Source organism: Paenibacillus sp. AK121 (assembly GCF_019042715.1).
Lineage (GTDB): Bacteria > Bacillota > Bacilli > Paenibacillales > Paenibacillaceae > Paenibacillus > Paenibacillus polymyxa_C.
In genome coordinates, this window is sequence record NZ_JAHPJM010000008.1 from 1 (window position 1) to 57,671 (window position 57,671).

Sequence of the window (57,671 nt, forward strand, 5' to 3'; positions counted from 1 at the left end):
TTTACTGCTTCATCCAGTTCACGTTGTCTGCGTCCCGTGATAAAAACGTAAGCCCCTTCTTTTACGAACTGTTGTGCTGACGCGAGACCGATGCCGCTTGTACCTCCGGTTACAACTGCTACCTTCCCGTCAAATTTCCCCATTCTATTACACTCCTTTTATAATGATTTATATGGTATAGGATGCTCTGTCTGCTTCATGAACCTCCTATGAACGATAGTATGGGGGAAAAGTTACAAGAAAAACAGTACCCACTTTTTTGTGATATAGTCACCAAAAAGTGATAATTGAGGCGGCACAAGCGTTTGTTTTTACAGCCTAACAGATGGAAGTGAGCTCCATTAAGTTTGAGATTGTATATGTGCTTTTAATTTCTGCCGGACTTATTTGTCCGGTTCTGTTGACCCAACAGGTGTCAATGCCCGACTGAAGACCACCTTTGATATCCGTATTTAATGAATCTCCAATGACAAGCGCATCCTTTCTATTAAATTCTGAAATATGACTTATGACGTAATTGAAAAATTCTTCCTTCGGTTTTTGATAACCAATGCTTTGCGAATCAAAGATATCCTCGAAAAACTTATATAGCCCAGACTGCTTCAAGCGTTTGATTTGCGTGTAAGTGATACCATTCGTGATTACGAACATTCGATGGGTCTTTGATAAGCGATGACAGACATCCATTGCGCCTTCCATAAGCAATTGGTTTCCATCTCCCAACAATTCTCTATACAAACCTTCCCATTCCAAGCCGACCACGATTTCCCCCATTCTCAACATTGTAAAAGAGGGCTCCATTAATTACTCACCACATGATACCACGTATTTGAACTATCCTGCCCGTTAGCTTAATGATTCGTCATCAGTCTAGAATTTTATTTTCTTCTGATCACCGATAAAATAAAAAAAGCCGCTTAAATAGCGACTTTCAACAGGAAATGTCTATGTACATACTATTTTCAATCTTCCCTTTTTACCGGATAGCCTATTTCCTGGATGTCCTCTTCAAGATCAGCGAATTCTAATTCTTCATTTAGACCTTTAAGCATTTTCCCATCCAAAGGCTCTATATCGAATATTCGCTGTACGAGCGACCGGTCCAGTGAAATCTCGTAATACTCCGTTGCCCAAGCATAGTAATAATCCGCTTTGCCGTTTAAAACATGCAACAGTTTGTAGGCTTCGGCATCCAGTTCCTTACTTGCGGACCATGCCTGGCTGCCTTGCAACTTCCATGTGCAAAATGTGGTCACATCCATAATAAACGCTGGTTCCCTTAGAAATCCCTCAAATTCGTTAGGCACGCCTTGCAGCACATCATGTGGCCCATGCACCTGATTAAACCGCTGGTCAAACCCTTTGATGATCAGTCCGTTTAGCTGAAACAGCGCAAAATAGTGATCCCCTTCGCCGTCCCTCATCGATGCCATTTGTTCATTCTCATCCCAATGAGCGTTGTACGAATAATATCGGTATTCCCACTCCGGCATAAGGATAGCGTCCAGGATGGCTGCAGCTTGAAATATACGTCTGCTCTCCTCGATGTCGGGAAGTATGCCAATGAAGTTTGAATATGTCATGATCTATCTCTCCTCTACCCGGGCCTTCTTTCATAACATATCCATTATAAATCATAGATACTGGAAGAAGTGACAACAAAAAAGCCACGGTATCCCGTAGTTTCCTGCTGAGTAAGCCTCAAACCAGTTGAGCTATCGTTCCCCGTTAGAGCCTCGTGAATGTGATGTAATCGACTTGGGCAGGCTCTGCCGATTCGATCCGAAGTGCCCGGTTGATCTGTCCCCGGTGATATTGCCCATGTAAGAGGACCTGCGACAGGATGTCCCGGGCGGACGTTCGGAACGGAACCCCACTCTGATTCTCATAGTCAATCATCTCATCCAGCTCGAATTCCTTGAGCCCTTCGATATAGACGCGATATTGCTCAGCGTTTTCTTCGAACATCGTCCGAATCGCCGTCAGGTCTTCCGTTTCCTCCCACAACGAATATTGCGCGCTACCCTTGCCCTGCAATCGGTCCAGCCAGACTCGTTCCGCGACCGCAACGTGCCGAACCAGCTTCAGAAGGTCCTTGTTCTTCGTCTTACTCTCCTCGAGCGCGTCCAAGATGCGTCCGTCCGCCCAATATAGGTGGTCCATCATGCACTTGATTGTCTTCATTTCGGTCTCCCCCTCTTCTTTTCATCGATTACTTGAACCTAGTGTATCTCGTTAGTTTAGCGACTTCAAACTTTTAAATACTTATCACACGCCATACAGATTTGCCAATGAAGTTACAGACCTATCTATAACGTTTAGGAAAGGTTATTTGTGAGATTTGTAAAAAGTCGGCACCAAGTGGAACAAGAATGAAAAGTGAATCAAAAAATCAGTGAGTATATGAGAGGTGCTGAAGAATAAGCGAGTCAACTTCCCTACACTCCGCAGCAGCGTTCATCCATGGATATCAAAGCCCTACTTATCAATCATCCATTTTTGATCTTTTGTAGGCTAGTGGTGTCATATTCATCGCTTTTCTGAATCTTTCTATAAAATAGCTCGTACTGTTAAATCCGACCTTATAGGCAACTTCTGTAACGTTGGATTCTGCTTGTTGCAGTAAGACTAAACTTTTTTGAATCCGATAATCCATGACATAATTCAACGGAGTTACCTTTAAAATTCGTTTGAAATATCGGCAGCACTCCGAACGGCTCAATTGACCCGCTTTTGCAATATCATCTAATGTGACTTTTTCAGCATAATGCAAATAGATCCAATTTAACATTTGCTTGATCCGTTGACTCTTTACCATTTCCATCTGGTCGTATTCTAATTGAAAGCCATTAATGACTAAGTTTTTCCAAATCAGTGTTAAATGCATGGTAATATCCATCTCAAAGTATGGTGATTTTTGTTGAATATATTGATTCATTTTCAAAATGGCATCTAAAATGTTTTTACCCCAGAGCTCATTAGAATCTATGTATACATAAGGTAAATTAGTCGCTTGAATATAAGGAGCTACGTAGGGTGTGTAAAGCTCTTGTGATAAAACGAAATGAGGAGAAACATTTAGACAGATATAGACGCAACCCGATTCATTCTTATCTTCCGCCATGTGTAGGCAGCCACTATTTATAAATAACCCATCACCTTGTCGTACGATTCGTTTATCCTCATTTATTTGAAAGATCGCTTCCCCTTTTTCAACCAAAACAAATTGAATTTCATCATGCCAATGAAGTGGTACATATCCATGTATATTTTGGTTAATTGTTGTTTCATAACACGCCACCGGTAGTACGACCGTCCGATGCTCAGTTAGTTCTTTTAGGTTTTGGTCAATCATGAAATTTTTTATTTGCAAATCACCACAACCTCAATATATTTATATTTTATCATCAAATTCAAGTATAATTTAAAATATTTTTCACCTATTATAACACTATTATTATATTTCAAGGTGGAGAATATTCATGGATAAATCAACTAGAAGAACAGGATTATTTCTTGTTATCACAGGAGCTATATTCTGGGGGATCAGTGGGACCGTTGCAAAAAAACTTTTTCTACAAATCGATGTAAATTGGCTTGTAACAACACGCTTGCTCATAGCTGGTGTTTTACTCTTGGCCCTTCAATTTTTAATAAAAGACCGTGCACAAATATGGGGTGTATGGAAAAATAGAAAGACCGCTTTCCAACTCATTGTCTACGGTTTGGTTGGTATGCTAGCGGTTCAATATACGTATATGGCATCCATTCAAAGTGGTAATGCCGCTGTTGCGACATTATTACAGTATTTAGCACCTGTAATGATTATCATCTATTTAGTTCTGCGAAAGCACCTGGTCTTCACACAAAAGGATCTGTCAGCTATTTTCCTGGCTTTAGTGGGTTGTTTTTTCTTGTTAACAAACGGCTCTATTTCTCAACTATCCGTTCCGAAGATCGCAATCGTGTGGGGTCTTTTATCAGCAATAGCCCTGGCTTTTTATACCTTATATGCAATTCCTCTTTTGAAGCAATACGATTCCCTGGTTATTGTGGGTTGGGCTATGGTCATTGGCGGTTTTGGATTAAGCTTAATCCATCCACCCTGGCAGATAGATTTTAAAAGCTTGACCCTAGAAACCTATTTATATCTAGCATTCGTTATTATATTCGGCACAATGATCGCATTTTGGTTCTATATAGAAAGCTTACAAAGCCTTTCACCAAAAGAAACAAGCTTTCTAAGTAGTTTGGAACCACTTGCTGCTGTTTTAACAACTGTATTTTGGTTAAAAGAGCCCTTTGGTTTTTTCCAATGGATTGGTGTATTATGTATCATCGGACTGATCTTGTTATTAGCATTCAATAAAAAGCCTTCTTCATAAACCCTGCCTTCATGTCTACGTTATGCACCGGTCCCTCAGGCTGAATCAAAGCTACTAACCTCAATCTTGAATATGGTTTCTCCCATTAAGTAAAAGAGGCACATCAGTGTAGATGTGCCTCTCTCATTTTGCCTAGAATCATTCGTTATTCATTCTCCATCGTGCTGATGTCGATCACAAATCGATACCGTATGTCTGAAGCTAGTACTCGCTCCCAGGCTTCATCAATCTGGTTAGCCGAAATAACCTCGATCTCTGGAGTGATAGAGTGTTCAGCGCAAAAGTTAAGCATTTCCTGCGTTTCGCGGATACCACCAATCATCGATCCAGCAAACGACCGACGATGACCGATAAGAGATAAGACTTGAACAGGCAATGGCTCCGCTGGCGCACCAACATTGACCAATGTACCGTCCAGTGCCAGCAATGAAAGGTAGGCGTTAATGTCGATTTTCGCGCTGACCGTATTCACAATCAGGTCGAACGAACCGGCCAGTTTCTTAAACGTTTCCGGATCGTTCGTGGCATAATAATGATCCGCACCAAGCCGCAAACCGTCTTCTTTCTTATTCAATGTTTGTGATAAAACCGTAACCTCTGCCCCCATGGCATGAGCAAGCTTTACAGCCATGTGTCCAAGCCCGCCAAGTCCAACAACAGCTATCTTTTTGCCAGGAGCGGCTCCCCAATGGCGCAGCGGCGAATACGTTGTGATGCCGGCACACAGCAAAGGAGCAGCGACATCAAGCTCTATACCATTAGGAATGCTAACTACGAAGTCTTCAGTTACGACGATGTGAGAGGAGTAACCACCTTGCGTATATTGCCCGTATCTGTCGTAGGCTCCATAGGTGCCCGTATTACCATTTAGACAATACTGCTCTTCTCCCTGATGACAGTTAACGCACTCTCCGCAGGAGTCAACCATACAGCCTACCCCCACTCGGTCGCCAACGGCAAACTTTCTGACCTCCGAACCAACCTGGGTGACAATTCCGGCAATCTCGTGCCCTGGAACGAGCGGATAGTTCACCGGTCCCCACTCGCCGCGAGCTGTATGAATATCAGAGTGGCAAATACCAGCGTACTTAATCTCAATGAGGACATCATGGGGCTGGAGATCCCTGCGTTCTATCGTAGTCAGTTTGAATGGACCTTCTGGACTGAATGTAGCGCGTGCATTAGTAGTTATCATCGTTATAACCTCCTGCAATTCATGAATTATTGGTTATTTTAATCGTGTTACTTATCCTATTTAAACATGGAGACAATTCCTTATCTTGAAAGTGATCGAGTGAGAGTAAACATGTAGTTTCTTAGTAAAATGGCTACAAAACTTAAAACCAATGATAGTAGTCCCACAAATATGACGTATTGTGTACCCATTTCTGCTATAAAGAATCCACCGACTGTGGCACCAAATGTTACTCCCAAGTTAGCAGATGTTAAAAATAATCCATTAGCGAAATCAGGCGCTTCAGGAGTTGAAGACGTCATCAAATATTGATTCATATTCCCCCCGAAACCGGCTAATATTCCCCAAATTAATGTTATGATCGCCATGGGTACGCTAAGCTGTCCTGTGAAGAACATAATGATGTAAACAGCTCCCAGTACAAAAGGGAAAGATACGACAGATTTGATCGCACTATTAATAAGTAGCTTTCCTGCGACTACATTTCCAATAATGTTGGCTCCACCGTATATAAACAACATTAAGCTAATTGTATTCGAAGACATATTCGTAACAGTTTTCAAATATTCAGCAAAATAACTGTAAACACCGAATATTGCTGAGTTCATTAAAATAACAGTCACAATGGAAAGCCAAGTAGCTGGTTTTTTTAATACAGATAATTGTGCTCCGTAAGAAAGTCTTTCCTCAACAGGCATCGATGGTACAAATAGTAATGTAGCGATAAATACCATAATGTTTACGGCAGCAAAGAATACCATCGACATCTGTAAAGAAGCAGCACCTGCAATCAAACTTGCGATTGGTACACCGATTACCATACCGGCAGATACTCCAATAAAAACTTTCGAAACAGCTTTTGGAGCTTCTTCCTGACTAACCGAGGCCGCTGCTACAGTAAATGCCAATGAACAATATACAGGATGAAAAAGTGCAGGTACTACACGAGCGACAAGTGCAATCGTAAAATTAGTCGTAAAAATTGAGACGACATTCCCTAAAACGAAAACACCAAGCACAAGTAACATGACCTTTTTCCGATTTATACCCGAAAACAATAAAGGGAAGATGGGTCCAGACACTGCAACCGCAAGTGCAAAAGAACTTACCAACCATCCTGCTGTTGATGCACTCACATGAAAGTGTTCAGCAATGGAGGGCAATAAGCCGATCACCCCCATTTCGGTATTTAAAATGCCGAAGACTCCTATGGTTAATATAAATACAAGTAAATTTTTCTGATTAACCAAAATCAAGGTTCCTCTCTTCACTTTTGAAATTACCTATACAACACGAAGTTGATAAGCAAAGCACATTGTTTAATCAACTCATGTCTATTATTATATGATTAAGAAGCGTAAAAACAATGGTTAAAAATCCGCGATATGTTGATATATCAACACATGAATCAAAAGTGTTAATTATCGCAGAAGGCTAGGTGACATTTTCGATGACCAAAGTGGATCGGAGAATTCTTAAAACTCAAGAATCCTTGAAAAAAGCTGTTATTGAACTGATGACTGAAAAAAACTTTGATGAGATTACCATTCAGGATATTGCGGACCGGGCAAATGTAAACCGCGGAACCATTTATCTTCATTATCAGGACAAATATGATTTATTGGATAAACTCATAGAGACACACCTTAACGAATTAGGGGAGATGGATAAGTGGGCATGTGAGTTGGATTGGACCGATGCTCTTGTACCTTACTTTGAATATTTTAAGGAAAATTATTTATTTTTTTCGACCATGTTAGCAAGTAAAGGGACACCATCATCTTTTAGAACTCGGCTTTTTGCCTCTTTTATTGAAGGATTTAAAGGTGAGATCGACAGAGAAAGCAGCAGGAATACTGAATTAAGTGAAGATGTTATGTTGCAATATGCTGGAAACGCCTATGTAGGAATAATTGAGTGGTGGATTCGGAATGGAATGCCATATCCGCCGCAAGTTATGGCCAAACAAATCGGGGTTTTGTTAGAGAGAAGTCTATAGTTTATAACAAGAGCGTACTGCATAATTTGCCAGGACGCTCTTGAACTGTAATCATATTTTTCCATTCAGCTGTAATTCAACCCAGCTTGATGAATTAAACAGGAACGAATTATCACCCAATAGGTGTTCCATCAGGCAGTTTAATATCTGGTTTCAATAGAACCACGTCCCCCTTCTCGGGGATTCCTCCAAGGACTAATACTTCTGAATTAAAGCCTGCTATCCGTCGAGGAGGAAAATTGACCACACCTATGATTTGTTCCCCTATAATCTCTTCAGCCACATATCTTTTTGTAATTTGTGCACTCGATGTTTTTATTCCAATATCTTGTCCAAAATCGATTTCAAGTTTAATAGCAGGAACTCTCGCTTCTGCAAAAAACTCAGCTTTAATTATAGTTCCAACCCGAATATCGAGTTTCAAAAAATCATCAATCGTTGCCATGTAAACATTCTCCTCATCGATTGTATTCTTAAAAATTTCGCGATAATCAGTAAACAATTTTAATATTTTGCAACTGTATACTTTAAGGATTTTGCCCAAAAATACATCCCCATACCGAATAAAGTCATGATTCCACCTATGAATTGAAATGCAGACATGATTTCTCCTAAAAATAAGTAGGCGAGAAGTATGGCGAGAACCGGCTCTCCAATAATACCCACTGACACAGTAGTTGCCCCCATTGACTTCAACAGCAGATTAAAAATATATTGACCAAAAATAGTTGGAATTACTGCAAGTAATAAAAAATACGTCCAATCCGACGAGTCATATTCGGTCAAGGAATAATGATTCACCAAATTGTAGACTAGCAGGACACTGCCGCCAAGAAAAAAAACAATCACACTATAAAAATTTGCATTTATTTTGTGACTTACCTTCTGTCCTGCCAGCATATAAGCTGAAATCAAGATTGTTCCTAATAAAGACAACCCATCTCCGATTAGTGCCTCTTTCGAAGTCCCAATGTCTCCCCAAGCTATAATGATTGAACCGATAAGAGCAGCGATCAAACAAAAAATAGTGAATAGGCTTGCTCGTTCTCTAAACATAAAGTAGGAACCAATCATTACAAATAAAGGCTGTAAGGATAAGATGACCATGGAGCTCGCAACTGAGGTATACACCAAAGATTCCATCCAGAATAAGAAATGTAACCCGAGAAAAAGACCAGCCATAAAAACGGTACCCCAATCTTTTTGGGTCATTTTTATGGAACGGAGCATTTTCCAGGGTACGAAAGGAAGCATTAGTATGACTGACATATACAATCTATACATTCCAGCCACGGAGGTTGGAGTGTCTGAGGATTTTATCATGATGGAAGAGATGGAAACCGACAAAATACTGATGAACAGCAAAAAGTATGGATGCAAGGGTAGAGACGTTTTATTTATTTTCATAATGATCCTCTCAGTTGTTTTTGAGCAATTCTCTGTGCACAGAAAATTTGAATAATAAACTGAACTGAGTATAATAATATCACCGCTTTTATTTATTTTGTGTAATTATATCTTTTATTTATATAGGAATATCGTCATAAGAAAGGACCTTCATTTCAATGGAAAAACAATTGCACGAGACCATTCTCTATCCCGATGTTTCATTTCCATACATCATGTACACCCATACAATTCAGGAAAGTTTTCCTAAAGGTAGAGGATTTAACGATTTACATTGGCATGAAGAACTACAGATCACTTTGGTTACTAAAGGAAAACTAGTTATACAAGTGAACGGAATTGATCATGAATTAGACACAGGCCAGGCCATTTTAATTAATAAAGGTGTTCTTCACGTTACTACACAACTTTCACACAACGGTCAATATGTCAGCTTTAATTTCCCAGAGAAGCTGCTGGCCTTTTATGCAGATAGCGCGATGGAAAAAAATTATGTACTGCCTTATACAAACTCTTCTTTAGTGTCACTAGTAATTAAGGGAGATGTTGAATGGCAAATTCAAATACTGCAAATGCTTTGGGAAATGAAACAGAAGTTTGATATGAAAAAAAAGTGGGGTTGGGAATATGAGGTATCCATCAAAACGGCACAATTATGGTTAATCTTAATATCTAATATTTCTCTTTCTTCTGAGGAAGCACCTAAATACGTGAAAATACAACAGGAAAGACTTCAATTGATGCTTAGCTTTATCCATCAAAACTACACAAACAACATAACACTACAAGAAATTGCCGCTATAGCACATTTAAGTGTTTCAGAATGCACTCGTAGTTTTAAGCGAACCATTCATATGACACCTTATGATTATTTGATCAAATATCGCATCAAGAAAAGCAGCGAGTTATTAACCTCCACACAATATACCATAACTGAAATAGCCCACAAAGTGGGCTTCAATCATGTAAATCACTTCATTCAGTCTTTTAAAAAACACTATAAAAAAACACCCAAAGAATTCCAGAAATTCAGAAATGATTTTATGATTAAGGAATGAAGTAGCCAGTATTTTGAACTGCAAAAAAGGAGATAGCGCTCGCCCTCTCCCTTGCTCTTCCTACTTACACTTCCTGCTTAAAAACATAGTACTTACACAGGTGGTCGGTGAGCGGAGCGGGCAGAATTGTTCTGAAGAAGCGGAGCGTTCGCCGTTGCAACAGCGATCGGAAGAATAATCTGCACGCGTAGCGCCTCCCCGACATACTCCCAAACAAACAACTATGTTTTTAATCCCCCACCCGATTCAAAAACACCTTCGTCCGCTCCAACTGCGGATTGCCAAAAATCTGCTCCGGTGTACCGGATTCCGCAATTTCTCCATTGTCCATAAAAATGACGCGATCTGCCACGTCTCTCGCGAAATTCATTTCGTGGGTGACGATGACCATCGTCATATGCTCCTCAGCCAACTTTTTGATCACTCGCAGTACCTCACCTGTCAGCTCGGGGTCAAGGGCCGAGGTTGGCTCGTCAAACAGTAAAATATCAGGGTTCATCATCATTGCCCGGGCAATCGCCACCCGCTGCTTCTGTCCCCCCGACAATCGGGACGGATACGCATCCGCTTTGTCCGCCAAGCCGACTTTAGCCAGCAACTCGGCGCTCTGGCGTCGCAACTCAGCCTTGCTCACCTTTTTCACCAGCTTTGGAGCCAGTTCCAGATTATCCTGCACCGTCAAATGAGGGAAGAGATTAAAATGTTGAAACACCATGCCCATTCCGGTAGTAATGCTCTTAATGTCGCCTGCCGGAGCATAGTGACCGTTTTCCACCAGGGCTTTATCATGGATGCGAATCGTCCCGCCCGTCACATCCTCCAGATGCACCAAGCTGCGAAGCATGGTACTTTTCCCTGAACCTGAAGGACCGATGACAGCTACAACCTCGCCCGACTTCACGTTAAAGCTCACTCTTTTCAGAACGTCGAGCTGGCCGAATGATTTTTTCAAATCGGTTACTTCTATTGCGTTAGTGTTCATATCCCGACATTCCTTTTACTCGAATTTGAAACGTTTTTCCAGTGCTCTGAAGAATATCGTAAGCACCAAAGCCATCAATAAATAAATAACTGCCGCTACAACATAAGGCACAATCGAGAAATCACGGTTTACAGCCGTATTGGCAAAATGCAAAAGTTCCGGTACTGCTACCGCATACAGCAAAGCCGTATCTTTCACCAGGGTCGTCGCCTCATTGGTTACCGCAGGCAAAGCAATCCGTACCATTTGCGGCACGATGACTCTAATCAACGTCTGCGACTTGCTTAAGCCCAGCACTTGCGAAGCCTCGTATTGCCCTTTATCAATCGACAACATCCCGCCTCTAAAAATTTCTGCAAAATAAGCTGCATAATTCAGTACAAATGCCAGTACCGCAGCCGTTGTCCGGTCCAGTACCAGATATTCCCCAATGACAGGCAACATCGGCAGACCAAAACAAAAGAACAATAATTGCAGCAAAAGCGGCGTGCCTCTTATAACATAAATGTACGTGTGCATCAGCCAGGCAATAGGCTTAAACCGACTTTTGGCCAGCAGCGTAACGATAAACCCAAGCGGAATAGACAAGATGAGCGTAATGAAAAATAAAATAACCGTCATCTGTGCCCCTTCAAGCATAGGCTTCATAATTCGTAAAATATATTCCATACTCATAACCTTCGACTCCTAAACCCTTAGTTCATTACATTACGTATTAATTTAATACTTTATCTTCACCGAACCATTTTTTTGAAATCTCAGCCGCTTTTCCGTTCTTGTGCAGCTCATCCAAAGCAGATTGCAGTTGCGTCAACAGCTCTTCATTCCCCTTTTTCACGCCGATGCCATATTCCTCAGGAGCCAGTGATTCATCAAGCAGCTTATACGTCCCTTGTTCCTTGGACATATAATACTTGGCAACAACTTCATCAATGACAACTGCATCCAGGCGACCCGTTTTCAGATCTGTCAAAGCAAGAACGTTATCCGGGTACTCCGACACTGGCTTCAATTTACTTTTGATCGGATTCGCATCCAGTGCGTCGGCTGCTGAGGACAACGTTTGGAGTCCCACCGTTTTGCCCGCCAGATCAGCCAGTTTGGAAAGACTGGAGGTAGCCGGAACGACAATGACCTGACTGTTTTTCAGATATGGTTTTGTGAACAGCACCTTTTCCTTACGCTCATCTGTAATGGTGTATCCATTCCAAATGAGATCAATACGTCCACTGTTCAGCTCGGATTCTTTGGCAGACCAGTCGATCGGCTGGAATTCCACTTGCTTGCCCATTTGTTCCCCGGCCGCCTTTGCATAATCAATATCAAAACCGGTCAGCTCATTATTTTCATCTCTAAAGCCCATCGGCGCGAATTTATCATCAATTCCAATAATCAACTTGCTGTTATCCTTACCGCCGGAACATCCGGCCAACACGATCATAATCAAACCAATCATCATCGTAAACATGGCTGCTTTTCTCATTTTATTCCCCTCCAACAATGGTGACCCCCGTATTCAAGAACAGGTGGCAAACGCTTTAGTTCGTTAACACGTTATCAGAGTATCATCATAACATACCGCAGGATACTCGTCGAGAGGAATCAGCGGATTCTTAGCCTTATAAAAATGGAAAACTTGTGACGAAAATTTGACCTGTGTTTTATAATGTAAAACCTTACCTTGACATGATACCTTATCCGTTTTATCATTTCCTAGTATTCTTATATACTTTTATTTATTTTAAAAATTCAACAACAATAGAATGAAAATCAGCTTGATAGACAGGAGAAATATAGTCCCATGTACATTTTAAAACGTCTTTTCACGATGCTCATTACGTTATGGATTATCGTCACTTTAACGTTTATTATCATGCACATCATTCCGGGTGATCCGTTCTCGAACGATTCCAAGACCATTCCGGAGGCTGTATTACAAAACATGCGTGCCAGGTACAATCTGGACAAGCCGCTCGCTGTGCAGTATGTATTGTATCTCAAAAATCTGCTCGTGCTGGATATGGGTCCGTCTATTCAATCGAAAACAACCGACGTAAATATGCTTATCGCCAGAGGCTTTCCACCTTCTGCACTGCTGGGTATTCAATCCATCGTGGTTGCGATTATAGCCGGTATTTCACTCGGAACATTGGCTGCTTTACACCATAATCGACCACTGGATTATATTTCAATGTTTATCGCCATTGTGGGTATTTCCGTCCCCAGCTTCATATTAGCGCCATTGTTAATCAAGTATGTTGCCGTCAAATGGCATCTGCTTCCGGTCGCCTCATGGGGAACCTGGCAGCACACGGTGCTTCCATCGCTAGCTCTCGCTGTTTCACCTCTTGCTGTTATCGCCCGTTTTATGCGGACAAGTATGCTGGAAGTCATGCATGAGGAATACATACGCACCGCCAAAGCGAAAGGGTTGTCCTCTTGGGCAATAGTCATTCGTCACGGACTACGCAATGCATTAATTCCGGTCCTGTCCTTTGTCGGACCGCTATTCGCTTCCGTGATTACAGGTACCTTTGTCGTCGAAAAAATATTCGCCATTCCCGGCATCGGTAAATATTTTGTAGACAGTATCTTTAACCGGGATTATCCAGTCATTATGGGTACGACCATTTTCTACAGTGCCATTCTGGTCGTTACCTTATTTTTAATTGATATATCCTATCGACTTGTCGATCCGCGAATCAAATTAGTCAGCAAAGGAGATTAACATGAAAGCAGCACCTACTGTCGAAAAGGACAGTCTGTTTAGTCTTGTAGACCGCAGCCAGATACCCACCCCCACGTTGACCAGACCCCAAGAGTCACCATGGCGGGATCGGCTTCGCAGACTTTTTAACAACAAGCTTGCTCTGTTGGGGTTTTCTCTACTTATCATTATTATTGTGCTAGCAATTGTCGGACCTTCCATGGTTCCTTATGCACCCAGTGATCAATCCCTTTTGAAAACGAATCTCTCTCCTTCGAAAGAGCATTGGTTTGGCACGGATGATCTGGGGAGGGACGTATGGGCACGGACATGGGCCGGAGCTAGAATTTCACTTATGATTGGTTTTGCTGCTGCTGCCATTGATTTGGTGCTTGGCATTCTCGTCGGCTGTGTAGCTGGTTATTGTGCGGGACATGGTAAAACGGGCGACCGAATCGATAATGTCCTGATGCGTATTATTGAAATTTTGTACAGCATTCCTTATCTGCTGGTCATCATTCTGTTGCTCGTCATTATGAAGCCCGGCCTGCTCACGATGATTATTGCTCTATCTATTACCGGATGGGTCGGCATGGCTCGGGTGGTACGTGGGCAAATCCTACAGCTCAAGCAGCAGGAATATGTGCTGGCCGCCCGCAGCTTGGGGACATCTCATTCACGCATTATTTTCAGGCATCTGCTGCCGAATGCAGCGGCCATCATAATCGTGAACCTGACGTTTACTATCCCGTCGGCTATCTTTGCCGAATCGTTCCTGAGTTTTCTCGGTCTGGGGATTCAGTCACCTTCAGCAAGCTGGGGAACAATGGCCAACGACTCGCTCGGCGTTATTTTAAGCGGTCAATGGTGGCGCTTATTCTTCCCCGGTCTGATGATATCGCTCACCATGCTGGCGTTCAACACACTTGGAGACGGGCTTCAGGATGCACTTGACCCGCGTTCACAGCATTAACAACACAGATATCCAAATTGGACAAGGAGGGGTGTCACCATGATCCGCAGCTTCTCGCCTAACCGCAGAAAAAACGGCAGTTCCTTTATGGAAGTGTGCACACGCGGCATACCTGCCGGAAAGGAGGTTGAATAAATCCCGGCTGATCGTTTAACTAACCATAATAATGGAGGAAAACCACGATGAAAAAAATGCATTGGATGACGATCATCTTACTTTTAGCCGTAACGGCTTTGGCAGGATGCTCTGGCACTGCAGACAAGACAGCAAGCAACGACCCGTCCGCTGCGTCTCAAGCAGATGTCCCGCAAGAAATTACAGCCAATCTGGCAGGTGGCGAGCCTTATACGCTGGACCCTGCCTTCGCATCAGATACAACGTCCTATTTTGTCATTGATAACCTGTATGAAGGGCTGTATACATACGACAAAGCCGGTAAAATCGTAGAAGGTTCTGCCAGCAAAGTAGACGTGTCTCCTGACGGCAAAACATACACCTTTACCATTCGTGACGGCGCAAAATGGTCGAATGGTGACCCGCTGACAGCTAAGGATTTTGAATACTCCTGGAAACGAGTCCTGAATCCGAAAACGGCTGCCTACGATCCTTCTGCCCTCTACTATATCAAAGGTGCCGAAGCGTACAACACAGGCAAAGGTAAAATTGAAGATGTAGGTGTTACAGCTAAAGATGATAAAACGCTTGTCGTTGAGCTAAAATCACCGCTGAGCTTCTTCCCAACGATTGCTGTCGGTCACGCCTATTTACCCGTGAACCAAGCTGTTGTGGAGAAAAGCGACAAATGGGCAGCAGAAGCTAACACGATTGTCGGCAACGGCGCGTATGTAGCCAAGGAATGGAAACATAACGAGCAAATTACGCTGACGAAAAACGATCAATACTGGAACAAAGATGCCATTACAATGGCAACGATTAACTTTAAAATGGTTCAAGACTCCACAACCTATTATCAAATGTACAAAACAGGCGATCTGGATCTGATCTTGAGCCTCCCTGTGGATACACTGGATCAGGAAAAGAGCAGCAAGGAATTCCTGTCGCACCCATCCTTCAGTGTGTACACGTATTCTTTCAACGTAAAACAAAAGCCATTTGACAATAAAAAAATCAGACAGGCCATTGCCTACGCCATTGACCGTGAAGCACTGGCTACCAACGTAACCAAAGGTGGCGAAACTCCTGCATACGGCTATGTTCCATACGGAACGACAACACCGTCTGGCAAAGACTTCCGTGATGAAGCGCCGAAAAAATACTATGAGTTTGATGCAGCAAAAGCAAAACAATTGCTGGCTGAAGGACTGAAAGAAGAAGGTTTGACCAAGCTGCCACCGATCACCTTCAAGTACAACACGTCGGACAAGCATAAAAAAGTAGCTGAAGCCATTCAAGAAATGCTAAAAACGAACCTGGGCGTTGAAGTGACGCTGGAAAATCAGGAATGGAAAACATATATTGATACCTTTAAACAAAAGAACTTCCAGATCGCCCGTATGGGTTGGGAAGGAAACTTCCTTGATCCGCTTGGCGTATTGGGACACTATACTTCCAAAAATTCGAACAACTTTACCAACTGGAGCAACCCGGAGTATGACAAGCTGATCGAATCCTCAACCTTTGAGCTTGATCCGGCAAAACGCTTTGAACAGCTTCATCAGGCAGAAGACGTATTGATGGAAGATCTGCCGATTATTCCGATCCAGTTCTCTGCGGATACCGCATTAATCAGCCCTAAAATTCAAGGCATCGTATTTGATGCTCGTTCGAACCCAGATCTACGTTTTGCAAAACGGGTCGAAAAATAATGATTTTACGTTTCGGGATCACTGCCCTGATTGTCGGTACCTTAGGATTTTTATACGCCGCACCCCATCTCATGTATGGTCGTGAAAACCTGGCTACCGCAAATCTGCTATTTCTGTTAGGATTGCTGGGCTTGGTGATTGGTGCGATCTTCCATGTTCTGCAAAGTGGCTTTCTCACCCTCTTTCTGCGGGGATTTGCCGACATCGGGCAGTTGTTCATTCGTCAATCCAAGGCATTACAGGAAGAAAATGAACGTTTGCGTTCCGATGAATCTCTGTCTGCCTGGAAAACATCCATGTTCCGCCACCTCAAGGTATATACTTCGGGGTGCGGGACGGGACTTTTACTTTGCTCGATAGTATTAATGGGGATGAGTTAAGGAAATGAGAAGCTTTCTTGCGGTTGGTGGACGCTGCGCGTGCAGATTGTTCTTCCGAACGCTTCGCTTCTCCAGAACAATTCTGCCCGCTCCGCTAGCAACCGCCATAATGCTTCTATACGTTTTAGTGATTGGTAAAATGAAAAGAGAGAGTTCCGCAAAGCGTTTGCTAGCAGAGCTCTCTCTTTTTTCATTTTTTATATTAACTTTGAAAAGTTTCTCATAGTACTACAAGACTTATTAGTCTTAATAAATGCGCTTTTCCTTCGCTTCTTGCAGCCATGACGGGAACTCGTTAAGTAATAGTTCGTACAGTTGATTGTCTTCCATAGATTCGATATCTTGTATTTGAAAGAAATTGGCGTTATCTACCACTCGGCCTTCTATGTTGTCGAGCTTTTTTAATACGCCAAAATCAGATTCACCCACACCGATAAATTGCCAGAAAATTGGCTCTCCTGATGAATCAATGACTGCGTTGTCAATATTGTCCCCTTTGCCACGCTTCACACCGCCATCATTAATAAAAATAACAAAAGCCGGATCTGAAGAGGGTTCTTCCTTGGTGTACTTGGCGATGACATCGCGCATCACTGGAGGCTCATCATTTCGACCAAACTTGGGCAAATAATCATTGGACAAAATATGTTTTTCAACATAGTTGTCAACGTCATTTTCGGTAACGGATGGCAACCGTGAAAAACGGTGATCATACACCCATACATCCAGTACACCATCATCATCCAAAGAACTTGCTACCGCAACAATTCGCTCCAACACTTTTTGAACGGTACCATTTTTGTACAAACTTCTCATAGATCCTGAAATATCGAGCACTAATCCAACTCTCGCGGTCACATTCGTTAGATTCTTTTTAGTCAGTACCAATTGCGCATTCTTTTTAAGTAAAGAAATACCGCTCATGTTCCCCACGCTCCTCTATGATGTTTTCACTAGTCCATCTAATCTACCATCTGCGTCGTCGCTCGTCGCCACTTAGGGGAAAGTCGCTCAATTCTCCGAGTTGGTCATGTGCAGCCTTATAAATGCGGAGGATAGCTTGCACCTTGTTAAAATCATTGTCTTCCGGTCCGAATCCTTCCATATACATCCTTTGGATGATGTTTTGGAAAAAATCGATACGTTCGCGGACAGAATCCTGCTCGATTTGCAGCACATCTTCAAAGCTGTGTGTCTCAGCAAATTCAGACAGCTCATCAAATTCCTGTTCCTGATATCGCTCTCCCCGAGTTTCGGGATTGAGGTCAATAGAGGTACGCAGGGTTGACAATAAAATATTTTCGCGTGCCAGCATGACATGAAAATCTTTGTTCTTAAACAGATCTGTAACGATCAGACGGCACATTTCCTTGTTCTGCAACAGAATCCCATCAAAGGGATGCAGCGTCCACACACCGTAATTAAAAAATAAATTAAAATTGAAGCTACTGCTCCCATACTGATATACAATGTTGATTTTCGATTCATCGATGATTTCAAATGAAAATTCCAGCATGCATTCTCCTTTGGGATTCCAATATTTAACTCTATCCTATCAGAAAATGCATGATTTTCAATAAAAAATTTTATTTCACAGTTTCATTTAACTCCACAATAGAGTCTGCTTTTTCGCTACTGGCAGCCACGAGTAAAAAGACAATCACACACCCTAAAATAAAGGACATCATACACTCGTTCTCTCCTTTGTCATTTCACTTTTTAAGAGTTTATGCACGAGAATACTATATATGTTCATCATGTCCTTTATTGTCCACTGCCAAACCAAAGAAAGACGCCCTTGGGTCTCACCCTGGCGTCTTTTTTCATAGATTATTATATTATTGTATAATAGCTAGTTCAAAAACGAACTTAGACCCTCAGAAGAATGGTTATCCTTCAGTGGTTTGGATTGTTCTTTCCCTTCGATGCCCAAACGTTGGCTAAGGTTGGTATTGATTGCTGTCATTTTACTTGTATAATCATGGCAGCTTTCAATAATCCGACGGTTTGATTTTTCAGACAGATCCAAAGCAGATACCAAATCGCCAATCGCCTGATTCACAGCTTCCAATGACATCGATGGCTTGCTAAGCAGATCTGTCGTTCTTTCGGTCGTCGTTTTGAGAAGCTTTGCATTTTCCTTGAATTGATCCTCAATCGTACGGTTAGTCGCATCAACGGCTGAAATAATTTTATCTTGATCGGCCAGTGCCATCGCGATCATAGCCGATACGGTGATTAGATTCGATGTTTTATCAATCGCATTATTGACAGAATCAATCAGTTTATCATTGTTATCATTAATAATATCCGTTGCTGCAATCGCCTGATTGTATAACAAAATCATTTCAGTCATCGACTGTGTGCGAGTAACCACTTTGCGCAATCCCCGCTCCAGATGAGGCTTACGATTTTCATTTTCCGGCTTGGCAATCTCGGTTTCGAACAGCTCTTTCAAGCGATTACCAAAGGCAATTTTCGTCTGTAAATTGTAGATTTCTTCAATGGAAGCCTTCTTCAACTGTCTCATGCTGACGATATTCTCTTCCAGATTATCCTTACCATCTCTCAAGGCAGTAATGATTTTCTCGATGTTCGTCTTCACCGACTGATACTTGTAGATATAGTTTTTCAACGGGCTTTTACGCAGGAGCTTGCCAAAAAAACCTACATCTTTACTCTGCTGAAGCGTTTCGCATTCATCTCGGAGTTTTAAGATCATATTCGAGACCTCAGCCCGATCACCGGACATGAGGTCGTTTACCGGACGATCCAACATTTTAAGGGTTTGTCCCGCCCGTTCCTGCGTTTTAACCCCCAGCTTACCAATGTCATCCATTAAGGTATCCAGACTCATAACATCGCTTTGCGATACCTTTTGAATCAGCTGCGAAGCCTCCTCAGTCACCTTTTGTTCATCTTCTTTTCTCAATTCAGCCCATGGGGTCGCCATCATGCTAACCTCCTATTCTGAAAACAACTGTTGCTGAGAGCTAATAGTTATTGTTCAGAGCAGCTATGCTGCTGATTTTTATTCTTTAAAGTAACCTACAGTTCGGAACTGCTGTATCGCTGGTGAATAAGCTCTGCTTTGCTCTGTAATTCCATCAGATCCTTATGCTCCACCGTGGATACAATCACAGATATTTTGCTATCCACATCTCGCAATCCGTTTAGTAGCGTCCTCCGGTTGGTCCGTTTCGCATCGCCACTAAGCCGAAGAAACGGGTTAATCAGTCCGTTCAAGTCCTTCAAAATCAATCTCCGAACCGTGTGATTCACTTCACTGTTGTTCAATTCATGCAAAAGCGGGATGACCCGCTGCAAACGTGCAAATAGAGCCAGCGCCTTCTCGACAATCTCGTTATCTAGCGCATCTTTCTGTCCCTCGGAGATCACCATATCCTCCAGTACCTCCAAATACTCCATCACCTGAGCAAATTCACTGCTCACCTGATCTGGTTGACGTACTTGTCCTGTTATAGACTCCGGTCGAACGGCATCTTCCTTTTCATGCTGCTGTGTCTCACCGACCTGCTCCTGCACCACCGGAATCACGGAACCAGTCAGATTAGGTCGAGGATGGCGAACAGCCATGATAAGGCTGTATCCTCCCAGACCAATGATCGGAATCGCCAAACACACAAACAACGGCAACCAAGAACTTAGTAAAAGCGCAATCAGGTAGCTGACCACAGCAATCGTGGCACCCCACATTTTAGAAGTCATAGCTTGTACCTCCTGACGTAAACCCTTACCATATTGTAGAAAACAATATTTGCCTATGTCAATGTAAGGATTGGCGTATCGTGATCGGCTGCTCGATATGACTAGCTAGAATGTCGTATTGCGGGTGTAGTGAACCGATTTCATGACCCAAAGCCGATTTCACCGCCAGGTAAGGGAAATTGATACCTGACAAGCATGATACATGAAGACCTCCCGACATCCGTGGATTGATCTCTAACAGCTTAGCCCGCTCGCCGTTATATTTCACTTGAATGTTATAATTGTACGGAATGTGATACGCCTCAGCGACCTTCTCTGCCACCTTCAACAGTTCAGAATGCTGCTCCAGTAGCCGTAATCGCCCTCCTGCCTTCCTACGCGGAACTGCTGCTAACAATTTTCCCTTTCGGTCAGCCAAGCAGTCGATACTGTATTCGTATCCCTCCAGCAGTTCCATCACCATCAAATTGGGAAACGTCTCTGTGGAAGACAATACGCGATAGGCCTCCTCGAACGAAATATGATTCAGCGCATGACCGAACAGTTCCTCCAGTGGATTGCGTTCATTATCGATGATACGAAAGCCCATTCCGCCTTCTGCATTACATGGCTTGAAGCATACCTTGTGCCCAAGCGCTATTAATGACTCATACGCCTGTCTAAACTGCTCGGCATTACTGGCAATGGCATAATCGGGAATGGTGACAATATCTTTTTGACGAATGGATTCATAAAATAGGTCCTTCTCCATCAATTGCTCCAGCAGTTCGGTATCCCGGCACACCATTACTTCTGTACCAATATCGTCGAACAAATAAAGATGCTTGCTAATATCGAGCATATTCCACCGTGGAATAAAGACATCAATTTCATGTCGCCTGCAAAAATCAGCACAAAACTGTGCATACTCGACACCGCTCGTGCGCGGCTCTACTTCAGCTACATCACTGGCCTGTAGTGCCATGTGCTGCGGATCCGAATGTGTGGCATAGATCTCGAACGGAATACCGTCCTCATTGTTACGAATAGCGTTCATATAATGATACACCACCGAAAACCAGCGGTTAAAATACACTTTGACCTTCTTCACAGCGCCACGTCCCCTACTATTTTAATCATGAAGTACGAGCCGCTGATATGCTCCCGTGCACTTCATAGACATATTCCATAATTTCATCCGCTGCATAAACCCCCGACACTTCCGTAAATCGGTAGTTGACCTCTAGCTTATCCCGCAGCTGTTCCCGATACAATTCACCATGACGCGGGGCAATCGCATAGTCAGCATAATCCAGCAGACAACGGTCCAGTAAAGAGTCACCGGATGCAACCACAGCTCCCCCATTGGTAAGGTTGCGGATATGCTCGACAGCCGCCTGTTTATTCACGGCCGAAGGCACCAGATATACTTTACGGCCTTGAATGGATACCTCCCAGCCCATTTCATGCATCATCCGCGCCTTCTCCAGCACCTGTTCCAGCGGCATACGATCCCTTTCAATCACGAAAGCATAAAATAGTTCATCGCAAAAACGTTCGCTTACGACCCAGTCCTCATGCAGCACCTGTCCGAACACCTGACGTGCTTCTTCCGCATGAGCACCATCGCGGCGTACTTGTTCGTGAATACGCCGATTCCACTCTCGGTCCACCTCGCCTCCGACGATGATGTTTCCGCCATTACTCGTCACGGCATATGCGGGAATCAGCTCCGTCTGAAACACGGTGATTCGTTTATACTGTTCCATGGTCCGAGTCGTCACAGGCATAAACATGACATCTGCCGGTAATGTCTTGAGCCATTGTAAAGCTTGCGCAGAAATAAAGGCCGACGTCGCCCCGTCGATCTGTTCCGCAGGCAGCAGACCAGAGGACTCCAGTGGCACGCCAAGCGAACGTTTGGAGTAAATCAGTGTCTGATCCAGATCACTTGCGTAGATCATTCTTATCCCCCTTTAAGCGGTTTGATGATCCCGCAACAGGAATAGGTCAATCCTTCAAATACCTCTACAGGCACTCCACGATCTTTGGCCAGCAGCATAATATGCTGAAGATTCGGATTATCTTCACGGTCAATCAGAATTTTCCACGGCACCCTGCGGAGCAATACGCGAGTCGTCTCTCCTACTCCCGGCTTGACCAGATTGATATCCCGAATACCAAATGCCTGCTGAATCGCCTCAATATCCCGTAAGCCCTGCCACGTCACGACAGGCGGATTCAATGTCATCTGTTCCGCATGTGCAACCGCCGCTTCAGCCACGGTTTGAAAGTAACCGGATACTGTATCCACAAACGTATTGGATTGATCCACTGAACGCCAGGATTCATAAAATTTAGCCCCATGAAAATCGTCCGGACCTATCAGATCATCCCGAAGTACCGTCCGGCTCATCAGACCCGACACGGTCGAATTTAGGCAAGCGCTCGGGATCAAATAATCTTCTCGTGTACCAAAGGTCTCCGAGCAGCTGCCTGGATCAGCCAGCACTGCCAGATCATCATTTAGGCGTAGCCCGTAATCTGCATTCATTTCACGGCAGGCCTCGATCAACACCTGACGAATGGCGCCTTTCCCCGTCCAGCCATCGACAAACTGAAGTTCAATCCCCAGTCCATGCTGCTGTAAAATGTACAAAATAGCATTCCGGTCAATACCTTTGCCACGAATAATAGAAATACTGTAATGCGGCAAGGATACGCCATACTTCCAGTCAATATAACGCTTGATCAGGATGCCAATGGGCGTTCCCGCTCTGGCAAGAGAAACAATCGCCGTGTTCAGACCTCTTTTTCTCACAATCATCTCAGCCACAGAAGCTGCCGCTAATGCAACCTTTTGGGCAGATTGGGCAAGCGTTTCGTGAAACAATCCAATATACTCTGCTGTGGGCTGGTATTCCACAGGCAGCATTTCTGAATAATGGACTCCAGACTGTATCGCCTCTTCCCGATCCTCCGTCCCTTTTTCCAACGCAACCCGGCTCAAATCTTTCAATAAAAAAGTGACATCCGAGGCAGGATAACTGCCTAGCGGTACGGGCGGATGAATGTTCTTCTGCTGTATTTGCTCCATGAGTGCTTGCTTCATATCCGCGCTCCTTTACTCTCCTGCATAGTTAAACTGTTAAAATAAACGACATGCACTTTATCACAGCCCAGACAGCTCAATGCATCCAGCATGGGCTTCATTCGCTCTGGGTCCGACTCTCTTTCCAGCAAAACGAATATTTCGTCATACTGACCGGGCTCTACATTATAAATAAAATTGCGTACCGTACTGTCCTCAGGCGAGGGATAGGTCACACCACAAGCGACGCCATACTCTTCTTCCCGGTGGGGATACACCGGGCTGCGTGTCGTCGATTGGTAATAAACATCCGGGCCTAACTCCGCAGCAATGCGCATAGGAATGTACATGAATTCACCCGTACCCATTACCAGTGTGCGTTGCCCTGAACGAAGTTGGTTCAGTCGTTCAGCTGTACGCGTGATTTCTGCATCCAGCGCTGGGTTATCAGCGGATTGTAGACCAAAACGACCTGTATATTTAAGATAAGGAGTTGTATTGGCGTATCCGTCGGTTGATAGGGAGCTATGTGATACTCGCTCAAAAGCGGAAGCATCCTTTTCAAGACAGTGGTCAACTACTCCAGAAAAATCTTTGTTAACCTCCGCAGTACTAGTGGCTGCATGCTCAGCGTTTCCAGTCTGTCCGGCATATTCTGTGTGGTCCAGTATCGGTGCTCCCTGTATTTCTATCTTTCCTTTGAGTAAACTTAGAGGCGTAATCCTAATACCTAGCTCTGCTTCCAGATCGGCAAAAGCCTGCTCATCGCTGTCTGTCCGCCAGTCCAATAACGAAGCTATCACATATTGTTTGCGCGGAAAATGCTCCTGAATATCCCGTATAATATTAAGCGTTGTTTTTCCTGTCGTAATCTCATCATCTACCAGCACAATGGGTCCATCTCCGGCAAAAGCATCCTCATTCAGTGCATAACAACGATGATCAACAGCGTGCGAATGCTCTTCTTCAAACCGAATAATAGGCCTAAGGCCCGGAATATCCTCGCGTGTCGTATGAATATATGTAGCACCGTTATCAAACAACCGATACATGCTGTGCCCCAGTGCTGTAGCCGTCTCGGCAAAACCTACAAACTTAATTGGCTCTGGAAAAGCAAAAGCCAAACGTTCATCCATCAGCTTTTCATAGGCCTCTTTCGCATAATTCGAATCAAGAAGTCCTCTCACGGCCTCTCTAATCAGTTTATCCATTTGTTGTCCTGACTGTGGGACAAGCTCTTTATATAGCAGGATTGCCAGTGCTGCCCCACTTAACAGAGAGGTGTATGGATTTACCGGAATATGCTTACCCAGCACCTTGCTGACAAACAAAAACGAACGCTTTTTGTTGACCCGTGCCGCCATCGCAAACAGCTTATCCACAGGAAGACGGAATGGATTATGAGTCTCCGTAATTTTAACGCTGAACTGCTCCAGAATTGGCAGCAGATGTGTTTTCGTGGTTGGGTAAGAGACTGACAAAATGTTGTTGTTCATGTAACACCCCGTATACTTTAGATCTATTTATAATACGATAAGCCCAATTCAAATGAGGCTTAATTTCATTCATTTTGTTGGCATAGGTGCTCTTGAATACACCCAGACTACCGTCGTTACGTTCAACAATCTCAAGTGCATCCATATACTCTTCATGAGTCACCGCATACATGGCCTGTACCGGCTTAATGTGGGACGGATGAATGATCGTTTTGCCGATAATCCCATTCTCTTTATCCATCATAACTTCGCGAATCAGCCCATCCACTGCATCTGAGATGAAGTCCATTCGCAAGTAGCGCCCCGGCTTCCCAAATGCGTCTTCAAAAGGCGACACTCTTAATTGAGGTTTAAAGATACGTTCCCGGTGAGAGAAATATTCCCATACAGGACCGGAAATGACATAGTCCGAGTCCACGCGCCCGAACAAGTTAATAATATCTGCGATGCAGTCCCGAATGACGGCAATCTCATAAATCGTAATATCCGGGCTGCGTCTCAGCCCATACAGACTGGAGAAATCAGTGGCCCCAATTCTTACATTCAGCACATATTCCTGAACCTCGTCCAAAATTTCTTTAATCGCCAGCAGCTCTTTCCAACGGGTTTCCCGATAAATAATTTTAGAGCTTTCAAGAATCGGCAATCCATACAACACAGGCGTGCGGCTTGCGTCTCCTGCCCCTGTATGCATAGTCCGGTTATATTCAGCAATGAGTGCAAAATACGCCCGTCCATTATCAGAGGAGAACTTGGGGAGGACAAAGCCCGTAAGCAGCTCCAGGGTTTCTCCCAAACTGTTCAGCAGTCGTTCCAGCTGTTCCACAGATCGCACACGTACAAACAGCAAAGGTAATTGCTGTTCACTCATCATCCCTGTCCGTACATAGGACAATAGTTGAAGCAGTTGCTGTGCCAGCGATTCTTCAGCCTGTCCGACCTGCTGATCCCCTATAGCATCCTCCAAATCCAGAATGACCGTTGTTAGTCCTTCATGCTTTCCATTCTTGATCTCTTCCGCTACTTCCAAGCGAGTCGCCGGCATGTACAAAGCCGCTCCTATGGCATAAGCCAATATACTTTTGGGTGAACGGTTATGAAACTCCATCGGTGGAGTACAAAAGATCGCTTCTACTTCCTCAGAGGTTAAATCATTAAAATATTTCAGGGCCCTTCCCCTCCTCTTGCTCTTTCTTGCCTGACTGAAGCCCTGTGCCTCGGGTATAAAAGAAATCCCCCCTTAGTTTCAGGAGGGATTTCGCTATACTTTGTACATTAAGCCTCTTTGTCGGCCTTTTTCTTTCTTTTCGCCGAGCTAAGAATCATTGTGCCTACAAAGACGGCAATCAAAATGCCGAAGAATAATACTTGCGACATGTGAAAGCCAAAAGCAGCAGCCAGCATTTTACCCCCGATAATGGCGATCATAATAAAGGCTGTCTGTTCCAGTTCCGGAAATTTATCAATGAGCTTGAGGAACACTTGTGCAACACCACGCATCATCAGAACGCCGAGTATACCACCCAGGAACAGAACCCATACTTTCTCGCTCACACCAAAAGCGGCAATAACGCTGTCAATACTGAAGGCAATATCCATCAGTTCGACCATTAATACGGTTTTCCAGAAAGAAGTAGGTTTGTTCTTCACTTCTCCCTCACCCTCGGACTTGAATAAGCCCTTATAAGCGATATAGAGCAGATAAGCCGCACCCAGTACCTTAATCAGCGTGAACTTAATCAGGAATGTACCCAAGCCGATGGCCAGGAATCTGAATATATACGCACCTAAAATCCCGTAAAATAAGGCTCTCTTTTGCTGCTCCTTCGGTAAATGCTTAACCATAACTGCGAGAACCAAGGCGTTATCCGCCGACAAAAGACCTTCCAGCAAAATGAGAGTTCCAATAATCCCCCAACTCACCGGGTCAGTAAGCGTACCTACCACATCACTCCATGAAAAGAAATGGCCGTAGTTCTCGCTGATATTTTTAAATAAATCATTCAACATGAAAAGAGTGCCTCCGATAATTCAATTTATTTACTCCCCTGCGTCCAGCGCATGCCCCAGTTATATGCCTGATCCATTTCACGATGACCGCCATAAAACTGTACGAGTCTCTCAATACTAAACGTTTCATCGTTCACATTTTGGATCATTGCAATCGCACACATCCCTTTGCGATTGTCATGTTCATTCATATAAACGATAATGTCTGGCCCGTCCTTCTGGTACAGCGTGACTACCCCGTCTGCTTGTGACCAGTTCGTGACTCCTTCATAAATGAAGGTAAACACCAAAATTCGCTTAATTTCAGAAATTTTAGCCCCATTAATACGGAGATTTTCCCCTGTTTTCACAGAGCCCGTACGGTCGTCACCATCCAGAGCAATGTACGGGAAGCGATTCAGAGAACCGAAAACTTCCCCAAGCGCCTGAACGACACCTTTATCCCCGTTCTTCATTTCATACAAGCAGCCCAGGTCCAGATCGACACCCTTGGAGCCACGACTGAAAAAGCCCTTACTCTGCTGTACCTGATTCCAGTTCAGATTGATTAGGATTTCACCTAATCCTCCTGAGCCTTTTTTCAGGTTAATGGTGTCGCCCTTTTTCTTCAGCTCAATTTTCCGCAGATTCAGATTCACCGGAGTTGCAGATGGCTCTGGCTTTGGAACAGGAGGTGCAGGTGGCGGTGTTGGTGCTGGCTGAGGCGCTGGAGGTGGTGTAGGCCCTGGCGCCGGAGGAGACGGATTATTTTCCACTTCAATGCCGAAATTTTCACACAACGCATCCAATCCACCGGAAAAGCCTGCGCCTATCGCGTTAAACTTCCATTCACCGTTATGGCGGTACAGCTCGCCTATCACAATAGCCGTCTCGACTGTAAAGCCACTATCCAAATTAAATCGTAAAACCTCTCCATTAACCGGATGAACAAAACGTATAAATCCGCCTTGAACCTGTCCAAAATTTTGCCGTTTCTGATCCGCATCATAAATGGTCAGCGTAAACGCAATCTTCTCGATATGGGAAGGTATTCTGGTTAGCTCCAGCGAAAACTGTTTCTTGTCACCAAACTGTTGTCCATCTGAATAGGTGATAAAGGGTGTGGTCGGATTATTGTAGAAGATCAGATCCTCATCGCCCGATACCTTCCCTCCAGGGCCTAACAAAAATGCAGAAGTATCGAGTTCCAGAGCCGCTGAGGACTCCCAACCGATCCCTATGTTGACATGGCTCAGGCCCGGATTCGTTTTGGTCAAATCCACCTTCTGTCCTTTTACTACGATAACAGCCATGATTGTGTCACCTTTCTGTCCGTTTGTCGTATTCAGCGTACGTTCTTCAATGGCTTAAAAAGAAAGGGGTAGCGCCCTTTGGACACCACCCCAAGTGGATATTATTGAGCGTCCAAGCCATAGTTTTTAGCAAGCGCACCCAATCCACCAGCAAAGCCACTACCGATAGCCTGGAATTTCCAGTCCGCATTGTGACGGTAAAATTCACAGAATACCACAGCTGTTTCGGTGGAGAAATCCTCTCCCAAATCGTAGCGCAACACTTCACGATCCGTTGCCGCATCTACCACACGTACAAAAGCATTGGACACTTGTCCAAAGTTTTGCGCACGGGCCTCATAGTCATAAATCGTAACTGTAATCCCGATACGATGGATGTTTGCAGGAATCTTTGCAAAATCAATAATAATTTGCTCGTCATCCCCGTCGCCCTCACCTGTGCGATTATCGCCTGTATGAGTAACAGCACCCGCACCACCTGTCGGGTTATTGTAGAATACAAAATCGTCAGCTGCCTTCGCTTTACCGTCCTCATATAGCAGGAAAGCCGAAGCATCCAAGTCAAATTCTGCGCCGCCACTATATTTATTGGTATCCCAGCCAAGACCTACGACAACACGAGTCAAGCCTGGATTCGTTTTGGTCAGATCAATACGTTGTCCTTTGGAAAGACTAATCGTCATACTGCATACCTGCCTTCTTTGTGTAGATTTTTTAAGCTAAGCCGTAATCACGTGTCAAGCCTGCAAGACCATCCTGGTAACCGCTGCCAATGGCATTGAACTTCCACTCACCGCTATGGCGATACAGCTCGCCTACCACGACGCCTGTTTCGATCGAAAAATCTTCTCCCAGATCAAAGCGAACCAATTCTTCGTTGTTTGCCTCATTTACGATACGCGCGTAGGCACGGGACACTTGTCCAAAGTTTTGGCTGCGTTCTTGTGCATCATAGATCGTAATCGTAAAAGCGATTTTTTCTACGTTAGCAGGTACATTGCTCAGATCAACTTTAATTTGCTCGTCATCTCCGTCACCTTCACCTGTGCGGTTATCTCCGGTATGAACGACAGAACCGTTCTCGTTTTGTGGATTATTAAAGAAAACGAAGTTCTTTTCCGTTTCTACTTTGCCGTCCGCATTCGCCAGAAATACGGATACGTCCAAGTCAAAATCCTTACCACCATCGTACTTATTGGTGTCCCAGCCGAGACCAACCATAATTTTGGACAAACCTGGGTTTGTTTTCGTCAAATCAATTTTTTGACCTTTAGATAAGTTAATTGCCATGAGTAAGTACCCCGTTTCTCATTAGTTTTGTATGAGCAACCTAAAATTACATGTAACGCTCAGCCAGCACATCAATATGTACGGCATGGGTGCCTGCACCGATTGCAGCAAACTTCCATTCGTCATTGTGGCGATAGAGCTCCCCGCAGATCAGCGCAGTCATTCCCTCAAAATTATCAGATAAATTAAACGTCACCAGTTCCTTGGAGTTGGCACCGTCCAGAATGCGGATATACGCTTTCTCGATCATGCCGAAATCCTGTTTCCGGTTTACGCAATCATATATATTCACAACAACAAGCACTTTATCGACATTGGCCGGAATCCGTGCCAGGTCAATCATAATTTGTTCATCATCGCCGTCACCTTGTCCAGTCAGATTATCACCGGAATGCACGACTGAGCCGCACGGGCTTTTTTTATTATGGAAGCATACTACATTGTCAGACTGAGTTAGTTTCCCGTTAGCATCCAGCAAAATGGCAGAAGCATCACAATCAATATTGGGTTGCTTCTTGAAGCCAAAAAATCCTTTGGACTGCACTGGGTCCCATCCCAATCCGGCTATAACCTTGGTTAGTCCTGTGTTTCCCTTGGTTAAATCAATTTTCTGGCCCTTGACCAGATTAATTACAGCCACTGATTAACACACCTCCCTTCCGTAAAATTTACAGACTAAATTCAGACGGATTCAAACCAAGCGCACCACAAATCTCAGCAACAATCCGTTGCTCATTGGCATCAAAGTCACCGTCAGCTGCACCAATGGCACTGCATACGCCGACGACAAGTCGACCTACTTCAGGCTTGCCTTTCAATTTACTAATCGCTTTCAATGCTTCCTGTTTGCCGATTTCAGGTGAAAATTCAAAGTTTGCTACATAGTGATTGAAACGGTTGATGACCTCACCCATATCAAACACTTTCAATTCCTCACTGATATTTATGTATCCGGCCATTTTTGTTTTTTCTTCCGGACTAATAGTACCGTCGGCAAATGCCACTAATGCACAACCTGCAACAACAGCTTCCATAAAATCTTTGTTCTTAAATTTCTTAACCTGGTCGCCCAGTCCTTTTTTAGTTGTATTCAACCAATTTTTAAATGTACTCATATTTCCCTCCACAATTACGTATTTGGGTATAATCTATCCTAGTTAATTTCTTCCTTTACTATAACCTGAATTACGATCTTATTCTACAATAATATACAAAAATGCGGTAAATCCGATCTACCTTTTGTAGGTATCCTCTCTATCTTTAGCCCTATTTTCTGTCGAAAGTATCTCTTCCATTATCACCCATTTGATAGCGCAAATGCAAGTTTGTAGAATGGTAGACTTCTATGGATATGCAACAAAATACATTTGCTATTCTACATATACGGTTTTGCTAAGGTAAACGTTGCACATACTTGCGGATCACAGCATACAAAAATAGCGTCGACCAAATTTAGGACGACGCTATTTTCACTTCAATCTATTAGGTTCGGTGGTATGACACACGCAGTCTACATATCTTGCTTTTATTAAGAGTCTGTAAGCAACTCTGTTTTAGCTTTTTCAATTGCTTCGTCACGGCTCTGCACTTGCATTTTTGAGTATATGGTCGAAATGTAGTTTCGAACAGTTCCTTCAGACAAGTGAACCTTGCTTGCAATTGCTTTATAACGGTGTCCTTCAGTTAAACAATGTAGAATTTCCAACTCCCGCTCTGTCAGTCCATAAGGATTCTTCATCGTCCCCGTCATTTGCTGAAACAGTGTACCTGCTACTTCTTGGGTTATCATCGTTCCTCCGTGATGCACTAGCCGTATCGTATTAGCCAGCTCTCTTGGATCAATTGTTTTTAGTACATAACCTTCAGCACCCAAAGCAAGTGATTTCGTAGCATACGAAATGTCATCAAAGGTTGTGATCATAATTACACGTATGTTAGGCCAGCTTTCTTTAATTAACTTCGTCGCAGTAATACCGTCCATCTGGGGCATATGTACATCCATTAATACAACGTCTGGCGGATCGCTGGCACAACGATCTACAGCAACGTTCCCGTCTTCTGCCGTTTGAATTCGAAAATCAGGTTCGTTTTTGAGCAACAGACCTAAACTGTCCCGAATGAGTAATTGATCATCCACCAGCAATACCTTGATCTCTGGATTACTAACATCTGTATCCTGAAGTAATGGTATAGAACAGGTCACAATCGTTCCTTCGCCTTCTTTGGAATGAAGGTATAGCTTGCCTTGAAGGGACGAAAGCCGCTCTTTCATTCCTGAAAGACCAAACCCGAACTTAATTTCGTCACTTCCCTTCCCATTGTCCTGCACCTGCAAAATGATCTGGTTATGGTCGTAGTGAAGAAGCACCTGAATAGAATTGGCATGCCCATGTCGGCTGGCATTAGTCAATAATTCTTGTAAACAGCGGTACAAGGTCAGTTTTGACTGTTTTAGTACAGGAAGCGGCTCCCCCATCGTTCTGAACACAACACGAATGGCAGTATTTTTTTTGAATTCATTAATTATATTAAGCAAGGATAAATCCAAAGAGGGATCTTCCTCCATAGGGTCCATCTGATGAACTTGCTTTCGGATATCTTCGAGCCCTGTTCGACCAAGTTGAAGAACAGATTGCAATCTTTCTATCCCCTCTTCAGAAGAGATATAAGGACGTAATGTTTCCATACTTAAGATAATGGAAGTGAATGTATGACCAATCGAGTCATGAAGCTCGCGTGACATGCGATATCTTTCTTCCAATAGTGTCATTTGTTCAACCTGAGTTGAATACTGCTCAAGGGTTTGATACTGCTTTTTTATTAATTCTAGTTTTTGTTTGATCCGATCTATAGAACGAAATGCCATTTGTAATCCGAAACCAATACCGTATACAAACGAAGCATCCACTAAGTTCTGGAATACGTCCTCTATCGTCCAATGAAACGCCCCTCTTCCTCCCAGACAAAACATCAACAACGCAAGAGGAAAAGTTACCGCATGTGAACGGCCGCGGCTATAAAACGCAATCGTAAAAACAGCTGGCAAAAATAGCCGGACAAGCTCATATTGATGAGCAAATAGCAAAGAAATTCCACCCACTAGAAATACTTCAGCCAACAAATACCAGAGATAATGGCTTCGATCAATGAACAAAGGTAGTGAATAGCAAACGAGAACAGTGATAAATACAACAGTGAAAGGGAAAGATGGGCGGTCTTGATACGATAGCAAAACAAAGCAAATCAACCACAAGATTCGGAATACAGCAACAATCCATTCCTGCCAAGACCAGCGCATATTGCATCCAAACATGTAAGTACCCCATTCTTCTTAAATTAAGGTAATTTTTTCAATCTTTTCACATCATAACAAGGTCATGACATTTTGTCACTAGGGAGTATGACTGCACTCCTGATACTTTATAGACAATCAAACTGCTGGCGGGGAGGGAATCGTTGTTGTCACTATTACAGATTCGTAATTTAAGTAAAAAGATTGGGAAGAGAACCATTGTTGAAGGATTGTCCTTGGATGTGAAGGCGGGAGAAATCATGGGTCTTGTTGGCCCAAATGGAGCGGGCAAGACGACCACTATTCGGATGATCGTAGGTTTAAGTTCAAAATCAGGAGGCCAGGTATTTATCCACGGCCAAGATATCGATCGCTCCTTCGAAAAGGCAATGAGACATGTAGGGGTTATCGTCGAAAATCCTGATCTGTACAAATATCTATCCGGCTATGACAATCTGATTCATTTCTCAAGAATGTCTCCAGGGGTTTCTTCGGAACGTATCCAGGAAGTAATCTCGCTCGTTGGACTTGAGGACAGCATTGATAAGAAAGTGGGAACTTATTCTCTTGGCATGAAGCAGCGACTGGGATTAGCCGTTGTACTGGCCCATAAACCTTCCTTACTTGTGCTTGACGAGCCTACCAATGGTTTAGACCCAGCAGGAATAAGAGAGCTTCGGGAACATTTAATCAATCTGTCTCAAAAAGAAGGCGTTGGTGTTCTTATTTCTAGCCATCTTATGTCTGAAATGGAACTGATGTGTGATCAGGTAGCGATTTTAAATAAGGGAAAACTGATTGGTATCCATAATGTAGCTGAGATGATGGATAATCGGCTTGCTCCTGTTCGATTTGAAGTAGATAGACCCGAATTGGCTCTTCCGGTATTCCAGTCCATGCTGGCGGGGAAAGAAATTATTGCAGATCAACAAACTCTACAAGTTGACATTACAAAGGATCAAATTCCGGGTATTACAAAAAAACTTATGGATACGGGGGTGAACATATACAGCGTTCAGATCACGAAACAGACACTAGAAGATAAATTTATTGAAATCACAGGGGGAATTGAAAAGTGATTCAGTTAATTCGCAATGAAAACATGAAGATTTATAAGCGTAAACGCACCTGGTTTATCATCATACTGCTTATTTTGTATGTATTAATCCAGATGGCCAATTTAAAAAGTTCTGGTATGACTGAGTACAATGAAGGCTGGAAAACACTTTTACAGCATGAAAATTCGAAGCTAACGAGAGATGCAGCAAAGTCAGACGCTCTACCCATTGAGAAAAAAATGGCAGCAGAAAAAATTTTGATGAATCAGTATTATTTGGACCATAACATCGCTCCTCAATCCAATGCTTGGAGTTTTACAGTGAGTCAATCCAGAAATTTAATTGTAGGTATCTCTCTTTTAGCTCTTATCGTGGCTGGCGATATTGTTGCCTCTGAGTTTTCTGCCGGTACAATCAAATTTTTACTGACACGTTCAGCTACACGCTCGAAAATTTATTTTTCTAAATATATTGCAACTCTCTTGTTTGGGATATTTTTGGTTCTGCTCACTTTTCTGGCTGCCATATTTTTCGGTGGTTTAATGTTTGGCTTTAAGGGGATCGGCGATCCCTACTTATTCGTCAAGGATCAAACCATTCAGCAGGCAGATATGATTCAAGCCTTGTTAGGTGGGTTTTTATTTAATATACCTTTTATGGTTATCGTGTTGACATTTGCATTTATGATTTCTGCAGCATTTCGCAGTGTTACATTTTCTATTGTATTCTCTATGCTGGCAGCTATAGCAGGATTCGTCTTGAGTATCACCATGAATGGATGGCCTTGGACAAAATATTTTGTGTTTTCCAGCACAGATCTCAATCCTTATTTTTTTGGAACGACGCCAGTGGAAGGCATGACCCTGGGCTTCTCACTGTTCCTCCTTCTACTTCATCTGGTCGCTATGCATCTCGTTTCATATCCTATTTTTACAAAACGGGATGTAATCTAAATCTATACTAACTATTCTGAAATGGAGTGATTGAAATGAAATGGTTCACTACTTTAGTGATGATCTCAATGTTACTGTTAACTGCGGCCTGTTCATCCAAACCTGCAACATCTTTAAACAAGGAACTTGAACTATCATCTGCCGGTATTTCCAGCTTAGTTTTAGATAATAGCAACGGTCAAATTGAAGTTGTCGGAAAAAACAATACAGATAAAATACAAGCCAGTGTCGTTGCTAATGGCAGCAACATGGATAAGCTAAAATTAAGTCTGGAGGGAAAAGATGGTGTAGCTACGCTTAATACTTTTTTCGAAGGCCAATTCATGTCAACAGGTCCCCAAACAGTTGATGTCAAGCTCACCATTCCGGAACAAATGAAACTAGAAATTAAACATCCGCATAGAGATGGAGATATTCAAGTAACGAATTTAGCCTCGGATGTAAGCATTGAAAATGTGAATGGTAATATCACGCTTAAAGAAATCGGTGGAGCCATTGATTTAACCAACAGAGATGGGGGAATTACTATTCAAAATAGCTCATCCGATGTCAATATTGAGAATGTAAACGGACATATTCAAGCAGATAAAATAGGGGGTACTGCATATATTGAGTTAGGTGACGGCTCTCTGGATATTGATCAAGTTGCAAAAGATGTTGTCATTATTCAGAGCGGCAATGGAAAAGTAAGCATCGGTGATGTGAAGGGGAAAGTAACTCAAAGCAAAAAATAACTGAAAGACCAAAAGGCCAACTTAAGTTGGCCTTTCCATTAACATCAGGTCCTCTAATCACATCATAAGCAGAAATTCAGTTTATAATGCTGATACCCGTTCTTTTTCACCTACGCTATTAAGGACTGGTTCGGCATTTTGACTGAAAAAGTTACGTAATTCTTTGTTCTTATGAGCCATGATACCCATCACCAGAGCAACTATTCCTGAAGCCAGAGGAAGGTATACCCAATGGATTCTATCCAATAGTATTCCGTACAACCCGATTCCGAGCGGAGTTGCTAGCATAGTGATCGAGCTGATTACACCAAACACCCCGGCTCTGATATGTTCTGGAGTATACAGTTGCACATAAGAAATCATGGGGACATTGCTCATCGAATTAAAAAATCCGGTTACTGCCAAAATCATCATGAAGATGAACGTCATCTGTATCAGGCTTCCTGCTGTTGAGGGAAACAATAATGGGAAACACCAAGTCAAGAATAAGATGGCTTGAAGCTGAAACAGGATAAATATTTTGGTAATAACAAATTGATGTACTTTCCGACGTGAAACCACAATGGCTCCTGCAATGACTCCTACGAACCAGGCTCCTTGAATAACAGACAGTTGCTGAGCTGAAAGTTGAAGTTCCTGATAAGTCACATACGGCAGTACAACCTGGATTAATGGAGCGAGCATAAAATTGATGCCAACAAAGATGACAAGTAAATACATGATGGCTTTTTGCTTGTTTATATACGCAAACACGTCTTTTACGCTGTCTAAATAACTTGAGGATACCGTTTGTTCATCAGATTTCCTGAATTGTAACCATAGTTGCATTAATCCAGCCGAAATAAATGTTATTCCGTTAATCATCACAATCGTTTCCAAGCCCCAAGCTCGATAAGTAATTGCACCCAGGATCGGGCCAAGTACATTTATGATTGCTCCTATGCTTTGATAGGAAGAGTTTGCGCTATGAACGTTTTCTCTTTCCACTAAGTTAGGAATTGACGCATTCAGCGTTAGGAACGTAAATGATTGAATTAAGCTTAATATAACGGAAAACACAGCAAGCAACATAACATTGGTTGAGTCCAACAAGAAAATGGGTAAAAAGATTAGTAGCGCTATGCCGCTTAATATTTCGGTTATGACAAGCACTTTTTTCTTATTACTCCGGTCTATAACTACACCTGCAAAAATATTGACAAATACTCCGGGCAGAATGGACAAGCCTAACACCATTGAAAATACAGTGGCCGATCCGGTGATGTCCAAAATATATAGACTTAAAGCAAACTTAAAAATCGAACTTCCTAGCTCGGATATAAGCCTGGTCACAGAAAAAATAAATAGATTCCGGCGAGCATAAAACGAGAATTCCTTTGGCTGATTCATGAGATCCCCCTATTCGGTTAGGGCAAGAGTTACAGAACGGTTGCCCAGCGTCTTTCCAATTGCTCCAAGGCACTTTGTAAATGATTCCGTACTATACTTTCGTCTTCTGAAAAAGGTAGAGTTAGTGCCATAAACAGATTAGACTCGCTATCATGCCAAACTTCGCATAAGATTCGTGATCTTCCTTCAACATTGACATTACCCATATCCACCGTTTGTAGGAGTTGATGCTCACTTCTCAGCTCACCAAGGAAATTAAATACAATTGGCATTCTATCCAAAGCCTGCTGCAAGTATCCTCCAGATAAAGGATAATCGTTCTGTACATCCGGGTTATACATTAAGTTAGCAAAGCTGATATTATGTTCAGCTGCCCATTGAACACTTTGGCGAACCTGCTGTTCTAGAGATACCAGGTTTTGGTCTAAATTTGTTAGTATCGGGATATGATCCACAAATTCACCAATAACATCATAGTAACGCTTCTCTCCAAAGCTTCGGCCATACTGCGTTACCCAAATGGGTACCTGACTAAGCTCGAAATACATTTTACAAAAAGCAGTAAACGTAAAGAATGCGATCTCCCAATGACTAGTGTTGTCCAAGTGAACTGCTCTCTCGGAAGATTTCAAATCCCACATAACGGTTGTATGCCCTTCAAGTACTGCTTTTTGATCGACAAAATTGGTTATACGACCCATTGCACGATCAAACTTATCTAGACTATAGGTAGTTACTAGTTCCAGATCGTCAACACCCTGAGGTCCTTCCATAATATGAGCTGTAAAATCAGAGTAACGATTTTTGCTCCCTTCAGGCGTTTCCTTTCCAGCTCGAACACATTCATAATAAGTGTTGAACTGGTGCTTAATAATCTCACTGCTCATAAAGTCAAAGATCGAGTGCGAAAAAGGTAATATAAGCAGGTAGTCTTTCAGATTCTTTTTCACAATCAATATCCGATATAAAAGTGAATTGCTCAATTCATGCTTTTTGTAAAAATAAGGCCAGATGATATTATTCAGAATCACTTGCTGTGCATCTTCGTCATACATAGAGATATCCACCAGTGGTACAGGAAGATGATCCGGTGCTTCCCTTACTTGCCATTGCAATTCTCCGTTTTCTTCACACAGCGTACTTCTCATCAAATCTTGATCTCGAATAATCTGCAGAATCGCTTCTCCCACATACTCCATGTTCATATGTTTTTCTAGCGGAATAATCGTGCCAGAAATATCACTGTGTTGGAGATGGTAGCGTTGTGTTGGAGAAACTGGCAGTCTCTCGATCACTCCTAGGCTTAGAATAGCTTTGGAGAAAATGTCCAAATCATTGTCAATTCTTTCTGTCCATATGCTCTTAATGTCTTCAAGATTGACCTTTTCTAGTCTCAGGGTTTCTTCTCCATGCCAAGTGATGTAATGAGGCTGGATCGATTCATCGCAATTCATGTCCAACAGTTCCATAATCTCTTTTTCGAAAGAAATGGCTCCCTCTTCTAAATGCAGAACAATATAAGATTTTCCATTGAATTGCTCTTGTTGTATCCAACCCTTAACGTTCAGCTTTTGATGCAGCAACGCTATAATCTGATCAAATTGTTGGGCAAGTGCAGAATGTTTCTCTTCCATTTTTTCCACATGTAGTGCCAACTCTCTGACCGTAGGGTATTGATAGATACTGCTCAACCGTAATTCACTACTCAAAATCCCCTGTAACCGAGATGCAAGCTGAATAGCCGTTAAAGAATGTCCTCCCAGTTCAAAGAAATTGTCGTCGATACCCACATGTTCAACACCGAGTACACTCATCCAGATCTCGACTAATTCCTTTTCCAGCTCGTTGCTGGGCTCTACATATTCTGTTCCGGTACCAAACTCCAGCTCAATTTCTAATAGCATACGACGATTAATCTTACCACTCGACGTGAGCGGCATCTGATCCAAGAATACAAAATAAGCTGGAATCATATACTCTGGAACTGAGACAGATAGATTTTGTCGCAACATTGCCGTTGTCACATGAGGTTCGGCAACAAGATACGCACCCAAACTAGGCGTCCCCGTTCGGTCATCAGCACGGGCAAGCACTGCCGCTGCCCGAACTCCATCATGTGCAAGCAAAGCCGCCTCAATCTCACCCAGTTCGATCCGATACCCGCGGATTTTCACCTGATGATCGATTCTGCCCATATATTCGATATTTCCATCCGGCAACCATCTGGCCAGATCTCCTGTTCGGTACATCCGTCCTCCCGGCTCGTATGGATCTTCTACGAATTTCTCTTCCGTCAATTCCTCCCGGTTGACATATCCTCGCGCTACACAGTCGCCCCCAATATGCAGTTCCCCCGGTATCCCTATCGGTTGCAAACGGTCCTTCTTGTCCAAAACGTACAATTTTACGTTATCAATCGGCTTCCCGATCGGAATGCTCTCCGGTTCATGCTCGGCAGGACAGTCATAATACGCCACCTCCACGGTCGCTTCCGTTGGGCCATACAGATTATGCAGCGTGGCACCGCCGCCTCCTATCAGGCGGTTAAACCGACGAACATGCTCTGTCATCAGCGCTTCTCCACTGGCAAATAAACGTCTTACACTGTGCATTTTCCCCGCAGCTCCGCTGTGTTCCATGTATTCCAGAAACGCTCCCAGCATCGACGGCACAAAATGCAATGCCGTTACCCGGTTAGCCTCAACCGTTTCAGCTATTGTTGCCGGGTCCTTCTCTCCTCCTGGCTCCAAAAAGCATACCGTTGCCCCTTGGATGGCCCACGAGAATAATTCCCACAACGATACATCAAAGGTATACGGTGTCTTTTGCAGGATCACATCCTCCGCTCCAAACGGAATCCGCTTTTGCATCCAGTGCAGACGATTGATCAGCGAGGCATGCTCAATCATGACTCCTTTGGGCTTACCCGTAGACCCCGAGGTGTAAATCACATACACCAAATCCGTCGAGCGATTGATCGATTCCAGATTCTTTTCTCTTCCTGTTTGCTCCTTTTTCTGTACCAGCATATCTTCGATAGCGATCAGTTCCCGGGTTGTTCCATGACAACGAAGCTGCTCCGCTAACTCTTGCTGGGTCAATAAAATGGATGCTCCACTGTCCTCCAGCATGAACGCCAGTCGTTCTTCAGGGTCCTCTGGATTCAGCGGCAGATAGGCTCCACCTGCTTTCAAGATTCCTAGTAGTCCGATAATCATCTCCAACGACCGGTGAACCGCGATCCCCACCACACGATCAGGTCCTACTCCTTTTTCCCGCAGCACATGAGCCAACCGATTCGCTTGGGAATTCAGCTCCTGATATGTTAGTTGCCGTCCTTTATAAAGGGCTGCCGGATGTTCCGGTGTTCGCTCCACCTGCTCCTCAAACAATTGATGGATTGTCTTCTCTCGCGGATAGATCGCCGTCGTATTGTTAAATTCATTCAAAATCACTTCTTTCTCTGGTAAAGAAGTTACTTCAATTGAGGATATACTCATCTCCGGATTATCCACGATTTGTCGGACCACGCCATTTAAATGATTTTTTATACGTTCCACAAATTCTCTACTTAAGGTATCAGCGTTGTACAGAAATTTAATGTTCAGTTCTTCTTTTAGGGAAACAATAAGATTAAAGTCATAGTTTGTCTGTTCATAAAAGGCCATATCTCGCACGTGAATTTTCAGATTGTGCTTCTGCAGCGCCTCTTCTTCGCCATACTCAGGGTAATTTTCAAACACAATAATATGATCTAACAAGCTTTGCTTCAGTGTAGATATGGATTGAATGTCAGCTAATGATGTGTACTCATACTTAACCGATTCAATGGAGCTTTGTTGAGCTCTCTTGGCCATTTCAATGAAGCTTTCATTCTCCTCGCCATAAATTCGCACGGGAATCGTATTAATGAAAATACCTACCATGCTCTCAATGTCCGGGATTACTGGCGGTCGCCCTGAAACAACTGCTCCAAATACTACATCGTTGGTATTGTTATATCTTTGAAGCAATGCCCCCCACATGGATTGGAACAACGTGTTGACCGTAATCCGATTATGAGATGCAATCTCTGTTAATCGTCGTGTCAGTGTTTGGTCTAACGAAAATTCCAGCTGACTCGTCTGATAACCACTTTCTTTAGCCTGCAATTTGGACGTCTTTGGTATAACTGCACATTGCGTATATCCATCCAAAGCCTGTTTCCAATATTGCATGGACTCCTCTTTGTCCTGCTTTTCCAGCCAACGAATATAAGTTGAATAAGCAGGGGCTGTTTCAGACTTAAGCGGTCTACCATCTTTCAATTCTAGATACATGCTCATAAAATCGTGGTAGACAATTCCTACGCACCATCCATCCATAATCATATGATGGAAGGTCCACATCATAAGGAACTTATCAGGAGTTGTTTTTAATACATTTATACGTATTAGTGCCTCATTGGATAAATCAAATCCACGCAGAAGATCTTGTTTTTTGTAATCCTCTAGATAAGCGTTAATTTCTTGCTCATTCATCCCGGTAAGGTCATAAAACCGAAACTCTGCATGTTGATGTTTACGCACTACTTGCCGAGGTTCACGTATACCGGTAAACACAAAATTCGTACGCAATACTTCATATTTTGCCAACAATTCTTGAAAACTCTGTTCCAGAAGCTCCTGCTGTAGTTCACCTTCCATTTCAATCGCGACTTGTTCCACATAAGCTGTAGTTTCCGGCTCCATCATGTAATGGAACAGCATTCCCTGCTGCATAGGTGTTAACGGGTAAATATGCTCTACCTGTTCAGTCCCACCAAACTGTGTGAGAATCTGATCTAATTCAGGAATAGAGAGAGTATGGTCTTGGTAATCAGATGGTGTGAGAACCTTCTGTGAAATGCTTGTACAGTGATTAATTAACATTTTTAAATGCTCTATATACATAAGGGATAATTGTTTAATAGCATGGTCTTCATGCTCGCCGCGAATATATCCAAATTCAAGTAACAGTTGGTCTTGGGAAACAATACTGTTGATGTCCAGTGTAAAATGGCTTTCTGCCCCTTCACCAACAGAACGTCCAGGAGATAACGGTGACGATTCAAAGCTTCCCTCTTGCGTACCATCCATAAATTGTCCCAGATAATTAAAACTGATTTGTGGCTGTATGTTAAAATCTAAATCTTGAATATGCTCCACATTGGTCAAATACTTCAGAACTCCGTATCCAATCCCTCGATTAGGGATATGCCGAATCATTTCCTTAGTTCGCCGAATAACAGATGAAATATCTTCACTATCCCTCATATCCAGCACAACAGGAAACATCGAAGTAAACCAGCCTATGGTTCGAGTAACATCAATCTCCTCCATAATCTCTTCCCTGCCATGTCCTTCAAGATTAATAGCGAAGATTTTACTACCCGTCCATTGCTTAATAGTCAATCCAAGTGCTGATAACAATAAGTCATTAATTTCGGTATTATAGGCCTGATGAGCAGTTCCAAGCAGTAGCTGTGTATCTTGCTTGTCCAACCGGACAGCTATACTCGTTCTTTCTTTTTTCACTCCACCCTCTTCAGTAACTGCTCTCTTCTGAGGAAATGGAGACTCACATTGAACACCTTCAATTTGCTGCCAATATGCCTTCTCCTTTAGTAAAGCCCGACTATTCGAATACTCTGCAAGCCGGTCAGACCAATACTGAAAAGAGTCTGTTTTATCCGGCAAAGTGATAGTCTCACCTTGTAATGCCTGGGTATATGCGCTCTCCAAATCCTCTAATAAGATTCGCCAGGAGACTCCATCAATAACTAAATGGTGAATAGCAATCAGCAAATGCTGACCTTGATCTGTTTGGAACAAGCCAACCCGGATAATCTCGCCTGCTCTTAAGTCCATGGTAGCCTGTAGCCGACTAGCCTCTTCCTCAATCTTGCTTTCAGCATCGTTATTTCCTTGTAGATTATAAATATTTAAATGAAGAGGCTTTAACTGCGTTTCCATATGGTATTGGCTAACAGAACTCTGACCGATCTCATACGCCATTCGTAGGACATCATGGTGAATAATAATATTCTCCAAAGCAGTTTTCAGGGCTTCTTCATCAAACACACCACTAGTAAACAACATAACCGCTTGATTAAAATGGTTCCGATCATCCTGTACATTTTCGAAGAACCATTTTTGGATTGGAGTTAGCTGTACCTCACCTGTTACCGCCTTCTGGTCAATGATTCTGGAACGACGTTGGACATATGGTGCTACTTGCTGAACAGTAGGGTGCTGAAATATGTCCTTCATATCCAGCTTTAATCCCTCTTGACTCAACCTTGCGATAACTTGAATAGCCTTAATAGAGTCTCCTCCAAGGTCAAAAAAACTGTGACTAATTCCAATTCCCTCTTGTCCCAGTACGCCTTCCCAAATTTTGATCAACTTCTCTTCCGTAGGGCTTGTCGGTGGTTCATACAGCGTGCTTAAGTCTAAGTTGATATGAGGCTCTGGCAATTTCTTCTGATCCACCTTGCCATTAGCGTTCAGCGGCAAACTGTCTAGCAGTATTAAGCTGGATGGCAACATGTAATCTGGTAAATACTTCGCCAAGTAACGGCGAATAGCTGAAGTATTTAATTCCCCGTCTGTCACCATATATGCAGAAATACGATTTTGGCCGGATTGATCCGGTTTAGCTACAACTATTGCCTCTTTAATGCGTTCATGGGATAGTAGTTGATTTTCAATTTCTCCAAGCTCTATACGGAACCCCCTAATTTTCACCAGATGATCTTGGCGGCCTACAAATTCAATATTTCCATCTGGAAGCCATTTTGCAATGTCACCTGTTTTGTACATTTTCTCGCCTGGATTAAATGGATTGTCTATAAACTTTTCTTTTGTAAAGTCAGGTAGGTTCAAATAGCCCTGGGAAAGTGCATCGCCTGCTATACAAAGCTCTCCCGGAATACCAATAGGCTGCAATTTGAGATTTTTATCCAGAATATACACAGTAGTACCTGTAATCGGGGCTCCAATCGGAATTGTACCTTTCCGTTCATGAATCTGATCTACACCATAACAGGTAGCAAAGACCGTGCTTTCGGTAGGACCGTACATATGCAGCATTTTATGGGGTCCGATATATTCAAACAACTTACTCACATGCGGAAGTGAAACCCGCTCTCCACCAAAAAGTACTTTGCGAATTGTAGTAAAACATTCAATATTGGTTTCTATCAACGTGTTAAACAAGGCGGTAGTAATAAAAAATACCGAGACATTTTCATTTCGAATTAAGGAAGACAGTTTTTCTGGATTCAGCATATTCTCTTTACGTAAGAGAATCAGCTTAGAACCATTGACCAGAGCGCCGAATATATCGAAGACTGACCCATCAAAGGCATAGTTAGATAACTGCAAGAGAATATCCTGTTCTGTAAGATCGATATAATTGGAGTTTTTAATCAATCTTCCCACGTTATAATGCATGGTCAGATTCCCTTTTGGTTTACCTGTTGAGCCAGAGGTGTATAGCACATATGCCAAATCATCCGGTTCATTCACATAAGGTAAGTTACTAGAATCTGAATCCTTAACGATCATATCGAGCTGATCCAAATCAAGGATTTCCCCTGCAAATCCATCTGCTCCTGCCTCTTTTATGAAAGTTGATTCAGTCAGAACATGATGGGAAGCCAATAATAGTGTTATCTTGCAATCGTATAGCATCAGACTAATTCGCTCCGCAGGATAATCTGGTGCCAGAGGAACATATGCACCCCCAGCCTTTAAAATCCCTAGGATTCCGACTATCATTTCAAAAGATCGCTCTACCATAATGCCAACAAGCGTATTGGCCTGTACTCCTTTTTCTCTAAGCACTCTGGCAAGCTGATTCGCTTTATCGTTTAACTCGCTGTAAGTCCATTGTTGTTCCTCGAACGATACTGCGACACGCTCCGGCGTCTTCGCTACCTGCTCTTCAAAGAGCTGATGCAGCAATTTTCGGTTCTCTTTCTCGTTAGAAGCGGGTACCGTATTAAATTTCGTTAACAGGATCTCTTCTTCGGATGCAGTTACCATGTTTACGTCGCTAATCCGGAGATCCGCAGAGTCCACAATAGTCTGCAAAATCTGCAAATAATGCTTCGACATTCTCTCAATACTTTCTTTGTGAAACAGCTTGTTACAATAATCAATTCGAAAAGAGAGTCCCTCTTGATCCGCTTCTGCTGTTAACGTTAAATCAACTTTGGCAATGCCAGCTTCAACAGAATACGGTGATATGGATATCCCGTCAGCTTGCAGGCTTACCGAATCGGTATTTTCTAGAGAGAACATCGTATCAAACAGAGGATTTCGGCTTAAATCCCTGTGAAGTTCGAGCTTATCTACAAGATCTTCTATTGGATAATCCTGATGTTCGAAAGCTTCCAGGCTGCTTCTTTGCACCTCCAGTAAAAATTGCTTGAGCGTTTTGTCAGCAGCTGGACGGTTGCGCAGCACTAGTGTGTTAACGAACATCCCCATAATATTTTCTAAATCTGTATGATTACGACCTGCTATTGGAGACCCTACCACGATATCTTCCTGGCCTGAATACTTATGCAGCAACACGTTGTAAGCCGATAACAGTACCATAAATAAAGTGGTCCGATTTGCTGCAACAAATTGCTGTAGACTTTCACGAAGTGTCTTGTCAGCTTGAAAAGAATACCGGTCACCTTCAAAGCTTTGTACTTGAGGCCTCGTGAAATCAGTTGGTAGATTAAGGACAGGAAGCTCATCCGAAAACAAGTCTAACCAGTACTGTTCCTGCTTCATCAAGTGTCCTTCTTTGATCCACTCACTGTTCCAAACGGCGTAGTCTTTATATTGAATACGCAATGGTGGCAGCGAGTTCCCGTGATACAATGTCGTGAAATCATTAGCCAAAACGCTCATGGAAACGCCATCTGCAACAATATGGTGCATATCTACCATCAAAATATGCCTATTGTCCGAAATACGCACCAGCTTCGCCCGCAATAATGGAGCCTGACCTAAGTTAAACGGTCTTACGAACGATTTGAATATCGCTTGAATCTGTTTGTCCTGTGCTTCTATTTCGATATCATCAGCCTGTTGGAAACTCAGTTGAAATGGAACCTCACTATGAATTTTTTGTACTGGCTCCTCTGTGCCCCACTCAAATGATGTCCGCAATGCCTCATGCCTATCTATTAGATCCCTGAACACTCGCCCCAGCCGCTGGATGTCCAGTTCTCCCTCCATCAGTAAGGCAAAGGGCATATTGTATGCTGTTTCTGCTCCTTCAAACTGATGTAAAATCATTTGTCTCTTTTGAACGGATGTCACTGGATAAGAATCGCGTAGCTCGGCAGGAGCAATATCCATCATCGTCCCAGCTGCAACCTCTGGTCCGCAGATCAAAACACTCATTTCTTCGATGGTCGGATGTGCAAAAATATCACGGAGTGGAATTTCAACTTGCAGCAACTTATTGATTCGAGACATGAGTCGAGTCGCTGTTAGTGAATGTCCACCCAGTTCAAAAAAGTTGTCATGTATACCGATGGAGGATATGTCCAGTAACTTCTCCCAAATCTCGGCTAGTTTTCTTTCCGTTTCGTTTCTTGGTGCAACATAGCTGGTGGCTCGCATCCCATGATCTGGTTCGGGTAGCGCTTTACGGTTAACCTTGCCACTGGACAGGTGCGGCATAACATCTAGCCGAACGAAATGACTTGGCACCATGTAATCCGGTATGAGTGCCTTCAAGTGCGCCCTTAAAATAGATGTGTTCAAACCTTCTCCGCTTTCGAAATATGCGCATAAATATTTACCACCATCTCGATCATCAAGGGCAAGTACTGTAGCCGCCTTGACACCTTCGTACGCGAGTAAGGCCGCTTCAATCTCACCCAGTTCGATCCGGTAGCCCCGAATTTTCACCTGATGGTCGATCCGACCCATATATTCAATGTTTCCATCCGGCAGCCATCTCGCCAAGTCTCCCGTTCGGTACATCCGCCCCCCCGCCGCATAGGGGTCCGCTACGAACTTCTCCTCCGTCAGTTCTTTCCGATTCACATATCCCCGGGCTACGCAGTCCCCTCCAATGTGCAGCTCGCCCGGTACACCTATCGGCTGCAATCGGTCTTTACGGTCCAAAATATACAATTTCACATTATCAATCGGCTTCCCGATCGGAATGCTCTCTGGTTCCTGCTCGGCAGGACAGTCGTAATACGCCACCTCTACCGTTGCCTCTGTCGGTCCATACAGGTTGTGCAACGTGGCTCCTTCGGCTCCCAGCAAACGGTTAAACCGGCGGACATGTTCTGTCATCAGCGCTTCCCCGCTGGCAAATACTCGCCGGACACTGCGCATTTTCCTAGCGGCTCCGCTGTGCTCGGTGTACTCCAGGAATGCTCCCAGCATGGATGGTACAAAATGGATCGCTGTTACCCCGTTGGCCTCCACCGTTTCGGCTATCGTTGCCGGGTCTTTCTCGCCTCCCGGCTCCAGAAAGCATACTGTCGATCCCTGAATCGCCCATGAAAACAGCTCCCACAACGATACGTCAAAGGTGTATGGCGTTTTTTGCAGGATCACATCCTCTGCTCCAAACGGAATTCGTTTTTCCATCCAGTGCAGACGGTTGATCAGTGAAGCGTGCTCAATCATAACCCCCTTCGGCTTGCCGGTGGAGCCTGACGTATAAATCACGTACACCAAATCGGTTGAGCGGTTAACGGGTTCCGGGTTCTTCTCGCACTCTTCTCCTGTAAGCTCCATCCCCTCCATCAGCAGATCTTCGATAGCGATCAGCTCGCGATCGGCTCCGTGCGGACGAAGGCGGTCCAACTGATCCCGCTGGGTCAGCAGGATAGATGCCCCGCTATCCTCCAACATGAATCCCAGCCGTTCTTCCGGGTCCGCTGGATGTAGCGGCAGATACGCCCCTCCTGCCTTCAAAATCCCCAGCAGGCCGACGATCATCTCCAGCGATCGATGAACTGCGATGCCCACCATCTGGTCGGGCCCGATCCCTTTCTTCCGCAGGACGTGAGCCACCCGATTCGCTTGGGCATTCAGCTCCCGGTACGTCAATTGCCGATCTTTGTATAGGGCTGCCGGATGTTCCGGTGTTCGCTCTACCTGCTCCTCAAACAATTGATGAATCGTCTTCTCCCTTGGATAAGGCGCAGCCGTCCCGTTGAATTTCTTCAAAATCAATTCTTTTTCTTCTGGCAGAATAATATCTATTTCGTTCAAAACAACATCAGCAGATGAAACCACAGTGCGGGCGATTTCTTCAACGTGTCGACCTAATCGATCTATATATGCTGGTTCGTATAATAGACCGTTATAGCTGAATTTCATCCGCAGTTTCTCACCGGGGACAACGTTAAGATTGAAGGAATAATTAGTTTGTTCAAAGCCAGCCATCTCCGAAACCGCTAAACTGTTTTCGTCCGCGTGATCGGAGGCTTCCTCCATACCCGGGAAGTTTTCAAAGGCCAAAATATGGTGTATCAGATTACTCTTCAACAAACTCCCCGCCTGAATATCAGCAAGAGGCACATAATGGTGCTCTCCCGCCTCCATAACCGAATGTTGTACATGCTGGACGAATTCCGAAAAAGCAAGATGATCCTCTTCACTTGATATACGCACTGGAATAGTATTGATAAATAGGCCCACCATATTTTCTGCTCCCGGAATATCTGACGGACGACCGGAAACGACAGAGCCAAATACCACGTCGCGGGTGTTGTTGTATTTCATCAATAGCAGACCCCAGATGGAGTGAAACAATGTACTCAAAGTAACCTTGAGTTCTTTGGCCAGTGATTCCAACTGACCTGTTAATTGCGAATCAAAGCTAAAGATTTGCTGCTGTGGATCGTAATCAACGTGGCTCCCTTTACCACTCGTAGGCAAGATGCTTTGCTGTTCAAAACCATCCAAATATCGCTCCCAAAACATAAGCGCTGTATCTGTATCCTGCTTGTCCAGCCATTTGAGGTATTTTTCATAAGAAGGAGCTTCACCTAGCTGAACTGGCTCATTTTTTTTCAATGATGTGTAGATCTGGAACCATTCTTTCAGAACGATTTCTAAGCACCATCCATCCATAATGATGTGATGGAAGCTAACGATCAGCTTGTATACATCAGACGCACACTGCAATATGGAGACCCGGAATAACTCATCCCGGGTGATATCAAATCCGTTGGCCTTATCACGTTGAACAAACTGTTCTATATAGGCCACCTGGTCAGATTGCGTTAGTGAAGAAATGTCTTCAAAGTGAATGGATGGATGCTTCTGCCGGAATACGATCAATTTAGGCTCTTCAATATTGACGTGAAAAACATTGCTGCGCAATATCTCATGGCGCTCAAATAGAACAGAAAGACTTCGGTCCAGAAGCTCTACCTCGAGTAAGCCGTTCAGGGTAAGACTCACTTGTTCAAAATAGGCGTACGAAGTTTGATCTAGCAGGCTATGGAACAAGATTCCTTGTTGCATCGGAGTTAATCGGAATATACTTTGAATTTGCAGATCTTTACTCATAAGCCACCGCCTAGGAAGATGTATTATTTTTATAGTAGGCCATAATCTCATCCAAATCGTTAATTGAAAGATTCTCATCGCTCACATCTGCGGGAGTCCATTCCTTCTCCTTCTTTTCAGAGCAATGCTCAATAATTTCTAGCAAACGACTTTGCAAGAAATTTCCCAATTTTTGAATACTCGATTCAGCATATTCACGACTGCTATACTCAATCCCGAGGGTTAATATCCCCTGTTCGATACTGCCATTAATATCAAGCACAAATGGTGTCTCGGTCTCCTGACTTACCGTCCGGCCCGGAGAATACTTTGATTCGACAAATAAAGGCGCAACGGAGCCTGAATCAATCTGGCCGTGATAATTAAAACGGATTTCAGGTGCAAAATTTCCCTGATTAGTACTTTTCAAATCGTGTAGGGTCATATATTCCAGAATTCCGAAGTCAATGCCCTTATTAGGAACACGTCGCAACGCTTCCTTGGTCAGCTTAATTTGGTAAGCTAAATCGGTATTATGCTTCATATCCAGATGAATAGGATACATCGTAGTAAACCAGCCGACCGTTCTGGTTATATCTATATCATCAAAAATCTGTTCCCGTCCGTGCCCTTCCAACAAAATGGTAAATTCGTCATCATCAGTCCAGTCTCTCAATGCCAGCCCAAAGGCTGTCAACAGTAGATCGTTTACATTCGTACTATAAGCCTTGTGTACATCCTTCTGTAGACGATCTGTTTGTTGCTTGGAAAGCCTTACGTTGCAGATTTCCAGGTCTTTCCCTCTTCTGTCAGCGGCCGGATAGTCTTTATGAAGCGGTTTACTGGCATGACGGATTACATTCTCCCAATAACGTTTGTAACGAGCTGGACGCCCACCCTTTGCATCATCACCAAGGCGATGGGTCCAATCCTTCCATGAATGGGTCTTCGCCTGAAAGAGGATTTCTTCATTATTAAGTGCCTGCATATACCCCTGCTCCAAATCTTCCAATAGAATTCTCCAAGAAACTCCATCTACCACCAAATGATGAATCGCGAGTAGTAAGTGATCACCTTGAGCGGTGTGAAACAACCCCGCTTGCACAAGCGGACCGCTTTCTAAATTCATGCGCCGCTGAATCGCTTCGCTGAGGGTCTGGATTGCTTCTTCAATGGATGACTCATGGCTTACATCCAGAGCAGTAAGAGCATATGCCTTTCGATTCGTACCATGAATGATGGGAATAATTTTGTCCTGATTCGCTGTATATGTCATTCGTAAGGCATCATGATGCTCAGTCAGCTTACACAACACCTGATCGACCAGTTCTTCCTCCCACCCATTTTGGCTATACAACATAACGGCCTGGTTCCAATAGTTGGATTCCGTGAACTTTTGTTCAAAAAACCATCGTTGGATAGGGGATAGCTCAGCCTCTCCTTCAATAATCCCTTGCTCGGCTTGAACACTGACTGCTCTTAGATCTGGAGTCAGGCTACCTATCGTTTGATGACGGAAAAGGTCCTTAATTTCCATGCGATATCCGTGCTTGCTTAGACGTGTGGAAATTTGAATAGCTTTAATCGAATCCCCGCCCAATTCAAAAAAGTTATGATTCGTTCCGATAGGAGCATAGCCAAGAACCTCTTGCCAGATTTCCGCCATCAACGTTTCAACCTTATTGGATGGAGGAATATAATCTACCTCAATCGACAGACTGTGATCAGGCTCAGGCAATGCTTTTCTGTCGATCTTGCCGCTCGATAGATAAGGCATAGCTTCCATAGATACGATATAAGCAGGCACCATATACTCGGGAAGGACTTCTTTAATACGAGCCTTTAATGCTTGTACATTGAATTCCTGGGCATGTTCAACATAGGCGCATAAATAACTTCCCCCAGAACGGTCATCACGAGCAAGCACTACTGCCGTCTGTACCCCTTCGTAGGCCAGTATTGCCGCTTCAATCTCACCCAGTTCGATCCGGTAGCCCCGAATTTTCACCTGATGGTCGATCCGACCCATATATTCAATGTTTCCATCCGGCATCCATCTCGCCAAGTCTCCCGTTCGGTACATCCGTCCCCCCGCCGCATAGGGGTCCGCTACGAACTTCTCCTCCGTCAGTTCTTTCCGATTCACATATCCCCGGGCTACGCAGTCCCCTCCAATGTGCAGCTCGCCCGGTACACCTATCGGCTGCAATCGGTCTTTACGGTCCAAAATATACAATTTTACGTTATCAATCGGCTTCCCGATCGGAATGCTCTCTGGTTCCTGCTCGGCAGGACAGTCGTAATACGCCACCTCTACCGTTGCCTCTGTCGGTCCATACAGGTTGTGCAACGTGGCTCCTTCGGCTCCCAGCAAACGGTTAAACCGGCGGACATGTTCTGTCATCAGCGCTTCCCCGCTGGCAAATACTCGCCGGACACTGCGCATTTTCCTAGCGGCTCCGCTGTGCTCGGTGTACTCCAGGAATGCTCCCAGCATGGATGGTACAAAATGGATCGCTGTTACCCCGTTGGCCTCCACCGTTTCGGCTATCGTTGCCGGGTCTTTCTCGCCTCCCGGCTCCAAAAAGCATACTGTCGCTCCCTGAATCGCCCACGAAAACAGCTCCCACAACGATACGTCAAAGGTGTAAGGCGTTTTTTGCAGGATCACATCCTCCGCTCCAAACGGAATTCGTTTTTCCATCCAGTGCAGACGGTTGATCAGCGATGCGTGCTCAATCATGACCCCCTTCGGCTTGCCGGTGGAGCCTGACGTATAAATCACGTACACCAAATCGGTTGAGCAGTTAACGGGTTCCGGGTTCTTCTCGCACTCTTCTCCTGTAAGCTCCATCCCCTCCATCAGCAGATCTTCGATAGCGATCAGCTCGCGATTGGCTCCATGCGGATGAAGGCGGTCCAACTGATCCCGCTGGGTCAGCAGGATAGATGCCTCGCTATCCTCCAGCATGAATCCCAGCCGTTCTTCCGGGTCCTCTGGATGTAGCGGCAGATACGCCCCGCCTGCCTTCAAAATCCCCAGCAGGCCGACGATCATCTCCAGCGATCGATGAACTGCGATGCCCACCATTTGGTCGGGCCCGATCCCTTTCTTCCGTAGGACGTGAGCCACCCGATTCGCTTGGGCATTCAGCTCCCGGTACGTCAATTGCCGATCTTTGTATAGGGCTGCCGGATGTTCCGGTGTTCGCTCCACCTGCTCCTCAAACAATTGATGAATCGTCTTCTCCCTTGGATAAGGCGCAGCCGTCCCGTTGAATTTCTTCAAAATCAATTCTTTTTCTACCGCTGTTAACAAATCGGTATCACCTATGGTTTGTGTGCTATTAGCTACAAACGACCTTAGCACCACCACCATATGATCCAAGAAGCGTTCAACAGTGTCCTTTTGGAACAAAGCACTGTTATACTCCAAATTTAAATGAAGGTAGCTACCTGTTTCTTCCGCACTCAAGGTTAAATCAAATCGGGATACACCTGGATTGAACGGAAACGGTTTGAATTCCAACCCACTAGATTGTAGCGGCTGTCCTTTTGTATTTTGCATGACAAACATGGTGTCGAAGATCGGGCTTCGGCTCACATCTCTCCGCAGCGCAAGCTTTTCGACCAATTGCTCAAAGGGATATTCCTGATGCTCAAAAGCAGATAAAACCGTTTCCTTAACTTCGTCCAGAAAAGCTGAAAGACTCTTCTCCGCTGAAGGGCTAGTACGCAGTGCCAACGTATTGACAAACATGCCGACGATCTTTTCCGTATCTGGATGTCTTCTCCCAGCAACCGGTGTACCGATGACAATGTCGTCTTGTCGTGCATGCTTGGACAAAACAACGTTATATACAGCCAGTAAAATCATGAACAATGTACTTTGAGTTTCAGCTGCAAGTTTGTGAAGTGGCTCTGTTATATCATCGCCCAGGATTCGGGATACCGTGTTACCTTCATAGCTTTGAATAGACGGTCTTGGGAAATCCGTTGGTAGCTCCAGTACAGGCGGCTCATGTTTAAAGAGATCCAGCCAGTAGGATTCCTGCTCTTTAATAAATCCATGATTTATTTGCTCATTATGCCAGTTAGCATAATCTTTGTACTGAACGGATAGAGGCGGAAGCGCCTGTCCATCATATGCTTTTACAAATTCATCCATAATAATAGACATAGAAACGCCGTCCGAAATAATATGGTGTAAATCAATCAGCAGCATATTTTTGTTCTCTGTCAACGGGATCAGCTCGCCTCTTAATAAAGGGGCACGGCTCAGGTCAAACGGTTGGACGAATTCACTTAGCACCGTTTCTATATGCTGTTCCTCTGAATCCTCTTTGCTGGTCAGACTATGAATTTTCAACTCAAATTCTACTTCGTCATGTACGCTTTGAACCGGCTCTCCGTTGATCCATGAGAAAGAAGTGCGCAATGCTTCATGCCTGTGAATCAGAGTGTTGAAAGCCATTTTCAACCGTTCCTGATCCAGATGTCCTTGAACGAGCATGACAGAAGGCATATTGTAAACCAGTTCCGCTCCTTCAAGTTGATGCAATATCATCTGACGTCTTTGCGAGGAGGAAACTGGATAATAGGTTTGATCAGAAAGTAGAGCAATTTCGGTAAATGTACCTGCCCCTCTCCCGATTGTACGTTCAATGAGTTTGCTCATGCTTTCCACAGTTGGGTACTCAAATATTTCACGCATAGGCAACTCGACCTGGAATTCTCGAATAATTTTCCCGATCAGTATTGTAGCCTTCAGCGAATGTCCACCCAGTTCAAAAAAATGGCTGTGTACACCTATGGGGCTCACATGCAGAATATCCTCCCACAAACGTACTAGACGAGTTTCTGTATCTGTTCGAGGAGCTACAAACCCCTGCTCCCGAATCACATGACGGGACTCAGGAAGCGCTCCTCGGTTCACCTTTCCATTAGGCGTAAGAGGTATCGTAGCCATCTGTATCAGATGAGCAGGTACCATATACAAGGGCAGAGACGCTTTCAAATAGGATCGTATTTCCTGTGTTAAGAGTTCATGGTCCGAAACAATATAAGCGCATAAATACGTTTCGTCCTCTTGGTCTTTTCTAGATAGAACAACGGCTTCTCTGATGTCATGATGAGAGAGCAGGACCTTCTCGATTTCTCCAGTCTCAATACGATATCCACGGATTTTCACCTGGTGGTCTGTTCTTCCGAGATACTCCACATTGCCGTCGGGGAGCCACTTCGCCAAGTCCCCTGTCTTATACATACGCTCTCCGAAAACGAAGGGACTATCCGTGAATCTTTCGTCCGTTAGATCGGGTTGATTAATGTAGCCTAGGGCTACTCCTGTACCAGCAATATAAAGTTCGCCCGGAATACCAACAGGAAGCAATCTCCCCTCCTGATCCAAAATGTACAACCGGGTATTGTCAATAGGCTTACCAATTGGAATACTCTGCAAATCATCTCCATCCGGGCAATCAAACCATGTTGCATCCACTGTTGCCTCCGTTGGTCCGTATAAATTATGCAGAGTTGTGCCATTCGGCTTTCGAAGCAAAGTATTAAACCGTCTGGCTTGCTTTACTGTTAGTGCCTCCCCGCTAGCGAAAACTCGTTTAATACTGCTGAGTTTCCCCTCTGCTTGGTGCTGCTCAACATACTCCAAAAAAACAGACAACATGGAAGGCACAAAATGAAGGGTTGTAATTTTCTGTTCTGCCACCGTGTCCACCAGTAGCTTGGGATCCTTCTCCCCATCAGGCGGAAGAAAGTAGACTGAAGCTCCGGCTATAGCCCACCAAAATAGTTCCCATACAGAAACATCAAAGGTGTAAGGCGTTTTCTGTAAAATGATATCGTCCACACCAATCGGATACTTTTTTTGCATCCAATGAAGTCGATTCACTATAGAGGTGTGACGAATCATAACTCCTTTAGGCTTACCTGTAGAACCGGATGTATAAATTACGTAAGCTAAATCTTCCGGCCCACTGTAAGGTTCAAGATTAGTTTTTTCAGTTGGCCAGTCTGCTCCGATCGCAAGCACGCTGATATTCGCTGAAATATCCTTCAATGTAGTTTGGATTTCCTGTTGCACCAGCAGGATGGAAGCGCCGCTGTTACCCGCTATATATTGAATTCGTTCCAGAGGATCCTCTGGATTGATTGGCAAGTAAGCTCCCCCTGCCTTAAGAGTAGCCATGATTCCGACTAACATCTCCGGTGAGCGATAGGCTGCAATCCCAACAATCTGGCCGGTTTGAATCCCTTTCATCCTCAAAACGCGAGCCAAACGGTTAGCCCGTTCGTTCAATTCCAGATAAGTTAGCCGCTCATCAGCGAATGCTGCTGCCAAACGATTCGGCGTCAGCGCCACCTGCTCTTCGAATAGCTGTTGAATCGTTTGACTTTGAGGATATAAGGCATCTGTATCATTAAAATCTCGCAGGATTCTGTGTTTTTCCTCGCCAGAAAGCAAATCAATATCATCCACATTCATATGCGGATTAGAAACTACCTGTTCAGCTATTTGTTTTAGGTGCAGTTCAATTCTTTCAATATCTGAAGCTTGATAAGCAATACTGTTATAGCCAAACTTAACCTTCAATTCTTTACCAGGAATGACTCCAATATTAAAATCATAATTCGTTTGCTCAAAGCCCTCGGTTTCCACAATTGAAACAAGCTGTTCTCCTTCACCACCAGCAAGCTCTTCAGTAATTGGGTAGTTCTCGAACGCTATGATATGGTGGATTAAGCTCTTGCCCAGTGGGGTTAGCATCTGAATATCAGCCAAGGATAGAAAATGGTACTTCCCCGATTCCATCATATTCTGCTGAAATTGCTTGATTATCTGGGAAAATGTTTGTGCTTCTTTATGACAAATACGTACAGGAATCGTATTAATAAATAATCCAACCATTTTCTCCGACCCTTCCAGCTCAGCTGGACGGCCGGAAACAACGGAACCAAATACCACATCTTTGGTGTTATTGTATCTTTGCAGCAACAGACCCCATATCCCATGAAATACAGAACTTAAGGTTACCTGATTTTGTTGTGCTATCATTTCCAAACCACGGGTTAACTGCTCGTCCAAGGTGAAAATATGGTTGTTCAGCTTGTAGCTTCCATCCTCAGTTGACTTGCTGCTAAGAGGTAAGCCACTTTGCTCTTCCACACCTGATAATTGTTGTTCCCAATAAGCAAGAGCTGTCTTCTTATTTTGCTGCCCTAACCAACTGATATACCGGCTATATGGAAATACTGCGTCCAATTCTGGCTTCTTCCCGAGGGAATAAGCTCTGTAAATTTGGAACAGATCCTTCGCAATTGTACCAATACACCAGCCATCCATAATGATGTGATGAAAGCTTAGAACCATTTTGCAGCTTGTATCACTTAATGCAAGAACACTTATCCGAATAAGGAGATCCTTTTCCAGATCAAAACGCATTTTCCGATCATTAATCGTAAAATTATCAACATATAAACGTTGTTCTGCTTCATTTAATTCCGTAATGTCTCTATAATCAATCGTTGCCTCTTTATTAGCCAGCACGACTTGTAACGGTTGGTCTGTTTCTTTATAAACAAACACAGTCCGTAACACATCATAACGGTCAATTAGGGTTTGGAAGCTTTCTTTCAGCGTCTCTGCATTCAACCGTTCATTTAAGGTAATGACCGTTTGATCAAAATATGCTTCTGAGTGCTCGTCTAAAATGGAGTGATATAGAAGCCCCTCCTGCATGGGTGTCAATGGATAAATGTTTTGAATGAGTGCGTTTCTCATACGGCTCACCACTTTGCTACAAGTTTAGTTTGTTACTTAAAAGTTGGGACAGGTTCTGAAACTCATCGATTGACAATTTGTCATAGAGAAAATCAGT

At 43.8% G+C, this 57,671-nt stretch carries 42 protein-coding genes (1 of these 42 running past the window's edge); 10 read left to right on the top strand and 32 right to left on the bottom strand.

Features of this window, described 5'->3' with window-relative positions; genetic code table 11:
• The 5 genes from KSP24_RS15560 to KSP24_RS15580 all read right to left on the bottom strand — a co-directional run.
• Window positions 1–143: SDR family NAD(P)-dependent oxidoreductase (locus tag KSP24_RS15560; protein ID WP_216975843.1), on the bottom strand; the 143-nt coding region annotated here is incomplete at its 3' end.
• 175 nt (window positions 144–318) lie between these two features.
• Window positions 319–783, bottom strand: a complete 465-nt coding sequence (locus tag KSP24_RS15565; RefSeq protein ID WP_230493779.1) for an HAD-IA family hydrolase — start codon at window positions 781–783, stop codon at window positions 319–321.
• A gap of 179 nt (window positions 784–962) precedes the next feature.
• Entirely contained in the window at window positions 963–1,583 is a 621-nt protein-coding gene (locus KSP24_RS15570) for a hypothetical protein (protein WP_216975681.1), read from the bottom strand.
• 145 nt (window positions 1,584–1,728) lie between these two features.
• Entirely contained in the window at window positions 1,729–2,184 is a 456-nt protein-coding gene (locus KSP24_RS15575) for a DinB family protein (RefSeq protein ID WP_025676177.1), read from the bottom strand.
• A gap of 301 nt (window positions 2,185–2,485) precedes the next feature.
• Complete coding sequence (locus KSP24_RS15580; protein WP_216975684.1) at window positions 2,486–3,373, bottom strand: AraC family transcriptional regulator; 888 nt, start codon at window positions 3,371–3,373, stop codon at window positions 2,486–2,488.
• Window positions 3,374–3,482: 109 nt separating this feature from the next.
• Between KSP24_RS15580 and KSP24_RS15585 the strand changes: the two genes are divergently transcribed.
• Window positions 3,483–4,385, top strand: coding sequence for an EamA family transporter (locus tag KSP24_RS15585; RefSeq protein ID WP_216975685.1), 903 nt, complete (start codon window positions 3,483–3,485; stop codon window positions 4,383–4,385).
• Between the two features lie 145 nt (window positions 4,386–4,530).
• On the opposite strand, the gene KSP24_RS15590 is transcribed toward KSP24_RS15585, so the two are convergent.
• Window positions 4,531–5,580 (bottom strand): NAD(P)-dependent alcohol dehydrogenase, encoded by a 1,050-nt coding sequence (locus KSP24_RS15590; RefSeq protein WP_165080216.1) that lies wholly within the window; start codon window positions 5,578–5,580, stop codon window positions 4,531–4,533.
• A gap of 80 nt (window positions 5,581–5,660) precedes the next feature.
• Entirely contained in the window at window positions 5,661–6,830 is a 1,170-nt protein-coding gene (locus KSP24_RS15595; RefSeq protein WP_216975687.1) for an MFS transporter, read from the bottom strand.
• A gap of 200 nt (window positions 6,831–7,030) precedes the next feature.
• On the opposite strand from KSP24_RS15595, the gene KSP24_RS15600 reads away from it, so the two are divergent.
• Complete coding sequence (locus KSP24_RS15600; protein WP_025676170.1) at window positions 7,031–7,579, top strand: TetR/AcrR family transcriptional regulator; 549 nt, start codon at window positions 7,031–7,033, stop codon at window positions 7,577–7,579.
• Window positions 7,580–7,691: 112 nt separating this feature from the next.
• Here KSP24_RS15600 and csaA read toward each other — a convergent pair whose 3' ends face one another.
• A complete protein-coding gene (csaA, locus tag KSP24_RS15605) occupies window positions 7,692–8,024 on the bottom strand; it encodes a chaperone CsaA (protein ID WP_165080212.1) in 333 nt (110 codons plus the stop codon).
• Between the two features lie 59 nt (window positions 8,025–8,083).
• A complete protein-coding gene (locus KSP24_RS15610; protein WP_165080210.1) occupies window positions 8,084–8,986 on the bottom strand; it encodes a DMT family transporter in 903 nt (300 codons plus the stop codon).
• A 158-nt stretch (window positions 8,987–9,144) separates the two neighbouring features.
• Here KSP24_RS15610 and KSP24_RS15615 point away from each other — a divergent pair, with 158 nt between their 5' ends.
• Window positions 9,145–10,044, top strand: coding sequence for an AraC family transcriptional regulator (locus tag KSP24_RS15615; RefSeq protein WP_025676167.1), 900 nt, complete (start codon window positions 9,145–9,147; stop codon window positions 10,042–10,044).
• A 229-nt stretch (window positions 10,045–10,273) separates the two neighbouring features.
• Here KSP24_RS15615 and KSP24_RS15620 read toward each other — a convergent pair whose 3' ends face one another.
• The 3 genes from KSP24_RS15620 to KSP24_RS15630 are packed head-to-tail and all read right to left on the bottom strand — an operon-like array spanning window position 10,274 to window position 12,509.
• Window positions 10,274–11,026, bottom strand: a complete 753-nt coding sequence (locus KSP24_RS15620) for an amino acid ABC transporter ATP-binding protein (protein ID WP_013369637.1) — start codon at window positions 11,024–11,026, stop codon at window positions 10,274–10,276.
• Between the two features lie 15 nt (window positions 11,027–11,041).
• Entirely contained in the window at window positions 11,042–11,701 is a 660-nt protein-coding gene (locus KSP24_RS15625; protein ID WP_025676166.1) for an amino acid ABC transporter permease, read from the bottom strand.
• A gap of 40 nt (window positions 11,702–11,741) precedes the next feature.
• Window positions 11,742–12,509, bottom strand: coding sequence for an amino acid ABC transporter substrate-binding protein (locus KSP24_RS15630; RefSeq protein ID WP_058712441.1), 768 nt, complete (start codon window positions 12,507–12,509; stop codon window positions 11,742–11,744).
• Between the two features lie 318 nt (window positions 12,510–12,827).
• On the opposite strand from KSP24_RS15630, the gene KSP24_RS15635 reads away from it, so the two are divergent.
• The 4 genes from KSP24_RS15635 (at window position 12,828) to KSP24_RS15650 (ending at window position 16,912) form a co-directional block, all read left to right on the top strand.
• Complete coding sequence (locus KSP24_RS15635; protein ID WP_216975689.1) at window positions 12,828–13,754, top strand: ABC transporter permease; 927 nt, start codon at window positions 12,828–12,830, stop codon at window positions 13,752–13,754.
• Between the two features lies 1 nt (window position 13,755).
• The gene (locus tag KSP24_RS15640) at window positions 13,756–14,706 is read left to right on the top strand and encodes an ABC transporter permease (protein ID WP_064962502.1); all 951 of its coding nucleotides are present in this window, start codon (window positions 13,756–13,758) and stop codon (window positions 14,704–14,706) included.
• Window positions 14,707–14,888: 182 nt separating this feature from the next.
• Entirely contained in the window at window positions 14,889–16,532 is a 1,644-nt protein-coding gene (locus KSP24_RS15645) for a peptide ABC transporter substrate-binding protein (protein ID WP_216975691.1), read from the top strand.
• A complete protein-coding gene (locus tag KSP24_RS15650) occupies window positions 16,532–16,912 on the top strand; it encodes a DUF3899 domain-containing protein (RefSeq protein ID WP_216975694.1) in 381 nt (126 codons plus the stop codon). The genes KSP24_RS15645 and KSP24_RS15650 overlap by 1 nt, the downstream gene beginning before the upstream one ends.
• Before the next feature lie 246 nt (window positions 16,913–17,158).
• Here the strand turns inward: KSP24_RS15650 and KSP24_RS15655 are convergent, their stop codons facing one another.
• The 16 genes from KSP24_RS15655 to KSP24_RS15730 form a co-directional block, all read right to left on the bottom strand.
• Complete coding sequence (locus tag KSP24_RS15655; protein ID WP_064962505.1) at window positions 17,159–17,836, bottom strand: vWA domain-containing protein; 678 nt, start codon at window positions 17,834–17,836, stop codon at window positions 17,159–17,161.
• A 43-nt stretch (window positions 17,837–17,879) separates the two neighbouring features.
• A complete protein-coding gene (locus KSP24_RS15660) occupies window positions 17,880–18,428 on the bottom strand; it encodes a hypothetical protein (RefSeq protein WP_013369629.1) in 549 nt (182 codons plus the stop codon).
• 336 nt (window positions 18,429–18,764) lie between these two features.
• Entirely contained in the window at window positions 18,765–19,865 is a 1,101-nt protein-coding gene (locus tag KSP24_RS15665; protein WP_216975696.1) for a toxic anion resistance protein, read from the bottom strand.
• A gap of 95 nt (window positions 19,866–19,960) precedes the next feature.
• Window positions 19,961–20,641: a hypothetical protein gene (locus tag KSP24_RS15670; RefSeq protein WP_058829016.1), complete on the bottom strand. Its 681-nt coding sequence runs from the start codon at window positions 20,639–20,641 to the stop codon at window positions 19,961–19,963.
• 58 nt (window positions 20,642–20,699) lie between these two features.
• Window positions 20,700–21,731 (bottom strand): ATP-grasp domain-containing protein, encoded by a 1,032-nt coding sequence (locus KSP24_RS15675; protein WP_013369626.1) that lies wholly within the window; start codon window positions 21,729–21,731, stop codon window positions 20,700–20,702.
• A 25-nt stretch (window positions 21,732–21,756) separates the two neighbouring features.
• Window positions 21,757–22,584 carry an HAD family hydrolase gene (locus tag KSP24_RS15680; RefSeq protein ID WP_216975698.1) on the bottom strand — a complete coding sequence of 276 codons (828 nt, stop codon included), beginning with the start codon at window positions 22,582–22,584 and terminating at the stop codon, window positions 21,757–21,759.
• Between the two features lie 2 nt (window positions 22,585–22,586).
• Window positions 22,587–23,732 carry a cysteine protease StiP family protein gene (locus KSP24_RS15685; protein ID WP_064962508.1) on the bottom strand — a complete coding sequence of 382 codons (1,146 nt, stop codon included), beginning with the start codon at window positions 23,730–23,732 and terminating at the stop codon, window positions 22,587–22,589.
• The gene (locus KSP24_RS15690) at window positions 23,729–25,075 is read right to left on the bottom strand and encodes a phosphoribosyltransferase family protein (RefSeq protein WP_064962604.1); all 1,347 of its coding nucleotides are present in this window, start codon (window positions 25,073–25,075) and stop codon (window positions 23,729–23,731) included. The genes KSP24_RS15685 and KSP24_RS15690 overlap by 4 nt, the downstream gene beginning before the upstream one ends.
• A gap of 52 nt (window positions 25,076–25,127) precedes the next feature.
• Complete coding sequence (locus KSP24_RS15695; protein ID WP_040102024.1) at window positions 25,128–26,315, bottom strand: HpcH/HpaI aldolase/citrate lyase family protein; 1,188 nt, start codon at window positions 26,313–26,315, stop codon at window positions 25,128–25,130.
• Window positions 26,316–26,482: 167 nt separating this feature from the next.
• Window positions 26,483–27,217, bottom strand: coding sequence for a TerC family protein (locus tag KSP24_RS15700; RefSeq protein ID WP_031462964.1), 735 nt, complete (start codon window positions 27,215–27,217; stop codon window positions 26,483–26,485).
• Window positions 27,218–27,243: 26 nt separating this feature from the next.
• Window positions 27,244–28,509, bottom strand: a complete 1,266-nt coding sequence (locus KSP24_RS15705) for a TerD family protein (protein ID WP_216975700.1) — start codon at window positions 28,507–28,509, stop codon at window positions 27,244–27,246.
• A gap of 101 nt (window positions 28,510–28,610) precedes the next feature.
• Entirely contained in the window at window positions 28,611–29,192 is a 582-nt protein-coding gene (locus KSP24_RS15710) for a TerD family protein (RefSeq protein WP_013369619.1), read from the bottom strand.
• A gap of 31 nt (window positions 29,193–29,223) precedes the next feature.
• Window positions 29,224–29,799, bottom strand: coding sequence for a TerD family protein (locus KSP24_RS15715; protein WP_013369618.1), 576 nt, complete (start codon window positions 29,797–29,799; stop codon window positions 29,224–29,226).
• Window positions 29,800–29,845: 46 nt separating this feature from the next.
• Window positions 29,846–30,439 (bottom strand): TerD family protein, encoded by a 594-nt coding sequence (locus KSP24_RS15720; RefSeq protein ID WP_013369617.1) that lies wholly within the window; start codon window positions 30,437–30,439, stop codon window positions 29,846–29,848.
• Between the two features lie 28 nt (window positions 30,440–30,467).
• Entirely contained in the window at window positions 30,468–30,914 is a 447-nt protein-coding gene (locus tag KSP24_RS15725; RefSeq protein ID WP_017426302.1) for a tellurite resistance TerB family protein, read from the bottom strand.
• Window positions 30,915–31,327: 413 nt separating this feature from the next.
• Window positions 31,328–33,112: a hybrid sensor histidine kinase/response regulator transcription factor gene (locus tag KSP24_RS15730; RefSeq protein ID WP_025679829.1), complete on the bottom strand. Its 1,785-nt coding sequence runs from the start codon at window positions 33,110–33,112 to the stop codon at window positions 31,328–31,330.
• Between the two features lie 146 nt (window positions 33,113–33,258).
• Here KSP24_RS15730 and KSP24_RS15735 point away from each other — a divergent pair, with 146 nt between their 5' ends.
• The 3 genes from KSP24_RS15735 to KSP24_RS15745 are packed head-to-tail and all read left to right on the top strand — an operon-like array spanning window position 33,259 to window position 35,836.
• Window positions 33,259–34,170, top strand: a complete 912-nt coding sequence (locus KSP24_RS15735; RefSeq protein WP_216975702.1) for an ABC transporter ATP-binding protein — start codon at window positions 33,259–33,261, stop codon at window positions 34,168–34,170.
• Window positions 34,167–35,102: an ABC transporter permease gene (locus KSP24_RS15740; protein WP_016821476.1), complete on the top strand. Its 936-nt coding sequence runs from the start codon at window positions 34,167–34,169 to the stop codon at window positions 35,100–35,102. Before KSP24_RS15735 ends, KSP24_RS15740 begins: the two co-directional genes overlap by 4 nt.
• 35 nt (window positions 35,103–35,137) lie before the next feature.
• Entirely contained in the window at window positions 35,138–35,836 is a 699-nt protein-coding gene (locus tag KSP24_RS15745) for a DUF4097 family beta strand repeat-containing protein (protein WP_016821477.1), read from the top strand.
• An 81-nt stretch (window positions 35,837–35,917) separates the two neighbouring features.
• Here the strand turns inward: KSP24_RS15745 and KSP24_RS15750 are convergent, their stop codons facing one another.
• The 4 genes in view from KSP24_RS15750 to KSP24_RS15765 are tightly spaced (at most 29 nt apart) and all read right to left on the bottom strand, a layout consistent with a single transcriptional unit that may run on beyond the window.
• Window positions 35,918–37,225, bottom strand: a complete 1,308-nt coding sequence (locus tag KSP24_RS15750) for an MFS transporter (RefSeq protein WP_216975704.1) — start codon at window positions 37,223–37,225, stop codon at window positions 35,918–35,920.
• A 29-nt stretch (window positions 37,226–37,254) separates the two neighbouring features.
• Window positions 37,255–49,797, bottom strand: coding sequence for a non-ribosomal peptide synthetase (locus KSP24_RS15755; protein WP_216975706.1), 12,543 nt, complete (start codon window positions 49,795–49,797; stop codon window positions 37,255–37,257).
• 10 nt (window positions 49,798–49,807) lie between these two features.
• Complete coding sequence (locus tag KSP24_RS15760) at window positions 49,808–57,574, bottom strand: non-ribosomal peptide synthetase (RefSeq protein WP_216975707.1); 7,767 nt, start codon at window positions 57,572–57,574, stop codon at window positions 49,808–49,810.
• A 16-nt stretch (window positions 57,575–57,590) separates the two neighbouring features.
• Window positions 57,591–57,671, bottom strand: partial view of a non-ribosomal peptide synthetase gene (locus tag KSP24_RS15765; protein WP_216975709.1) — the 3' portion only. It continues 15,669 nt past the right edge of the window; only the last 81 of its 15,750 coding nucleotides appear in the window; its start codon lies off the right edge, out of view; its stop codon occupies window positions 57,591–57,593.

What these genes read in the sequence shown, in the direction of transcription:
- KSP24_RS15565 (WP_230493779.1), bottom strand. Translation starts at nt 783, where the DNA reads ATGTTGAGAATGGGGGAAATCGTGGTCGGCTTGGAATGGGAAGGTTTG.
- KSP24_RS15570 (WP_216975681.1), bottom strand. Translation starts at nt 1,583, where the DNA reads ATGACATATTCAAACTTCATTGGCATACTTCCCGACATCGAGGAGAGC.
- KSP24_RS15575 (WP_025676177.1), bottom strand. Translation starts at nt 2,184, where the DNA reads ATGAAGACAATCAAGTGCATGATGGACCACCTATATTGGGCGGACGGA.
- KSP24_RS15585 (WP_216975685.1), top strand. Translation starts at nt 3,483, where the DNA reads ATGGATAAATCAACTAGAAGAACAGGATTATTTCTTGTTATCACAGGA.
- KSP24_RS15590 (WP_165080216.1), bottom strand. Translation starts at nt 5,580, where the DNA reads ATGATAACTACTAATGCACGCGCTACATTCAGTCCAGAAGGTCCATTC.
- KSP24_RS15600 (WP_025676170.1), top strand. Translation starts at nt 7,031, where the DNA reads ATGACCAAAGTGGATCGGAGAATTCTTAAAACTCAAGAATCCTTGAAA.
- csaA (WP_165080212.1), bottom strand. Translation starts at nt 8,024, where the DNA reads ATGGCAACGATTGATGATTTTTTGAAACTCGATATTCGGGTTGGAACT.
- KSP24_RS15610 (WP_165080210.1), bottom strand. Translation starts at nt 8,986, where the DNA reads ATGAAAATAAATAAAACGTCTCTACCCTTGCATCCATACTTTTTGCTG.
- KSP24_RS15615 (WP_025676167.1), top strand. Translation starts at nt 9,145, where the DNA reads ATGGAAAAACAATTGCACGAGACCATTCTCTATCCCGATGTTTCATTT.
- KSP24_RS15620 (WP_013369637.1), bottom strand. Translation starts at nt 11,026, where the DNA reads ATGAACACTAACGCAATAGAAGTAACCGATTTGAAAAAATCATTCGGC.
- KSP24_RS15625 (WP_025676166.1), bottom strand. Translation starts at nt 11,701, where the DNA reads ATGAGTATGGAATATATTTTACGAATTATGAAGCCTATGCTTGAAGGG.
- KSP24_RS15630 (WP_058712441.1), bottom strand. Translation starts at nt 12,509, where the DNA reads ATGAGAAAAGCAGCCATGTTTACGATGATGATTGGTTTGATTATGATC.
- KSP24_RS15635 (WP_216975689.1), top strand. Translation starts at nt 12,828, where the DNA reads ATGTACATTTTAAAACGTCTTTTCACGATGCTCATTACGTTATGGATT.
- KSP24_RS15640 (WP_064962502.1), top strand. Translation starts at nt 13,756, where the DNA reads ATGAAAGCAGCACCTACTGTCGAAAAGGACAGTCTGTTTAGTCTTGTA.
- KSP24_RS15645 (WP_216975691.1), top strand. Translation starts at nt 14,889, where the DNA reads ATGAAAAAAATGCATTGGATGACGATCATCTTACTTTTAGCCGTAACG.
- KSP24_RS15650 (WP_216975694.1), top strand. Translation starts at nt 16,532, where the DNA reads ATGATTTTACGTTTCGGGATCACTGCCCTGATTGTCGGTACCTTAGGA.
- KSP24_RS15655 (WP_064962505.1), bottom strand. Translation starts at nt 17,836, where the DNA reads ATGAGCGGTATTTCTTTACTTAAAAAGAATGCGCAATTGGTACTGACT.
- KSP24_RS15660 (WP_013369629.1), bottom strand. Translation starts at nt 18,428, where the DNA reads ATGCTGGAATTTTCATTTGAAATCATCGATGAATCGAAAATCAACATT.
- KSP24_RS15665 (WP_216975696.1), bottom strand. Translation starts at nt 19,865, where the DNA reads ATGGCGACCCCATGGGCTGAATTGAGAAAAGAAGATGAACAAAAGGTG.
- KSP24_RS15670 (WP_058829016.1), bottom strand. Translation starts at nt 20,641, where the DNA reads ATGACTTCTAAAATGTGGGGTGCCACGATTGCTGTGGTCAGCTACCTG.
- KSP24_RS15680 (WP_216975698.1), bottom strand. Translation starts at nt 22,584, where the DNA reads ATGATCTACGCAAGTGATCTGGATCAGACACTGATTTACTCCAAACGT.
- KSP24_RS15685 (WP_064962508.1), bottom strand. Translation starts at nt 23,732, where the DNA reads ATGAAGCAAGCACTCATGGAGCAAATACAGCAGAAGAACATTCATCCG.
- KSP24_RS15690 (WP_064962604.1), bottom strand. Translation starts at nt 25,075, where the DNA reads ATGGCGGCACGGGTCAACAAAAAGCGTTCGTTTTTGTTTGTCAGCAAG.
- KSP24_RS15695 (WP_040102024.1), bottom strand. Translation starts at nt 26,315, where the DNA reads ATGGAGTTTCATAACCGTTCACCCAAAAGTATATTGGCTTATGCCATA.
- KSP24_RS15700 (WP_031462964.1), bottom strand. Translation starts at nt 27,217, where the DNA reads ATGTTGAATGATTTATTTAAAAATATCAGCGAGAACTACGGCCATTTC.
- KSP24_RS15705 (WP_216975700.1), bottom strand. Translation starts at nt 28,509, where the DNA reads ATGGCTGTTATCGTAGTAAAAGGACAGAAGGTGGATTTGACCAAAACG.
- KSP24_RS15710 (WP_013369619.1), bottom strand. Translation starts at nt 29,192, where the DNA reads ATGACGATTAGTCTTTCCAAAGGACAACGTATTGATCTGACCAAAACG.
- KSP24_RS15715 (WP_013369618.1), bottom strand. Translation starts at nt 29,799, where the DNA reads ATGGCAATTAACTTATCTAAAGGTCAAAAAATTGATTTGACGAAAACA.
- KSP24_RS15725 (WP_017426302.1), bottom strand. Translation starts at nt 30,914, where the DNA reads ATGAGTACATTTAAAAATTGGTTGAATACAACTAAAAAAGGACTGGGC.
- KSP24_RS15730 (WP_025679829.1), bottom strand. Translation starts at nt 33,112, where the DNA reads ATGTTTGGATGCAATATGCGCTGGTCTTGGCAGGAATGGATTGTTGCT.
- KSP24_RS15745 (WP_016821477.1), top strand. Translation starts at nt 35,138, where the DNA reads ATGAAATGGTTCACTACTTTAGTGATGATCTCAATGTTACTGTTAACT.
- KSP24_RS15750 (WP_216975704.1), bottom strand. Translation starts at nt 37,225, where the DNA reads ATGAATCAGCCAAAGGAATTCTCGTTTTATGCTCGCCGGAATCTATTT.
- KSP24_RS15755 (WP_216975706.1), bottom strand. Translation starts at nt 49,797, where the DNA reads ATGAGTAAAGATCTGCAAATTCAAAGTATATTCCGATTAACTCCGATG.
- KSP24_RS15760 (WP_216975707.1), bottom strand. Translation starts at nt 57,574, where the DNA reads ATGAGAAACGCACTCATTCAAAACATTTATCCATTGACACCCATGCAG.